At 63.6% G+C, this 43,760-nt stretch carries 43 protein-coding genes and 1 other RNA gene; 20 read left to right on the top strand and 24 right to left on the bottom strand.

The annotated features are described in order from the left end of the window. Nucleotides 1-231: 231 nt before the first annotated feature. The 3 genes from Q8O80_RS19290 to Q8O80_RS19280 all read right to left on the bottom strand — a co-directional run bounded on the left by Q8O80_RS19290 (nucleotide 232) and on the right by Q8O80_RS19280 (nucleotide 2,098). A complete protein-coding gene (locus tag Q8O80_RS19290; protein WP_305582317.1) occupies nucleotides 232-879 on the bottom strand; it encodes an SH3 domain-containing protein in 648 nt (215 codons plus the stop codon). Between the two features lie 236 nt (nucleotides 880-1,115). Next, complete coding sequence (locus Q8O80_RS19285) at nucleotides 1,116-1,448, bottom strand: acyl-CoA thioesterase (RefSeq protein WP_305582321.1); 333 nt, start codon at nucleotides 1,446-1,448, stop codon at nucleotides 1,116-1,118. A gap of 50 nt (nucleotides 1,449-1,498) precedes the next feature. Continuing rightward, nucleotides 1,499-2,098 carry a thymidine kinase gene (locus Q8O80_RS19280; RefSeq protein WP_305582315.1) on the bottom strand — a complete coding sequence of 200 codons (600 nt, stop codon included), beginning with the start codon at nucleotides 2,096-2,098 and terminating at the stop codon, nucleotides 1,499-1,501. A gap of 110 nt (nucleotides 2,099-2,208) precedes the next feature. Here Q8O80_RS19280 and Q8O80_RS19275 point away from each other — a divergent pair, with 110 nt between their 5' ends. From Q8O80_RS19275 to Q8O80_RS19265, 3 genes are all read left to right on the top strand, one after another. Continuing rightward, nucleotides 2,209-2,658, top strand: a complete 450-nt coding sequence (locus Q8O80_RS19275) for a GNAT family N-acetyltransferase (protein WP_305582313.1) — start codon at nucleotides 2,209-2,211, stop codon at nucleotides 2,656-2,658. Nucleotides 2,659-2,909: 251 nt separating this feature from the next. Continuing rightward, on the top strand, nucleotides 2,910-3,323 hold the full coding sequence (locus Q8O80_RS19270; protein WP_305582310.1) for a hypothetical protein: 414 nt from the start codon (nucleotides 2,910-2,912) through the stop codon (nucleotides 3,321-3,323). Then, the gene (locus tag Q8O80_RS19265; protein ID WP_305582308.1) at nucleotides 3,320-3,724 is read left to right on the top strand and encodes a DUF2147 domain-containing protein; all 405 of its coding nucleotides are present in this window, start codon (nucleotides 3,320-3,322) and stop codon (nucleotides 3,722-3,724) included. Before Q8O80_RS19270 ends, Q8O80_RS19265 begins: the two co-directional genes overlap by 4 nt. A gap of 9 nt (nucleotides 3,725-3,733) precedes the next feature. Here Q8O80_RS19265 and Q8O80_RS19260 read toward each other — a convergent pair whose 3' ends face one another. From Q8O80_RS19260 to Q8O80_RS19250, 3 genes are all read right to left on the bottom strand, one after another. Next, nucleotides 3,734-4,639: a DMT family transporter gene (locus tag Q8O80_RS19260; protein WP_305582306.1), complete on the bottom strand. Its 906-nt coding sequence runs from the start codon at nucleotides 4,637-4,639 to the stop codon at nucleotides 3,734-3,736. Between the two features lie 176 nt (nucleotides 4,640-4,815). Next, complete coding sequence (locus Q8O80_RS19255) at nucleotides 4,816-6,048, bottom strand: aminotransferase class V-fold PLP-dependent enzyme (protein WP_305582304.1); 1,233 nt, start codon at nucleotides 6,046-6,048, stop codon at nucleotides 4,816-4,818. Nucleotides 6,049-6,241: 193 nt separating this feature from the next. Next, nucleotides 6,242-6,874 (bottom strand): Spy/CpxP family protein refolding chaperone, encoded by a 633-nt coding sequence (locus tag Q8O80_RS19250; protein ID WP_305582302.1) that lies wholly within the window; start codon nucleotides 6,872-6,874, stop codon nucleotides 6,242-6,244. Between the two features lie 125 nt (nucleotides 6,875-6,999). On the opposite strand from Q8O80_RS19250, the gene Q8O80_RS19245 reads away from it, so the two are divergent. Next, on the top strand, nucleotides 7,000-7,386 hold the full coding sequence (locus Q8O80_RS19245; RefSeq protein ID WP_305582300.1) for a GNAT family N-acetyltransferase: 387 nt from the start codon (nucleotides 7,000-7,002) through the stop codon (nucleotides 7,384-7,386). A gap of 22 nt (nucleotides 7,387-7,408) precedes the next feature. On the opposite strand, the gene Q8O80_RS19240 is transcribed toward Q8O80_RS19245, so the two are convergent. Together Q8O80_RS19240 and Q8O80_RS19235 are read right to left on the bottom strand one after the other, a co-directional pair. Further along, complete coding sequence (locus tag Q8O80_RS19240) at nucleotides 7,409-9,562, bottom strand: heavy metal translocating P-type ATPase (protein ID WP_305582298.1); 2,154 nt, start codon at nucleotides 9,560-9,562, stop codon at nucleotides 7,409-7,411. Nucleotides 9,563-9,715: 153 nt separating this feature from the next. Continuing rightward, nucleotides 9,716-10,195 (bottom strand): DUF992 domain-containing protein, encoded by a 480-nt coding sequence (locus tag Q8O80_RS19235; RefSeq protein ID WP_371136239.1) that lies wholly within the window; start codon nucleotides 10,193-10,195, stop codon nucleotides 9,716-9,718. Nucleotides 10,196-10,305: 110 nt separating this feature from the next. On the opposite strand from Q8O80_RS19235, the gene Q8O80_RS19230 reads away from it, so the two are divergent. Beyond that, complete coding sequence (locus tag Q8O80_RS19230; protein ID WP_305582296.1) at nucleotides 10,306-10,722, top strand: helix-turn-helix domain-containing protein; 417 nt, start codon at nucleotides 10,306-10,308, stop codon at nucleotides 10,720-10,722. Nucleotides 10,723-10,749: 27 nt separating this feature from the next. Here Q8O80_RS19230 and Q8O80_RS19225 read toward each other — a convergent pair whose 3' ends face one another. From Q8O80_RS19225 to Q8O80_RS19195, 7 genes are all read right to left on the bottom strand, one after another. Beyond that, complete coding sequence (locus Q8O80_RS19225) at nucleotides 10,750-11,319, bottom strand: alpha/beta fold hydrolase (RefSeq protein ID WP_305582294.1); 570 nt, start codon at nucleotides 11,317-11,319, stop codon at nucleotides 10,750-10,752. Between the two features lie 209 nt (nucleotides 11,320-11,528). After that, nucleotides 11,529-12,227 (bottom strand): bifunctional 2-polyprenyl-6-hydroxyphenol methylase/3-demethylubiquinol 3-O-methyltransferase UbiG, encoded by a 699-nt coding sequence (locus Q8O80_RS19220; protein WP_305582292.1) that lies wholly within the window; start codon nucleotides 12,225-12,227, stop codon nucleotides 11,529-11,531. Nucleotides 12,228-12,349: 122 nt separating this feature from the next. Then, a complete protein-coding gene (locus Q8O80_RS19215) occupies nucleotides 12,350-13,411 on the bottom strand; it encodes a glycine betaine/L-proline ABC transporter ATP-binding protein (protein ID WP_305582290.1) in 1,062 nt (353 codons plus the stop codon). Continuing rightward, nucleotides 13,411-14,280, bottom strand: coding sequence for a proline/glycine betaine ABC transporter permease (locus Q8O80_RS19210; RefSeq protein WP_305582288.1), 870 nt, complete (start codon nucleotides 14,278-14,280; stop codon nucleotides 13,411-13,413). Before Q8O80_RS19210 ends, Q8O80_RS19215 begins: the two co-directional genes overlap by 1 nt. A 126-nt stretch (nucleotides 14,281-14,406) precedes the next feature. Next, nucleotides 14,407-15,429, bottom strand: coding sequence for a glycine betaine ABC transporter substrate-binding protein (locus Q8O80_RS19205; protein WP_305582286.1), 1,023 nt, complete (start codon nucleotides 15,427-15,429; stop codon nucleotides 14,407-14,409). Nucleotides 15,430-16,002: 573 nt separating this feature from the next. Continuing rightward, nucleotides 16,003-16,431 (bottom strand): CBS domain-containing protein, encoded by a 429-nt coding sequence (locus tag Q8O80_RS19200; protein ID WP_305582284.1) that lies wholly within the window; start codon nucleotides 16,429-16,431, stop codon nucleotides 16,003-16,005. Between the two features lie 135 nt (nucleotides 16,432-16,566). After that, nucleotides 16,567-16,866 (bottom strand): hypothetical protein, encoded by a 300-nt coding sequence (locus Q8O80_RS19195; protein WP_305582282.1) that lies wholly within the window; start codon nucleotides 16,864-16,866, stop codon nucleotides 16,567-16,569. Between the two features lie 221 nt (nucleotides 16,867-17,087). On the opposite strand from Q8O80_RS19195, the gene Q8O80_RS19190 reads away from it, so the two are divergent. Then, nucleotides 17,088-18,290: a pyridoxal phosphate-dependent aminotransferase gene (locus Q8O80_RS19190; protein ID WP_305582280.1), complete on the top strand. Its 1,203-nt coding sequence runs from the start codon at nucleotides 17,088-17,090 to the stop codon at nucleotides 18,288-18,290. A gap of 173 nt (nucleotides 18,291-18,463) precedes the next feature. Here the strand turns inward: Q8O80_RS19190 and Q8O80_RS19185 are convergent, their stop codons facing one another. The 5 genes from Q8O80_RS19185 to greA all read right to left on the bottom strand — a co-directional run bounded on the left by Q8O80_RS19185 (nucleotide 18,464) and on the right by greA (nucleotide 23,534). Then, complete coding sequence (locus Q8O80_RS19185; RefSeq protein WP_305582278.1) at nucleotides 18,464-19,567, bottom strand: hypothetical protein; 1,104 nt, start codon at nucleotides 19,565-19,567, stop codon at nucleotides 18,464-18,466. Between the two features lie 667 nt (nucleotides 19,568-20,234). Then, nucleotides 20,235-20,402 carry a Thivi_2564 family membrane protein gene (locus tag Q8O80_RS19180; RefSeq protein ID WP_305582276.1) on the bottom strand — a complete coding sequence of 56 codons (168 nt, stop codon included), beginning with the start codon at nucleotides 20,400-20,402 and terminating at the stop codon, nucleotides 20,235-20,237. Nucleotides 20,403-21,028: 626 nt separating this feature from the next. Beyond that, nucleotides 21,029-21,922: a LysR family transcriptional regulator gene (locus Q8O80_RS19175; RefSeq protein ID WP_305582274.1), complete on the bottom strand. Its 894-nt coding sequence runs from the start codon at nucleotides 21,920-21,922 to the stop codon at nucleotides 21,029-21,031. A 35-nt stretch (nucleotides 21,923-21,957) separates the two neighbouring features. Further along, nucleotides 21,958-22,908 carry a thioredoxin-disulfide reductase gene (trxB, locus tag Q8O80_RS19170; protein WP_305582272.1) on the bottom strand — a complete coding sequence of 317 codons (951 nt, stop codon included), beginning with the start codon at nucleotides 22,906-22,908 and terminating at the stop codon, nucleotides 21,958-21,960. Between the two features lie 152 nt (nucleotides 22,909-23,060). Further along, nucleotides 23,061-23,534, bottom strand: coding sequence for a transcription elongation factor GreA (gene greA / locus Q8O80_RS19165; RefSeq protein ID WP_305582270.1), 474 nt, complete (start codon nucleotides 23,532-23,534; stop codon nucleotides 23,061-23,063). Nucleotides 23,535-23,735: 201 nt separating this feature from the next. Here greA and Q8O80_RS19160 point away from each other — a divergent pair, with 201 nt between their 5' ends. From Q8O80_RS19160 to Q8O80_RS19150, 3 genes are all read left to right on the top strand, one after another. Continuing rightward, entirely contained in the window at nucleotides 23,736-24,866 is a 1,131-nt protein-coding gene (locus Q8O80_RS19160) for a PQQ-dependent sugar dehydrogenase (protein WP_305582268.1), read from the top strand. Between the two features lie 123 nt (nucleotides 24,867-24,989). Beyond that, the gene (locus Q8O80_RS19155; RefSeq protein ID WP_305582266.1) at nucleotides 24,990-27,173 is read left to right on the top strand and encodes an FdhF/YdeP family oxidoreductase; all 2,184 of its coding nucleotides are present in this window, start codon (nucleotides 24,990-24,992) and stop codon (nucleotides 27,171-27,173) included. Between the two features lie 211 nt (nucleotides 27,174-27,384). Continuing rightward, nucleotides 27,385-28,479, top strand: a complete 1,095-nt coding sequence (locus tag Q8O80_RS19150; protein WP_305582264.1) for a methyl-accepting chemotaxis protein — start codon at nucleotides 27,385-27,387, stop codon at nucleotides 28,477-28,479. Here Q8O80_RS19150 and Q8O80_RS19145 read toward each other — a convergent pair. Genes Q8O80_RS19145 through Q8O80_RS19135 form a run of 3 tightly spaced genes read right to left on the bottom strand, consistent with a single transcriptional unit; the run spans nucleotide 28,476 to nucleotide 32,092 of the window. Beyond that, nucleotides 28,476-29,366, bottom strand: a complete 891-nt coding sequence (locus tag Q8O80_RS19145; RefSeq protein WP_305582262.1) for a PQQ-binding-like beta-propeller repeat protein — start codon at nucleotides 29,364-29,366, stop codon at nucleotides 28,476-28,478. The genes Q8O80_RS19150 and Q8O80_RS19145 overlap by 4 nt on opposite strands. A gap of 38 nt (nucleotides 29,367-29,404) precedes the next feature. Continuing rightward, nucleotides 29,405-30,733, bottom strand: coding sequence for a pitrilysin family protein (locus Q8O80_RS19140; RefSeq protein ID WP_305582260.1), 1,329 nt, complete (start codon nucleotides 30,731-30,733; stop codon nucleotides 29,405-29,407). Between the two features lie 3 nt (nucleotides 30,734-30,736). Then, nucleotides 30,737-32,092, bottom strand: a complete 1,356-nt coding sequence (locus Q8O80_RS19135) for a pitrilysin family protein (RefSeq protein ID WP_305582258.1) — start codon at nucleotides 32,090-32,092, stop codon at nucleotides 30,737-30,739. Nucleotides 32,093-32,276: 184 nt separating this feature from the next. Between Q8O80_RS19135 and ettA the strand changes: the two genes are divergently transcribed. From ettA to Q8O80_RS19120, 3 genes are read left to right on the top strand one after another with little or no spacing between them, the layout of a single operon-like run. Beyond that, on the top strand, nucleotides 32,277-33,932 hold the full coding sequence (gene ettA / locus Q8O80_RS19130) for an energy-dependent translational throttle protein EttA (RefSeq protein WP_305582256.1): 1,656 nt from the start codon (nucleotides 32,277-32,279) through the stop codon (nucleotides 33,930-33,932). 46 nt (nucleotides 33,933-33,978) lie between these two features. Further along, the gene (locus Q8O80_RS19125) at nucleotides 33,979-34,305 is read left to right on the top strand and encodes a hypothetical protein (protein ID WP_305582254.1); all 327 of its coding nucleotides are present in this window, start codon (nucleotides 33,979-33,981) and stop codon (nucleotides 34,303-34,305) included. Beyond that, a complete protein-coding gene (locus tag Q8O80_RS19120; RefSeq protein WP_305582252.1) occupies nucleotides 34,305-35,174 on the top strand; it encodes an alpha/beta fold hydrolase in 870 nt (289 codons plus the stop codon). The genes Q8O80_RS19125 and Q8O80_RS19120 overlap by 1 nt, the downstream gene beginning before the upstream one ends. Before the next feature lie 123 nt (nucleotides 35,175-35,297). On the opposite strand, the gene Q8O80_RS19115 is transcribed toward Q8O80_RS19120, so the two are convergent. Further along, on the bottom strand, nucleotides 35,298-35,747 hold the full coding sequence (locus Q8O80_RS19115; protein ID WP_305582250.1) for a host attachment protein: 450 nt from the start codon (nucleotides 35,745-35,747) through the stop codon (nucleotides 35,298-35,300). Nucleotides 35,748-35,940: 193 nt separating this feature from the next. Here Q8O80_RS19115 and rarD point away from each other — a divergent pair, with 193 nt between their 5' ends. The 8 genes from rarD to Q8O80_RS19075 form a co-directional block, all read left to right on the top strand. Continuing rightward, nucleotides 35,941-36,903: an EamA family transporter RarD gene (gene rarD, locus Q8O80_RS19110; RefSeq protein WP_305582248.1), complete on the top strand. Its 963-nt coding sequence runs from the start codon at nucleotides 35,941-35,943 to the stop codon at nucleotides 36,901-36,903. A gap of 146 nt (nucleotides 36,904-37,049) precedes the next feature. Then, nucleotides 37,050-38,180, top strand: a complete 1,131-nt coding sequence (locus Q8O80_RS19105) for a DUF2336 domain-containing protein (protein WP_305582246.1) — start codon at nucleotides 37,050-37,052, stop codon at nucleotides 38,178-38,180. A gap of 152 nt (nucleotides 38,181-38,332) precedes the next feature. After that, nucleotides 38,333-39,298 (top strand): metalloregulator ArsR/SmtB family transcription factor, encoded by a 966-nt coding sequence (locus Q8O80_RS19100; RefSeq protein WP_305582244.1) that lies wholly within the window; start codon nucleotides 38,333-38,335, stop codon nucleotides 39,296-39,298. Continuing rightward, entirely contained in the window at nucleotides 39,298-40,278 is a 981-nt protein-coding gene (metF, locus tag Q8O80_RS19095) for a methylenetetrahydrofolate reductase [NAD(P)H] (RefSeq protein ID WP_305582242.1), read from the top strand. The genes Q8O80_RS19100 and metF overlap by 1 nt, the downstream gene beginning before the upstream one ends. Before the next feature lie 202 nt (nucleotides 40,279-40,480). Then, nucleotides 40,481-41,320, top strand: coding sequence for a hypothetical protein (locus tag Q8O80_RS19090; protein ID WP_305582240.1), 840 nt, complete (start codon nucleotides 40,481-40,483; stop codon nucleotides 41,318-41,320). Between the two features lie 128 nt (nucleotides 41,321-41,448). After that, nucleotides 41,449-42,189 carry a DnaJ family molecular chaperone gene (locus Q8O80_RS19085; protein WP_305582238.1) on the top strand — a complete coding sequence of 247 codons (741 nt, stop codon included), beginning with the start codon at nucleotides 41,449-41,451 and terminating at the stop codon, nucleotides 42,187-42,189. 44 nt (nucleotides 42,190-42,233) lie between these two features. Next, nucleotides 42,234-42,619: RNase P RNA component class A (gene rnpB / locus Q8O80_RS19080), an RNA gene on the top strand. A 143-nt stretch (nucleotides 42,620-42,762) separates the two neighbouring features. After that, nucleotides 42,763-43,760 (top strand): carboxynorspermidine decarboxylase (locus tag Q8O80_RS19075; protein WP_305582236.1); only part of this gene is annotated, 998 nt, incomplete at its 3' end.

Raw genomic sequence — 43,760 nt, 5'->3', positions numbered from 1 at the left:
ACGGCAAGGTGTCGGCTACGAACCTGACCCTGCTCTAGTCTTTCAGACTATTCCGAAGGCCGCCGTGATGTTGAAAACACGGTGGCCTTTGGTTTGTCTGTTGCCTGAAACGCCGTCCCTCGGGGCGGCGTTTTTTGTTTGGCGCGGGCGTGGTTGGAACGCTGCAGCGCTGCACAGACAAAAAAGCGCCCGCCGAAGCGGGCGCCCTGATGGGGTGGCTGGATAGGGGTCTCAGCGCACGCGGACGGAGACGATGTAATTGTCGAACCCGCCCAGCGAGGAGGCGCTGGTGGTGTAGGTGCGGCAGTTGCGATAATTGGCGTCCGAGCAGACCTGAACCCGCAGGCCATCGGGATTGTCGATCGAGGAGATGCGGTCGGCCCAGCCACGCAGGTCGCGGCTGCTCTGACCGGCTTCGAGACAGAAGCTGTCGCCGCGGAAGCGGGTGCGGTCAAAGAAGCAGACTTCGTCGTTGACGGGCCGGATTATCGGGCGCTGGGGCTGGTTGCCGATGCCGAAATTGATGGTTGGGCCATCGCCGTCGCCACCGATCTGGAAGCCGAAGGAAATGCCGGGCTGCGTCGGATGGACCGCACCGCCGCTGCCGGTGGCCAGGTAATTGGCCGAAACCCAGCCATCGGGGCCGGACTTTTCAATATAGCACCAGGAGCCCTGGCACTGGCGCACGTCAACCCGCTCGCCACGGCGCGCGGTATCGACCACACCATAGCTGGTGCCGGGGCCGGAGCGCACATTGACATTGGTGGTGACGGTGCCGGGCGCCGCATTGGCGGCGGGCAGGAAGACGACGACGGCAGTGGCGGCCACGGCCACGCCGGTGGCAATGTTGAGCAGCAGCTTACGGGTAGATCGGTTCATCTTATGCCTCCGCGTCACGCGCTGCCGCAGCCCACAATCGGGATCCTGCTGGATGAGCGCAGACTTAGTATTTGCTGAAGAAACGGACAGGGGAAGCAGAAAGTTCCCCGCCGGGCGAATTCGTTGAGTCGGTGTCGGTACTTAGCCGTCGGCAAATCGTGCCGGGCTGATTGATGGTCTCAATCAACACAGCTCAGATGAACCCTGGCTGAACGGCAGGAGCGGGCAGCGGCGGCTCAGTCCGCGATGGGGCGCTTGGTGCCATCCTCGTTCAGCGAGACATAGATGAAGCGCCCATCGGTGACCTTGACGCGCGCATCCACCCGATTGCGGCGGGCCCAGGCCTCGATGCCGATGGTGATCGAGGTGGTGCCGATCCGCTCGACGGTGGTGTAGACGCAGAGCACATCGCCGACCTTGACCGGGGCAATGAAGGTCATGGCCTCGACCGCGACGGTAACGACGCGTCCGGTGACGCGCTCCACAGCGGCGATGGCGCCGGCAATATCCATCTGGCTCATCACCCAGCCGCCAAAAATGTCGCCAGCCGGATTGGTATCGGCGGGCATGGCCAGGGTGCGGATGGTGAGGGCGCCATGGGGCTCAGTGGACGTCGGGGTCAATGTGCAGGTCCTTTCGCCGGCCAGCGGCCGATAGCTTCTTCCCAATGCTTGCGGCACAGCGAGATATAGACCGACTTTTCAATCGACACCTGTTCCCCCTGGGCCAGCACGCGGCCATCGGCGCTCTGGCGGACCACCATGGTGGCCTTGGCGCCGCATGCGCAGATGGTACGAATTTCCCGCAACACGTCGGCAATGGCAAGCAGTTCGGCCGAGCCCGGAAACAGCTTGCCCTGAAAGTCGGTGCGCAGGCCAAAGCACATGACCGGAATATTCAGGCGATCGGCGACGCGGGCCAGTTGCCAGACCTGTTCGGGGGTGAGGAACTGGGCCTCATCGACGAAGACGCAATCGACCTTGCCGGCTTCGAGATGCTCGCGCACTGCCTGATAAAGGTCATCATCGCCGGCATAGAGTTCGGCGGGTTCGGCAATGCCGATGCGCGAGGTGATCAGGCCAATGCCATCCTCGACGTAAAGGGCGGAGGTGAACAGCAGCGGGCGCATGCCGCGCTCGCGATAATTGTAGGCGCCCTGCAGCAGCAGGGTGGACTTGCCGGCATTCATGGCGGCGTAGGAGAAATAGAGCTTGGCCATTGGGGGGCGCTGTTCTCGCGAGTTGCGACGGGGTGGCTTAGGCAATAGACCGTGCCCGCGCGCGCAAGAAGCGTGCAAGCCAAACATCAACAGTTCATTGCGAGGCCACTATGTCCGATATCACCATTCGCGCCGCGCGTCAGGCCGATGCGGCGGCGCTCAAGCATCTGCTGGACCGGTCCTGGCGCACCCATTGGGGGCCGCATCTGGATGGCCCCGCCCTGGCGCGCTATGAAGCCGAGCAGCCGGCGGCGGGCTATGTGGATGGGTGCATCGAGGCCTTCAAGGTGGCCGAACGCGGCGGCGTGGTGGTGGGGATGTATCATCTGGATGGCGCCTGGCTGCATGCCATTCATGTCGACAGCTGGGCCATCGGCACGGGCGTGGGGCGGGCCCTGATGGATGCGGCCGAGGCGGAAGGGGCGCGGCAGCTGGAGGTGCGGGCCTTCAATAGCCGGGCGCGCGCTTTCTATCTGGCGCGGGGCTGGCTGGAAGCTGCTGAACACGCGGGCTCGGAAATGGGTACGCTGGTGCGCACCATTGTGATGGAGCGCGCCTAGCGGCGGCAAAAAAAGAGGCCGCCACGAGGGGCGACCTGAGCCGATCTCATCGGCAGGGGTGCAAGAGCCGGGGTTGGCGGCCGAGCTCTGCAAAATGCCGGGCGCGACGTTGGGGACGTGGGGCGCGGCAGTCCGGGCCATGTGGGGCAGGGCCGGGAACAGGTATGAGCTTATGGGGGGTGCATGACAGTGTCGTGACGCGGCTGTTCAGGCGGCGTTCAGGCTGGAAAAACCACTGTGGGAGCAGAATAATGCTGATCGGGAGACTGATGATGATGCGCAAGATGTTCGCCATGGCGGCTGGACTGGTGATGTTGGCCGGGGGAGCCGGGGCGGCGATTGCCTCGCCCAACGGGGTGTGGGAACTCGACAGCCGCGACACGCGCATCGCGCTGCAACTGTGCGGCGACGGTACGCAATTGTGCGGCACGCTGGTCTGGCTGTCCGACGTTGACTACAACAAGCAGTATGAGCGGTTTCTCAATTCGCCGGTGGCCAGCGCGATCAAGCAGACGGGGCCCAATCGCTGGAAGGGCGACATGCAATTGCTCGGTCACAAGATCAACGGCACCATCACCCAGCGCAGCGAGACGCAGATGACGCTGCAGGGCTGTGCGTTCCTGGTGGTGTGCAAGACCTATCAGATGTTCAAGGTCAGCGAATGACCGGTGTGACAGGATTTGCGCGCGCGGCGATGGTCAGTCTGGTTGGGCTGCTGAGTGTGCCGGCTGTTCTGGCGGCGTCGCCGGCCGGCATATGGGAAATCGAGATGAAGGATTCGCGCTACCGGGTGGAACTGTGTGGCGATAGCGGACAGGCGCTGTGCGGCACGCTGATCTGGCTGGGCAATGGGGCCGACAGCCCGGAGAACCTGCCCTATCTCAATACGCTGATGATCGACCATGCGCAGCCGAGCGGGCCCGGCACGTGGAAGGGCGACCTGCACCTTTATGGGCAGTCGGCAGCCGGAACGATCACCCAGGTCAGCGATGACCAGATCAGCCTGCAAGGCTGTGTGCTGGGCATCATCTGCAAGACCTACCAGATGTTTCGCTACGCCGAGTAGCGCCGCGCGCTAATTGGTATTGCGCGGGATGTGGGTGCGGCGGCGGGTCCAGAGCGGGGGCAGGGCTTCGACGGCGAGGATGGCCACAAAGATCAGCACGGCGCCGGCATAGCCGATGGGCGGCAGGCGCTCGCCCAGGATGATGGCGCCACCCAAGGCGGCAAACAGGCTCTCGGCCGACAGGATGATCGCGGCATTGGCGGGCGGCACATATTGCTGGCCGATGGCCTGGAAGGTGAAGGCCACGGCGGTCGAGAGCAGGCCGGTATAGGCCAGCTCCATCCAGCCGGACTGCAGGGCGCTGAAGTCGGGCTGTTCGAAGACGAAAGCACAGCCCAGCGCGAAGGCACCCGCCAGCAGAAAGCTGACAGCAGAGACGAAGATGGGCAGGCCGGTGAGGCGTGCCGCCTGGCCGAGCAGGATGACGTGCAGGGCCCAGAACACCGCGCCGATCACCATCAGCCCGTCGCCGGTATTGAAGCTGTCGAGGCCGCCGCCATTGAGGAAGTAGATGCCGATCAGCGCCAGCGGCACGCAGGCATAGATGATGGGATGGGGCCGGGTGCGGTAGATCAGGAAGCCCAGCACCGGCACGAAGAAGACGTAGAGCCCGGTCGGGAAGCCGGCATTGGTGACGGTGGTGGTAATCAGCCCGAACTGCTGCAGGGCCGAGCCGAGAAAAAAGACCAGGCTGACGGCGCCGATCAGCCACCAATGGTTCGTGGTGAGGGGGGCGGGGCGCCTGCGGCGCTCAAGCAAAGCCAGGGGCAAGACGGCGAGGCCGCCGATCAGGTAGCGCAGGCCGGAAAAAGTCAGCGGGCCCATGGAATCCATGGCCGATTTCTGGGCGATAAAGGCCAGGCCCCAAAGCATGGTGCAGATCAGAAGGAGCAGGGCGGCGAGGGGACGGGACATTTTTGGTCTCAATGGGGGGCGGTTTATGTGGGAGATGCCTCAGTCGACACCCTCCCCCTTGCGGGGAGGGTCAGGGAGGGGGACGGATAGCCGCGGTATCGGGGCTCTCGCACCCCCTCCCAACCTCCCCCGTCAAGGGGGAGGTGTTGCCCGGTGGTTGGGGCAAGGCTGTCTTGCTACTTCAGCTCAGCATCCAAAGCCGCAATGAGCTGCTGAATCTCTTCGGGCGTGGTGTAGTGGGTGAAGGAGAGGCGCAGGACGCCGTGATTGGGGTCGATGCCGAGCGCTTCGAGCAGGCGCCAGGCATAGAAATGCCCGCCACCGGCCATGATGCCGTGCCTGGCCAGCCGGGCCGCGACAGCGCCGCCCGGTTCGTCCAGAGCCAGCGCGATGGTGGGCGCGCGCAGGGTGGGGTCGGCCGGGCCGATCAGGCGGGCGCTGTTCTTGCGCTGCAGATAATCCAGCAAAGGCGCGGCAAGGGCGATTTCCTGGGCGCGCATGGCGGCGTGGGCGCGGCGGAATGGATCGGCGCCTGCAACGCTGTCGCCGGCGATTTCGGCGACGGTTTCGAGATAATCGGCAATGCCGGCAGCCGCCGCGATCTGGGCGTGGTCGGGACCGGCGGGGGTGAGGCGATAGCGCAGCTTGGCGTCGTTGAAGAAATGGCCCTGATTGGGCAGCGCCATGGCGAGGTCTGGGCGCACTGCCATGATCCCCTGATGGGGGCCAAACACCTTGTAGGCGGAGAAGAAATAGATATCGACGCCCAGCGCGGCCAGATCGGGCAGGCCATGGGGGGCGTAGCTGACGCCATCGATGATGGTGAGGGCGCCGACGGCCCTGGCGCGGGCAGCAATCTCGGCCACCGGATTGATTTCGCCGACGACATTGGAGCAGTGCGGGGCGGCGACGAAGCGGACTTTTGCGTCGAGCAGGGCGTCGAGCGCGTCCAGCGACAGGCGGCCGGTCTGGCCGTCGACGGCCCATTGGCGCACCTCGATGCCCAGGCTGGCGAGTTTGCGCCAGGCGCCGGTATTGGCCTCGTGGTCCTGATTGGTGACGATGATGGCGTCGCCAGGCTTGAGATATTCACCGAAGGCCTTGCCCAGCACATAGGTATTGGCCGAGGAGGAGGGGCCGAAATGGATCCAGTCGCTGGACACGTTCAGCGCCTGGGCGATGCGGGCATAGCTCAGATCCATTGCCGCGCCGGCGGCCTGGGAGGCCGGGTAGACGCCATAGGGCTGCAGCTTGGTGGCGCGATAGTAATGGTCAAGCCGGGTGAGCACGGCATTGGCGGTGTAGGCGCCGCCGGCGTTCTCGAAAAAGGCATGACCCTGCAGCGATGGCTCGGCAAAGGCGGGGAACTGGGCGCGGATACGGGCCGGATCAAGGGGCAGGGCGGTCATGGGAAGGGTCCAATCGGATGGTGTCCGATTGGTAGAGCAAGCCCCGACAAAAGCAAACCCCGGCTGTTGAGAGCCGGGGTTCTCGTCCACGGCCCGGGGGAGCCGCGGCGTGGTGCGATGCCCGGATACCGGAGATCGCGTGGTCGGCCGCAGAACCCGCCCGAAGTTGGGTCTGCAGCCGATCTGAACGGAATCAGCGGCCCTGGCGCTGACCGCGATGGCCCTGTTCGTACTGGCCGGAATTGCCCATTTGGCCCATCTGGCCCTTCTGGCCCATGCCGCCCCGCTCGCCGCGCTGGGGCATCAGACTGGTCTTCTGCTCATCGGTGAGGCTGTCAAAGAAAGCGGTCAGCGATGGCTGCACGGCCTCGAGGGCAGCGAGCCTGGCCTTCTCGAAGGCAATGCGGTTGGTGAAGGCTTCGCCCATGTCGGGACGCTCAGCTGCTGTTCCGGCTGCCGGCGCGGCGGGGCGCAGGCCGTCGACGGCGGTCGAGAAGCTATTGGCGGCGGCCAGCGCGTCGGTCTTGAGGGTATCATACAGCGCCTGCTGGTCAGCGGTCATGTCGATGGCGTGGCTGAGGCGGACGAGGGCAATTTCAATGCCTTCGGCACCGCGCTCAAAGCCGATCATGCCACCCATGCCGCGCTGCCCACCATGGCGCTGGCCAGCATCCTGGCGCTGGCCCATATTGCCCTTGCCCTGAAACTGTTCCTGGGCAGCAGGTGCGGTGGGTGCGGCAGTCTGGGCGAATGAAGGCGCGATGGCGGAAAGGCCGAGGGCGGCGGTGGTCAGAGCGATGATGGCTGTGGTCTGGAGGGTCTTCATCACGAGTTTTCCTTTGCATGGGAGCCGAAACTTGTCCGGTCTGAAAGGAACCTACAGCGTGCTGCCTCTTCGCGACCTTGCGGCTGCATGAACAGTTTGTCACCTTGGTAAGGTGGAGGCGCACCATGATTGCGATCGTTACCGACCCAATGCCGAGCGATGATGAGCTACGCGCCCTGTGGCTGGTGGCATGGGGCAATGGCGGCCCGGTGAGTTTCCAGCCCATTCTGGCGCGCGGACTGGCCCATGTCGGGGCGTTGGATCAGCAGAGATTGGTCGGCTTCGTCAATGTGGCGTGGGACGGCGGCAGCCACGCGTTCATTCTCGATACCTGCGTCGACCCGCAATATCGGCGGCGCGGCATCGGGCTGCAGCTGGTGGAGCGTGCAATCGAGACGGCCAGAGCGCGCGGTGCCGAATGGCTGCATGTCGATTTTGAGCCGCAGCTGGAAGGGTTTTATCGGGCCGCCGGGTTTGGACCGACGGCGGCAGGGTTGATCCGGTTGCAGTGAGCGCGGCCCCGCCAGCGAGCGATCAACGCGGGCGCCAGGCGAGCAGGCGCATGGCGTTGAGGGTGACGAGGACGGTGGCGCCGGTATCGGCGAGAATGGCGGGCCAGAGGCCGGTTATGCCGACGATGGTGGTGACCAGGAACACCGCCTTGAGCCCGAGCGAGACCGCGATGTTCTGCCAGATATTGGCCATGGTGGCGTTGGACAGGCCGATCATGGCGGCGATGTCGGTGACGCGGCCATGCAGGATGGCAGCGTCGGCGGTTTCCAGCGCCACATCGGTGCCGCCGCCCATGGCGATGCCGATATCGGCCGCGGCCAGGGCCGGCGCGTCATTGATACCGTCGCCGATCTTGGCGACGAATTGGCCCTGCGCCTGCAGTTCGCGCACAATGGCCTGCTTGTCCTGCGGCAGGAGGCCGGCGCGGACAGCTATGCCCAGATCGGCGCCGATTGCCGCAGCGGTGCGGGCGTTGTCGCCGGTCAGCATGATGACGTCAATGTTGATGGCCTTGAGGGCGTCAATGCCTGATCTGGCGTCGGCCCGGGGCTCGTCGCGCATGGCGAGGATGCCGATAAGGGTGCTGTCGGTCAGCAAAAGCGAGACGGTCTTGCCCTGATCGGTGAGGGCATCGATGCGCGCGCGCGGCTCGGGCGCAAGGGTCAGTTGCTCGGCGGCGGCGCTGGCGGAGAACAGGAAGTACTCGGCGCCGCCGACCGTGCCGGCGACCCCCTTGCCGGCAATGGCACGGGCGGCAGCAGCGGGCGGAACCGGGACCTTGTCGGCGCCCGCACGGGCGAGAATGGCCAGGGCGAGGGGATGGCTGGAGCCGGTTTCCAATGCTGCGGCGAGCGAGAGGATGTCGGCTTCATCCCGGCCGAGGGCCACAATGTCGGTCAGCCTGGGCTTGCCTTCGGTCAGCGTGCCGGTCTTGTCGAGCGCGACGGTGGTGATGGTGCGCAGGCCTTCGAGCACGGCGCCGCCCTTGAGCAGCAGGCCGCGACGGGCGCCAGCCGATAGCGCGGCGGCAATGGCGGCGGGGGTGGAGATCACCAGGGCGCAGGGGCAGCCAATGAGCAGGACGGCGAGGCCCTTGTAGATCCACTGGTCCCAGGGCTGGCCCAGCAGCAAGGGCGGCACCATGGCGACCAGCGCGCCGACGACGAGAACGCCGGGGGTATAGTAGCGCGAAAAGCGGTCAATGAAGCGGGCGGTGGGGGCCTTGGACTCCTGGGCCTCCTCGACCAACTGCACGATGCGCGAAATGGTGTTGTCGCTGGCCGTGGCGGTGACGCGGATCTGCAGCACGGCATCGGTATTGATGGTGCCGGCGAACACGGCATCGCCGGGCTGCTTGCTGGTGGGCACGCTTTCGCCGGTGACCGGGGCCTCGTCGATGGCGCTGTGGCCGGCAATGATCTCGCCATCGGCAGGGATGCGGTCGCCGGGGCGGACCATGATGATGGCGTTGAGGGCCAGGCTGGCGGCAGGGACTTCGGTGGTGCTGTCACCTTCAATCAGAAAGGCGGTCTTGGGCACCAGATCGGCCAGGCCCTTGATCGAGGCGCGGGCGCGACTGGCGGCGACGCCTTCGAGCAATTCGCCGACCAGGAACAGCAGCACCACCATGGCAGCTTCTTCGGTGGCGCCGATGAAGACCGCACCGATGGCAGCAATGCTCATCAGCGTTTCGATGGAAAAGGGCGAGCCGGCCCTGGCGCCGGCAATGGCGCGGCGGCCGATGGGAATCAGACCCACCAGCAAGGCGAGCAGAAAGGCTTCGTGCCCGATGGACGGAATGAACAGGCCGACCAGATAGGCAGCCAGCAGCGCGGTGCCGCAGGACAGGGCCAACAGGGCCTTGGGGGTTTTCCACCAGGGCCCGTCGCCGAGCTCGAAATGGTCATGCGCGGCGCCGCCGGCATGGTCAGGGTCGCCCGCCGGCGGGCGCGGCGCGGCGCCATCTTCGACCAGTTCATAGCCGAGCGGCTTGATGGCCTGCTGGATGGCGGCGAAGGAAACATCGTCATGCACGACATTGAGGGTGCCGGCAGTGTAGCTGGCGCCAACCTCGGAAACGCCGGGAATGCGGCTGACGGCGGTCTCGATCTTGAGGGCGCAAGCGCCGCAATCCATGCCGCCGACCCGGTATTTCGTCTTGATTGTGTCAGCCATGCCGCATCCTTCCGCTCTTCATATAGGCATGCTAACTTCTCTAGCCACTAGAGGAGCAAGCGGAATATGGACAGGCGCCGCAACAGAACGCGACAACGCGCCGCCCCGGAGGACAGCGCGTTGCCAATGACACTGGCGGTAGCCGCCGGGCTGTTATTGCGTGGGGGTGCGCAGCTGGAAGCCGGTGATGCCGACAGCGACATTGATGCCGGTCTGGCCCTGCACGCTGAGCGGCTGCAGCATGAAGCCCTCGCTGGAGCCACCGACCAGGGCATTGGCGCCGACACCCAGGCCCATCGACGCTTCAGCGCTGACGCCGACATATTCGCCAGCCAGGGAGCCGGGCGCGTAGGCATCGGTGCTGGGGGCAAGCACCAGCCACTGGATCACCGATTCCTCGGTGAAGCCGATATCAAGGCCGACCTTGTTGACCGTACCGTAATAGACTTCGGTGGGTTCGCTGGCCTCGGCATCGTAATAGCTGCAGATGGCGTCCTTGGACGAGCCGAGGATCAGGCCAATGCCGCCCTCGACCGTGCATTCCAGTCGGCCGATTTCGACATTTTCCTGGGCGTAGGCCGCTGTCGACAGCAGGGCAGTGGCAGCGAGTATGGTTGCGGACATCAGTTTCATTTGAGTACTCCTAAGCAGGCTCAACTCGTGGGCCTGCTGCAGGTTCCGCCAGGCGGTCGGTCCTGGCCGATAGCGACAAATAGGCCGCAGTTGCGGCAGTGAGGAATATCATGGGTTTTCCCATCGGAGAGCTGTCACGCCAGACGGACGTCAAGGTCCCGACCATTCGCTATTACGAGCAGATCGGTCTGCTGCCGGAGGCGCCGCGCAGCGAGGGCAATCGGCGGCTGTATGGTAAAGCCGAGGTCGAGCGGCTGCGGTTCATTCGCCATTCGCGCGAGCTGGGCTTTGAGATCGAGGATATCCGCGAGCTGCTGGGCATGGCGGCGCAGCCGCAGTCATCGTGCCATCAGGTCGACAGCATTGCGCAGAACCACCTCAAGGAGATCGAGCGGCGCATTGCCAGCCTGACCGCGCTCAAGAGCGAGCTCAGCCGGATGGTGGAAGAGTGCGGGCATGGAAGAGTGTGCGATTGCCGGATCATCGAGGCGCTGGCCGATCACAGCCAGTGCCAGAGCGAGCATTAGGGTGCTGCGGCCGGCCGATGGTCGGCTTCAGGCAAAGCTGCCGGCGATGTCCCTGGCGACTTCACCCAGATTGTCGTTGAGCTGATGGTCGCGCCCGGCCAGGCGACGGACCACGGCGTGCGGCATCGCCTTGGCGTAGAGGTCGAGATGGCTGGCGGGCGTGGTGGTATCGTCGCTGCCGCGATAGAGAAAGACCCTGGTATCGCCGAGCGGCGCGGCCCAGTCTGGCGCCACCTCGACATCGGCACTGGACCAGCCGCCGGGGCCGATAAAGGGCGGCGCTATCAGGCATAGTGCAGCGATGACCTGCAACAGTCCTGGATGGCGGGCCAGCGTGTGCACGAGGATGGTGCCGCCGACCGAGTGTCCCACCACAACGAGGGACGGACCCAGGAGGGCGATCCCGTGCATGATGGCGTCGCCCCAGGCGGCGAATTCCGGGTCGTCTTCGTGGGGCATATTCGGATAGTGCAGGCAATAGCCGCGCCCGAGTGCCTGCTCGAGGCTGGCGACGAGCTTGTTGTCCCATTGTGCATGGGTTCCGGCGCCGCCACCCTGAATGAACAGGACCGGCCGATCTGTTTGAGCAGCGTTCAACGCGCACCTCTCCCCAATGGCATCGTCATCTCCCGATCGATATCCGCACCCGTCAGACATGGATCGATGATGCGTGCAGACCGCAGGCGGTGCCACATCGGGCGCCGTCGCAGGATAAGGCTAAAGCTAAAGCGGGCAGAGGCGCGGGGCAAGATGGCCGCGCCATGGCGCTGTTCGGCATGGCCCGAGCAGTGTCCGGCGGCGAGATGCTAGGCGTAGCTGACCCAGCCGCGGATGGTCAGTCCGGCATAGAACAGGGTCACATCGGAAAATCCGGTCTCGCGCAGCATGGCTTCGTCGTCCTCGGGCGACAGGATACAGAGCTTGCTGGCGATGGCCTGCTTTGCCTGCTCCACATTGGCCGGGGCGGTATCGGCAAAGCCGACATGGCGGGCAATCCATTGCGAGCGTTCCGGCTCGGTCTGGGGAAAGCTGATATGGGCGAGGACCAGCGGCGCGCCGGGCAGCAGGCGGGCATGGAGCTGCAGCAGGGTTTCGAAGCGTTGCTCGCGCGGCACAAAGTGCAGGGTGAGCAGACAGACAGCGCCGTCGAACGGCCCCTTTGGTGCGGTGTCGATATAGCCTTCGTGCAGCGCGATGCGGGCCGCGTGCTGGGCCGTGAGGTGTTCGGCACTGCGCAACATGTCGGCGGAAGGATCAATGCCGTCAAAGGACCAGCCGGCATGATCGTCGGCCAATGCCTTGAGTTCGAGACCGCCGCCAGCGCCGAGCACCAGAATCCGCCCGTGTTCGGGCACGCGCTCGGCCAGCAGCATCGAGGTCATGCGATGCAGTCCGGCCAGGCCGGGGACCTGTCTGGCCGCGCCCTCGGCATAGGTCCTGGCATGGTTCGCGTTAAAAGCGGTACTGCTGGCGGGCCCGGGGGGCGAAGCGAGTTGCTTGGTCATGCCCCTTAAAGTGCTTGGCGCAGCCTTGGGCTGTCAAGGCTGATTTCGGTTGCGCGCTGGTGACAACAAAAAAGGCAGCGCCCGAAAGCGCTGCCTGCCGTGTGGTATCGTTGTGATGTCGATCAGGCCGCCAGCTCACCGGCCGGAGAGGGCGTGTGGCGGGCCAGGGCGCGGATCACCTGCTTGGCGGTGATACTGCCGATCTGCACGCCGTTCTCGTCCTGCACGCCAACCCATTCATGCTCGGCAAACAGGGGCAATACGTCTTCGCAGCGCGCGTCCTGCGGCACCAGAATGTCACAGCGCTCGCCGGCGCCCCTGGTCATGATCGAGCGCACATGGATGGCGCGGGCCTTGTTCACTTCGCGCACGAAGTCCTCGATATGCTCATTGGCGGGACGCAGCACGATATCTTCGGGCTTGCCTTCCTGCTGCAGGGCACCATCCTTGAGCACGGCGATGCGGTCGCCGATCTTGAGGGCCTCGTCGAAGTCGTGGGTGATGAACAGGATGGTCTTGCCCAGCGATTTCTGCAGCTCGATGAGCTGATCCTGCATGCCCGAGCGGATCAGTGGATCAAGCGCCGAGAAGGCTTCGTCCATCAGGATGATGTCGGTATCCATGGCGAGCGCCCGGGCCAGGCCCACACGCTGCTGCTGGCCACCCGAAAGCTGGCGCGGCTGGCTATTCTCATAGCCCGACAGGCCCACCGTTTCGATCCACTTGGCGGCGGTGGCCAGGCGTTCCTGCTTGCCGACGCCACGGACTTCGAGGCCATAGGCGACATTGTCGATGACCGAACGGTGCGGCAGCAGGCCGAACTTCTGGAACACCATGGCGATCTGGGTGCGGCGGAAGGTGCGCAACTCGTCCAGGCTCATCTTCACCACGTCGGCACCATTGACGACGATCTCGCCGGCGGTGGGGTCGATGAGGCGATTGACGTGGCGGATCAGCGTGGACTTGCCGGAACCCGACAGGCCCATGACCACGAAGATCTGTCCCTTGGCGATGTCGAGCGAGACATTGTCGAGGCCAACGACATGATTGGTCTCGGCCTGCACTTCGGCCTTGGACTTGCCGGAGCGCAGCAGCGCCAGGGCACTCTGTGGATCGTCGCCGAAGATCTTGGTGACGCCACGCATGGCAATGGCCAGCTCGGGATTGATGGTTGTGTCAGACATTAGCGCGCCTCCGCCAGGCCGATACGGGCCTGCAATTGTTTGCCGAAGGCCTGAGTGACCCGGTCAAAGATGATGGCCAGGGCAACAATGCCCAGACCGGCGAACAGACCGCGGCTGACTTCAAGACGACCAATACCCTGCAGCACCTGATAGCCAAGGCCACCGGCGCCGATCATCGAGGCAATCACCACCATGGAGAGCGCCATCATCGTGGTCTGGTTCACACCAGCCAGAATGGTGGGCAGGGCCAGCGGGATCTGCACGCCGAGCAGGCGCTGGCGTGGATTGGTGCCGAAGGCGCGGCTGGCTTCCATGACGGCCGGATCGACCGAGCGCAGGCCCAGATCGGTCAGGCGCACCAAAGGCGGGGAGGCATAGATGATAGTGGCGATCAGCGCCGGGATCTTGCCCGGACCAAAGATCATCACCGTGGGGATGAGATAGACGAAACTGGGCAGGGTCTGCATCAGATCGAGCAGCGGGGTGATGGATTTGCGCACATTGAGCGAGCGGCTCATCCAGACGCCGACCGGAATGGCCAGCACGATGGCGGTCAGCGTGGCCGCGATCATCAGGGCCATGGTGGCCATGGCGTCTTCCCACAGATCCATGACGCCCAGGAACAACAGGGCCACCAAGACGACAGCGGGCAGCTTCCAGTTGCGGGTGGAGAGCCAGGCAACACCAACCAGAATGGCGATGATCAGCCACCAGGGGGTGGCAATCAGCAGGTTCTCGATGCTCTTGAGCAGCATCAGCAGGGGATGGGCCGCAGCCTCGAAGCCGCCGCCCCAGTGGCGCACGATCCAGTTGAGGGCGTCATCGACGGCGCGGCGCAGCGGGCGGGTATCAATAATTTCTGGAAACACGGTTTTTCTCTCTCGTGTGGAGGGATGGCGCGCGATGCCGGAAGGCGATGACTGCGCATTCGGGCATCACGCGGAAAACGGCCGGGTCGTAACCCGGCCGTATCGGCTTGTTGGCAGACGCGGCGCCTAGCTCAGGTTGGCGCGCACCTTGTCTGCGACTTCAGCGGGAACCCAACCGGTCCAGACATCTTCCTTGGTCTTGAGGAAGTTGACGGCAGTGGCTTCGGCATCCGCCTGGTTTTCATCGCCATAGACCAGCAGTTCGCTGATCTCGGCATTGGTCAAGCCGACCTTGGAGAAGTACTCGGCAACGGCCGGTGCTTCGTCCTGCAGCCAGGCGGCAGCACCAACGATGGCAGGCGAAGACGGATAGGCGGTTATGCCGGCCGGCTCGTCGCAATCGGGATTTGTGTTGCAGGCGTAAACCTCAGGCTTGATTTCACCCATGTCCAGGGCGACGGCATCGAACTTGCCGAGAATGGCCGTGGGACCCCAATAGTAGAACAGGATGGGCTCTTCACGGGTAAAGGCGCGTGCAATCGAGGCATCGAGCGCACCGCCCGAACCGGGGGAGAACAGGTTCCAGTTCTCTTCCATGTCATAGGCTTCAAACAGCGCGCCGGTGGCCAGTTCGCAACCCCAGCCCGGTGGGCAGGTATAAAGGCGGCCCTTGCTGGAATCCTCGGGGTCGGCAAAGACCTGCGGATTGGCAATGGCTGTCTCAGCCGAGGTGATTTCGGGGTTGGCCTCCTGCGTGTAGCGCGGAATGAACCAGCCCTCCACGGTGCCATCGCTGATGGCGTCGCCAAGAGCGACGGTGGTGCCGTCGCTGAGGGCGGCGTCCCACTGTTCCTGAACGGTACTGGTCCAGAGTTCAGGCGCGACAGCGGGCGAACCGCGCGTCACCATGGAACTGGTGGTGGGAACGGTGTCGCCGGTGACGATCTCGACATTGCAGTCGAAGCCGGCGTCGAGCACCTTGGCGTGAATGTGGGCCAAAACGGCCGCAGAGGGCCAGGTGAATTCGGCAATATCAATGGTGCGGTCTGTGCCGCAGGTGACAGCGTCTTGGGCAAAGGCAGGCGAAGAGGCTGCAGCCATAAAGGCAATAGCAATCGCGGCGGCGGCGCCACCGGTTTTCAGCATCATGTGGATATGCTCCATGTCATTTAGTGAGGGCGAAACATATAACCATAGTTGATTGCTGTCAAATCGGCAGTTACTTTGACGTATGCTGTAATAATCAAGAAAAACAACTCATGTACTAGCTGCGCTGCATTGATATCCATCTATTGATGGTCATTTTTCTATCGATTTCAGAAGTGGTTGATCTGGTGGGTGATTGTTTGCAAGAAAAGAAATTCTTAGACATGGCATTATGCGCGAAAAACGGCGGGATTCCGGCGGAATTGTGCGGGTCGGGCGAGGCGGGTGATGGGTGCCGCTAGACTTGCGGCGCGGCGGACGGCAGCCGAGCCCGCGCCCAAAAGGCGTCGCAGCGCCTCCGGGTCAGTCTGGTGCTGACCGCAGATGGTGACTGCGAGGGCGTGGATGTCGGTCTGGTGGGGATGAACGACGCTGTGGGACGATCATGGATGATCTGGGCCGGCACGATCTGCCAAGGCGATGGGAAAGGTGACCGGTCGCCGGGCGTAGGGTCGATGGGCAGGCAAGACCAACGGGTCCCGTGCAGAGGGAGCCCGTTTTGTTTGTCGGCGAATGCTAGCTGGAAATGTACTCGCGCAGTTCGGCGGCTTCGCGCTCGGCATCCTCGATCTTGAACTTGACGACGTCGCCAATCGAGATGATGCCGATCAAGGCGCCATTTTCGGTCACCGGCATGTGGCGGATGCGGCGGCGGGTCATGCGCTCCATCACCTCGGCAATGGGCGTGTCGCGCTCACAGGTGACGACGCCACGGGTCATGCATTCGGCGATCGGCAGCGCCAATGTCGTGCTCGCATCTGTGCCGAGGCGGCGAACAATGTCGCGCTCGGAGAGAATGCCGGCAACGGCGTTGTCGGCCCCGGTGATCACCACGGCGCCAATATTGTGGGCGTTGAGCTGGGTCACGGCATCGGCCAGCGAACTGGTATCGGGCAGGGTGTAAACCTGCGCGCCCTTGGTTTGAAGGATGGTGTCAACACGCATTGTTCAGTCCTCCTCTTTGAGCCAGTCTGGACCGCCGCAGCGCCGGGAGCAAGGGGCGCCTGAGCGGATCACCGGCCTATAAAAAAAGGGGCCAGCACGCGCTGGCCCCATTGAGTGGTCAGGGAGAAAAGGAGGTCAGCCCTCGTTGTGGCCGGGCGACCAGTAGCGCCGCACGGGCTTGCGCTTGGGGGCCTGGGCCGGGAGGGCGCCGCGCAAGGCAAATCGCGCGGCTTCAAACAGCATGGCCAGCACCAACAGGGTCAGCGGGATCATGAACACCATGATCTGGGTGTCGGGACTGGTTGCCAGCGTTGCAGCACTGGCCGGTGACACGCCAACCAGCACGGCGGCGGTGGCGCCGACGGTGATCAGGGCCGCCGAGACGGTCCCATAGAGGCCGAAAGTTCTACGCTTGGAGGACGTCACTTCTTGCATGGGATCAACGTCGCTCCTTGATTGACAGTGCAGCCACTAAGCCATGCGAATGCGGTTCGAGTTGGGACTGATGTTGGCGGGTGCGGTACCATTTGGGGGCAAAACTGTGGCAGCGCGGGCATGGGTACCAGCAGGCGGGCGACGAAATCGTGCGCGCCCGCTTGCCGCCGGACCGGGCACCCCCTATCAGTTACGCCCGGGTTTTGCTGGAGTTGCTGCACATGGGGTTCTTGTCTGACGCATTGGCGCGCGTGGCGCCGTCCGCGACGGTGGCGATCAGCCAGAAGGCGCGCGTCATGGCGCAGGAGGGCCGCGACATCATCGCGCTGTCGGCCGGAGAGCCCGATTTCGATACCCCGCTGCATGTGCGCGAAGCCGCCAAGGCGGCGATGGACGCGGGCAAGACGCGCTACACCAATGTCGATGGCATCCCCGAACTGAAGGAAGCGGTGGCGGCCAAGTTCCGGCGCGACAACGGGCTCGATGTCACCGCGGCGGACTGCTTCGTGTCCTCGGGCGGCAAGCAGATCATTTTCAACGCCATGCTGGCGACGCTGAACCCGGGCGATGAAGTGGTGGTGCCGGTGCCCTATTGGGTGAGCTATCCCGAAATCGTGCGGCTGTGTGGCGCCGAGCCGGTGTTTGCGGTGGCCGATGCCTCCACCGGCTTCAAGCTGTCGCCGGCGGTGCTGGAGGCGGCGATCACGCCCAGGACCAAGTGGCTGATCCTCAACACCCCGTCCAACCCGACCGGCGCGGCCTATAGCGCCGCCGAGCTCAAGGAGCTGGCCGCGGTGCTGCTGCGCCACCCGCATGTGCACATTCTGACCGACGATATCTATGAAGTGCTGGTCTATGATGGCGGCAGCTTTGCCACTATCGCCCAGGTCGAGCCCAGGCTGCAGCCGCGCACGCTGACGATGAATGGCGTGTCCAAGTCGCATGCCATGACCGGCTGGCGCATCGGCTATTGCACCGGGCCCCGCGATTTGCTGGCAGCGATGACCAAGCTGCAGGGGCAATCGACGTCGAACCCGACATCGATCTCGCAATGGGCGGCGGTGGAAGCACTGAACGGGCCGCAGGATTTTCTCGCCGAGTGGCGGCAGGTGTTTCAGGCGCGGCGCGACATGGTGGTCAAGGGGCTGAACGCCAATACCGGGCTGGACTGTCTGACGCCGGCCGGGGCGTTTTACGTGTTTCCATCCTGCCAGCGGCTCCTGGGCAAGACCAGCGCCGGTGGCGTCGTGCTGAGCACGGATGAGGATTTCGTCATGGCGCTGCTCGAGGAAACCGGGGTGGCGCTGGTGCATGGCACCGCGTTTGGCCTGCCGGGGCATTTCCGCCTCAGCTATGCGGCCAGCAATGCAGAACTGGAGGAGGCGATCAAACGCATCCAGGGGTTCTGCGCGGGGATAGCGTAGGGTCGGCTTTTTGGGCGCAAGATCGTCTTACGAGCACCGGGTGGCACCTCCCCCTTCACGGGGGAGGTTGGGAGGGGGTGCGAGAGCCCCTATATCGGGGGCATCCGTCCCCCTCCCTGTCCCTCCCCGCAAGGGGGGAGGGTGACGACTGAAAAATGGGGGCTTCGCCCGCCCTATTTCCCCATCCAGCTCATGAAACCGGTGCTGTCGCCGCCGGCTTCGGCGAACATCTGGGTCAGCTTGCTGGTGCTTTCATAGCTGGCGACGGCGGTCTGGTAGAACTGGTCGCTCCAGCCGGCAGCCTGGCGTTCCTCGGCACTCATCGAGGAGTAGATCGAGATGATGTTCTGGGAAAAGGCGGTGGGGTCGCTGGATTTGGCGGCGCTGTGAAAGCCGGCGAGCAGGGCGGCGCCCGATTTGCTGCGCAGGGCCGCCTTGGCCTCGGCGCTTTCGGCGGCCGAGAACTTGTCGTCGGTATTGAGCGCGATGGCCGACAGGGTGCGGCTGGCAAGGCCCGATATGTCGATATAGGTGCCGACGGTGGTCTTGCTGTTGAAGGTGGGCGCCTTGCCGTTGGCAATGGCATCGGCATAGAGCGTATCGAGCGACTTGCGCGCACTGCTGGCGACGTCGGCAATATCCTGTTGCTGCTGGGCGGCACCCGCATCGACCAGCGCCAGATAGAGCTGGACCGGATCCTCGTCGCCGGTATCGGGCAGGGTTTTGGGATCACTCTGGAGCTGTTTGATACCCTCGGTGATCGCGGCGCGACCGGCGATCCAGTCGGCACCGGCCTTTTCCTCATCGCCCAGACTATCGAGATAGGCTGCGGCGGCCTTGTACAGCGCCGTGAAATTGCCGGTGACCTGGGCGACGCCGGCGGGACCCGAGAGCGCGTTCTCGAAGCGGCGCTGCATTTCAAGACCGGCGGCAGCCTGCTCATCGCTGGTGAAGCTGTCATCGCTGGCCATGGCGAACAGTTCACGCTGGTCCAGGCTCGATAGATCGACGGCCAGCTTGCCGGTTTCCAGCGGTGTGCTGCGCCCGGCCTCGGTCAGCAATGCCGCCAGTTTGGCATGGGCTTCGGCCAGCACGGTGGCAAAGTCCTTGGCGGCCAGGGCGGCCTGCGCTTCGCTGGACAGGGTGACCGAGGTGGCCGCGCTGTCATCTGTTGTCGGGGTGCTGCTGGCGGCGGCAGCGGTGGTGGCCGGTTTGGCGGCCTGGCTATAGGCGGTGGTGTAGCTGGTACTGGGGTAAGCGGCGCTGACGGCAACCATGCTGGCCTCCTGCAAATGATGTGCAGAGCGCCTTGCAAGCCATGTGCCGGAGAAAACGCAATTAAATCAGTGCGGCGACGTGCCGGGTGCGGGCCGGGGCGGAAAATTTTGCCGGGCTGACGGGCAGCAATGACCACAATGCAAGAAAAAGGCCCCGGCAAGAAAAAGGCCCCGCCCGAGGGGAGGGCAGGGCCCAGAGATCATCAGCCGAAGCGTCTGACCTTGGAGGAACGGCGCCACGAACGCCGTTGAGTTGGTCGGGGGACTATCCAATGACTCAAGGGGTGACACAATCACGCAATGGGAAGGGCTGCCATGCAGATTCGCCGCCGCAGGCGAGCGGGCAAAAAAAGAGGCTCCAACCGAAGTTGGAGCCCAATGATAGGGCCGAAGCCAAATCTGAAGTAGGGCCCAGCGCAAGGGAGGAGGATATGCGCTGAACCAGTGAACCCAAGCCGCGGGAGGAGGATGCAGCTTAAGTTCGTGTCGCCTAAACGCGGGTCCGAGGGAGGAGGATACGGAGCGGCGTCGCCAGCGACAGGTACACATATAGTTTTTGACCGGTTGGTCAGCAATAGAAAGGTCAGCATGTCTGCCATGCATTGGGCGCAGCGACATGTTGTCAATCTGCCTGCAGTCCACGCAGACCGGCGCAGGGCGCCAAGGCCTAGAAGACGGCGAGGTATTTCAGCAGCGAGATGATGCCGATGACGATGACAACGATCTGCAGGATCTGGCGGATGCGGGCCTCGATGGGCAGGCGCTGGACCAGCCACAAGATGAGAACGATGACCAGGAAGGTGATCAGAATGCTGATTAGAACAGAAGTGCCCACGGTATTCTCCAGTGCGCTTGGTGCGCTTTGGGTAACGCGGCTGTGAACGCTTGGTTGCATTGCCGGCCCGCCAGCGCAAAAAAAAAGCCCTGTCCGAAGACAGGGCCATTGATAGGGCCGAAGCCAAATCGATAGTAGGGCAGAGAGCAAGGGGGAGGAAATGCGCTCTGCCAGTGAACCGTGATCGAAGGAGGAGGAGACGATCCCGGTTCGGTGTCGCGATACTTGTTCCGAGGGAGGAGGATACGGAACGCGCCTCAGCGACACCCTCCTTATGAACTCTACCGATCCGGTCGGCAATACGATGATGAACATGTCAGCCATGCAGTTGATGCACGTGCGGCAAAAAAAGTGGCCCCGCTCGAGGGGAGAGCGGAGCCACAGGGATGCAGGGATAAATCCCCACAAGGAGGGAACACAGGGGGCGCAAGGGAGGAGAAGCGCCCGCACTGCTGAGGGGCATATAGGGGGCCGGGCGCTGCCTAACAATCATGCACTGCGTATAATAGCTATGCACACACTGCATGAGGCGGAAAAAGATCTGCTGAATCAATGACAAACCGCACGCCCCCGGTGCGGCGCTCGGGAGCAGTTGGCAGGCAGCATGGCGCTGGTTTGGGCAGAGGCTAGAAGCTCCACTCGCGGGCCTTGGCGACGAGGAAGTCGCGGAACACGCCGACGCGCTTGGAATTCTTCAGGGCCGGGGGATAGACGAAGAAGGCCTCATAGGCCGGCAGTTCGGTTTCGGGCAGGACCTGAATCAGGCCGTCTTCCTGCTCGGTAACGTAATCGGGCAGCATGGCGATGCCGGCGCCAGCGCGGCAAGCCTGCATCATGCCATAGATGGCATTGACCTTGAGGGAGGCGCGACGCGGCGCGGAATCGGTCCGCCCCATGCGCTCGAGGTAATTGATATCACCGAGATAGGACGGGACCGGCTCGCCAAAGCTGATGATACGGTGATCATCGAGCTCCTCGGCGCTGCTGGGCATGCCGAACTCTTCAATGTAGCTCTTGGATGCGTAGAAGTGATTGTGCACGGTGAACAGCTTGCGCTGGATCATCTCGGACTGGTTCGGGCGGTGCAGGCGGATGGCCACATCGGCCTCGCGCATGGCCAGATCCAGTTCGGAGTCGTTGAGACGAATTTCGAGCTGGATCAAGGGATAGAGCTTGATGAACTCATCAAGCCGCGAGCTCAGCCAGGCCGAGCCGATACCGACCGTGGTGGTGACCACCAGCGGACCGGTGGGCGTGTCCTGGCTCTCGGACATCTGGGTTTCGACCTGCTGCAATTCCCAGTGCATGCGGTGGGCCGTGCGGAACAATTGCTCGCCCACTTCGGTCAGCACCAGACCACGCGCATGGCGAATGAACAGCTTGAGCGCGAGGTCATCTTCCAGCGCGGAAATCTGCCGGCTGACGGCCGACTGGCTCATGCCAAGCTTTTCAGCGGCGTGCGTGAAACTGCCCGACTCGGCGGCGGTGTGGAAGATCCGGAGTTTGTCCCAGTCGAGCATATGGTTTGGCGCTTTCTAGTTGGTCGTCGGCCGCGCTACTCGGCGGCTTCGGCGAGTTCGTGTTCGGCCAGAAAACGTTCCGCCTCCAGGGCGGCCATGCAGCCCATGCCGGCAGCGGTGACGGCCTGACGATAGACATCGTCGGTCACATCGCCAGCGGCAAAGACGCCTGGGATATTGGTCTCGGTGGTGCCGGGCTTCACCTGCAGATAACCGCCCGGCTTCATGTCGAGCTTGCCGGCGAAGATGGCGGTGGCCGGGGCGTGGCCAATGGCAATGAAGATGCCATCGATGGGCTGCTCATAGGTCGTGCCAGTGCTGCGATCGCGCAGGGTGACCGTATTGACCGAAGGCGGCATGGCGGCGCCGCCAACTTCGACAATTTCAGTATTCCAGCGCACTTCGATCTTGGGGTTCTTGAACAGGCGGTCCTGCAGGATGCGCTCGGCACGGAACTCGTCGCGGCGATGCGCCACAATCACCTTGGAGGCGAAATTGGTCAGAAACAGGGCCTCTTCGACCGCCGTATTGCCACCGCCGACGACCAGCACTTCCTTGTCGCGATAGAAAAAGCCATCGCAAGTGGCGCAGGCGGACACGCCATAGCCCTGGAATTTCTGTTCGCTGGGCAGGCCCAGCCATTTGGCCTGGGCGCCGGTGGTGATGATGACGCTATCGGCGGTGTAGATTTCGCCGCTATCGCCGGTCAGCACGAAAGGACGCTGGTCAAAATCGACATGGGTGATGATGTCGCTGATGATGCGCGTGCCGACATGCTCGGCCTGGGCCTTCATCTGGTCCATCAACCAGGGCCCCTGGATGACGTCGGCAAAGCCGGGGTAATTTTCCACATCGGTGGTGATGGTCAACTGACCGCCGGGCTGCAAACCCTGGATCATGACCGGTTCAAGCATGGCCCGCGCCGCATAGATCGCGGCGGTGTAGCCGGCTGGGCCAGACCCGATGATGACGACTTTGGCGTGCATCGCAATGCTCTCCGACAAATGGGAGTACTCCCCCGGCGCTAGTTAAAGGCCGAAACCGTACTCTTTCAAGACAAACCGTTCCGCCAGCACGCTGCGCCTGTGGAAGGTATTGGAATGTCACGCCTGCGGGAGCAAATCTCCCATGTCAGGCGTCAGACGTATTTGAGATTGAGGATTTCATAGCTGCGCGCCCCACCGGGAGCGGCGACCTCGAACGAATCGCCCACCGATTTGCCGATCATGCCCCGGGCGATGGGTGAGGAAATCGAGATGCGGCCGGCCGATGCATCGGCTTCGGGATCGCCGACGATCTGGTAGGTCTTTTCTTCCTCGGTATCCTCGTCGACATAGGTCACCGTGGCGCCGAACTTGACGGTAGAGCCGCTCAGCTTGGACACATCAATGACGTCGGCAAGCGCGAGAATGGTCTCAAGCTCCTTGATCCGCCCTTCATTGAGGCTCTGCTGCTCCTTGGCCGCGTGGTATTCAGCGTTTTCGGACAGATCGCCATGCGCGCGCGCTTCCGAGATCGCCTCGACAATGCGACGGCGCTCAGTGGCAGTGCGGTGCTCATATTCTGCGGCAAGGGCCTTTTGGCCTCCAACCGTCATCGGGATCTTTTCCATTTCGTGGCCTCCATCGGCACGGCAGTAAACAGCTATCATCCCAGCCAAAATCCGTTCGGCCTACGCTTCACGATAATTTTTAGGGGAAATAAGTCTCAAATTGCCCGGCTGCCGCGTTGCGGTCAAGCCAGTGTACGAATGAACATGGTCATGTCCACACGCGCTTTCAAGCATTCTCTTCTCTCGCAGAAAGGCCCCATCATGCAAGTCCTGCTTCCCGTTCTCGCGTTAAGTTTGCTCATCGTGCCGGCTGCCGGGGCGCAAGAGGCGCCTTCCAGTGCCGGTTTACTGCGTGCCGAGGTGCTGTCCGAGGGGCTGGACCACCCATGGGCGCTGGTGTTCATGCCCGATGGGCGGCTGCTGGTGACCGAGCGCAGCGGCCAGCTGCGGGTGATCAATGACGGGGCGGTTGGGGCGCCGATCACGGGGACACCCGATGTGTATGATCAGGGGCAGGGCGGTCTGCTCGACGTGGCACTGGCACCCGATTTCGCCGAAAGTGGCCGGATCTATCTGAGCTTTGCCGAAAATGCGGCTGATGCCGGCCTGCAGCGTGGCCAGGGGACAGCGGTCATGACCGCCCGGCTGGTGCTGGAGGGGGATTCCGGCCGGCTGGAGGAGCAGCAGGTGATTTTCCGCATGAACAGGTTCACCACCACAAACCGGCACTTTGGCTCGCGCGTGGTAGTGGGCAATGACGGCAATCTGTTCGTGACGCTGGGGGATCGCGGCGAGCAGGACCGGGCCCAGGATTTCGGCGACCTGGCCGGCGCGGTGGTGCGCATTGCGCCCGATGGCGCGGTGCCGGCGGACAATCCCCAGACCGAGGGCTGGGCGCCGGAGCTGTGGAGCAAGGGGCATCGCAACCCGCAGGGCGCGACGCTGCGTGATGACGGGCAGCTGTTCACGGTTGAGCATGGCGCGCGCGGCGGCGATGAGGTCAATAATCCGCAACCGGGCGCCAATTATGGCTGGCCGGTGATCACCTATGGCGAGGATTATTCCGGCCTACCGATCGGGGTGGGGACCAAGAAGGCGGGGCTGGAGCAGCCGCTGTTTTACTGGGACCCCTCGATTTCACCCTCGGGGCTGGATTTTTACGCGGGCGATCTGCTGCCCGATTGGCAGGGCGATCTGCTGACCGGCGGCCTGAGCGGGCAGGTGCTGGTGCGGCTCGATGTGGAGGGCGATGAAATCGTCGGCGAGGAACGCCTGTTTGCCGGGCAGCTGGGCCGGGTGCGCGATGTGAAGGCGGGCCCGGATGGGGCGATCTATCTGATCACCGATGAGGACAATGGACGGCTGATCAGGGTGGCGCCAGCGGAAGACTGAGAGCGATTCCATCCCGGTGCCAAGGCGGCAAGCCAGAACTTCTGACGAATGGCGGCGGGACTTGCTTGCTTCTGCGCCGCGATCCATCGACAATGTATACACGAAACCAGGTGGAGCCGCGTCATGGCCGATACTCGTCAGATTGTGGGCGGCGGACCCAAGAAGGTTCTCTATACCCTGGCCACCATTGGCCGCATGGGGGTGGGCAAGGCCGCCAAGGCGCTGACGGCCAAGAATGCCTGCAAGGCCTGTGCCTATGGCATGGGCGGCCAGCGCGGCGGCATGACCAATGAGCTCGATGAGTTTCCCTCGGTCTGCAACAAGAGCGTGCAGGCGCAGTCGACCGACATTCAGCCCGGTATTCCCGAGGCGATCTTCGAGCACAGCATCAAGGATCTGGCCGAGCTGACCGGCCGGGAGATGGAGCATCTGGGGCGGCTGAATACGCCGCTGTTCAAGGCGCGCGGCGCCGACCGTTTCACCCCGGTCGACTGGGAGTTTGCCCTGGCCCATGCCGCCAGCCAGCTAGAGGCCACCGCGCCGGAGCGCAGTTTCTTTTATTCCTCGGGCCGCTCGTCCAATGAGGCGGGGTTTTTGTTCCAGCTGCTGGCGCGGGCCTATGGCACCAATAATGTCAATAATTGCTCGTATTACTGCCACCAAGCGACCAGCGAGGGGCTGGCCAGCACGATTGGCAAGGCGACCTCAAGCGTCGAGCTGGAGGATCTGACTGGGGCCGACCTGATCTTTGTGATCGGGGCCAACCCATCGTCGAACCATCCGCGCTTCATTCACATGCTCAAGAACTGTCGCGAGCGGGGCGGGCAGGTGATCGTGATCAATCCGGCCCGGGAGCCCGGGCTGGTCAAGTTTTCCGTGCCGAAATCGCCCCGTTCCATGCTCAAGGGTGGCAGCGAGATAGCCTCGGATTATTGTCAGCCGCGGATCGGCTCGGATATTGCGCTGTTGAAGGGCATCGCCAAGGCCGTGCTGGAACTGGGGCTCGAGGACCGCGATTTCATCGCCGCGCACAGCAGCGGGTTCGAGGCGTTTGCCGCCGATCTGGCGGGGCTGGGCTGGGAGGAGATCAGCGCGACCTGCGGCATCAGCGCCGGGGAGATCGCCCATATCGCCCGGCAATATGGCAAGGCCGAAAACGCCGTATTCGCCTGGGGCATGGGGATGACCCATCACATCCATGGTGTGGAAAATGTCGAGGCCATTGCCAATCTGGCGGTGCTGCGCGGCATGGTGGGCAAGCGCTTTGCCGGTCTGCTGCCGCTGCGCGGGCATTCCAATGTGCAGGGCATCGGCACGATCGGGGTCAAGCCGGTGCTGGCGGGGGATGTGCTGGCGAAGATGGAGGCCGAATTCGGCGTCAGCTTCCCCACGGCGCGGGGCATGGATACCATGGTGTGTCTCAAGACCGCCGAGGCGGGAGCGATTGACAGCGCGGTGATCATGGGCGGCAATCTGTGGGGCGCGACGCCGGACACGGCGTTTGCCAGCCGGGCGATGGCTGCCATCGGCTTCAAGCTGTTTCTGACCACGACATTGAATATGGGCCATGTGCACGGGCTCGGCGATGGCGAGGTGATGGTGCTGCCGGTGACGGCGCGCGACGAGGAATGGGAGCCGACCACCCAGGAATCGATGTTCAACTACGTGCGGCTGAGCGATGGCGGCATTCGTCGTCTGGACAATGTGCGGCCCGAAAGCTGGATCCTGGGCGAAATCGGTGCCCGTGTGCTGCCCGGCTCGCCGATCGACTTCAAGGGCTTCAGCGCCCATGCCCGGGTGCGCGACGCCATTGCGGCGATCGTGCCGGGAATGGAAGAGCTGGCCGATATCGACGTGGCTAAACGCGAATTCCATATCAAGCACCGGGTGATGCACACGCCCGAATTTGGTACGCCGGACGGCAAGGCGCATTTCGTGGTGACGCCCGTTCCTGCTGCGGCGACCGGCCAGCTCAGCCTAGCCACCATTCGCAGCGAGGGCCAGTTCAACACCATTATCTATGAGGAAAAGGACAGCTATCGCGGCGGCGCCGAACGCGATGCGGTGTTCCTCAATGGCGAGGATATGGCCGGGTTCGGCGTGCGCGAAGGGCAGGTAGTGACCATCGCCTCCGATGTCGGGCGGATGCAGGCAGTGGCCCGGGCCTTCGACCTGCCGCGGGGCAGCGCCATGGCCTATTACCCCGAGGCCAATGTGCTGGTGGGCACGGCGGTCGATCCGCGCAGCAAGACGCCGGCCTTCAAATCGGTGCCGGTCTGGCTCGAGCTCGCGGCGGCCGAGGCCTGACGAACTGCGCGCCATAGGAAAAGCACTGGACGCCGCCCAGCATCACGGCGACGGGATCTGCCAGATTACTGACAGCGATCAACATGTTTACGGTCTGGTTACTCTGTTTGCTCATACATGTACTTGAAAACTGCCGCCATGACGTTGGTTTTATTGCTTAAATTTTAGGCAGTGGCGTTCGGGCGGAGCTGAGTACAATTGGGGCACGCTCATGACTAGTAACGGCAAGACGGGTGTTGCGGCCTCGCCGCGTGCCATGCGCATCGTGATGGATGGCATCGGCAGCGAGTTGCAGAGCTATGCCACCAACAATCTGCAGATCGTCAAGCAGACCAAATTGCTGGCCATCAATGCTATTATCGAGGCGGCGCGGGCCGGGGATGCCGGCAAGGGCTTTGCCGTGGTGGCCGACGAGGTGCAGCACCTGGCCGATCGGGCCGCCGATATTGCGCTGCGGTTCCAGGACGTGCTGATGGGGCGGATTTCGCTCAGCCGCAGCATGAGCGAGACGCTGGTGGAGGAAATGGAGGGCGTGCGGCTGATCGATCTGTCGCAGACGCTGGTGCAACTGATCGTGCGCAACCTCTATGAGCGCACCGCCGACGTGCGCTGGTGGGCGACCGACACGGCGCTCTGGGAGGCGCTGGGCGATCCCGAGCCGGGCAGGCTGGGTTTTGCCGCCGACCGGCTGGCGACGATCAACCGCTTTTACAGCGTCTATTGCGACCTGGTGCTGACCGATGCACGTGGGCGGGTGGTGGCCAGCGCCAATGGCGCGCATGCCCGCCAGCTGCTGGGGCACGACTTTTCGCGCGAGGCCTGGTTCCGGGGGGCGCTGGCGACCAAGAGCGGCGACGACTATGCGGTGGGCGAAGTGATGGAAAGCGCGGCGCATGACGGGCGCGAAGTGCTGGTCTATAGCACGGCGGTGCGCGGCCAGGGCCGGGCCGACGGCGCCGTGCTGGGCACGCTGGGGGTCTATTTCGACTGGCAGGAGCAGGGGCGTTCGATCGTCGAGACCGAGGCCGCCCTGCCGCCCAAGGATGCCGAACGCACCGAGGTGATGCTGCTCGACGCCAAGGGCCGGATGATTGCCACGACCAATCCGGCGCATCGCTTTGCCAGTTTCGACCTGCGCGATGAGGGCCGCGCCCGTGGCAGTTACTATGATGGCAAAGGCAATATCGTCGCCTTTGCCAAGACGCTGGGCTACCAGGAATATGACGGGCTGGGCTGGTGGGGCGTGGTGGTGCAGCGCACCGAGCAGGACGATACGATCAAGCAGGCGCTGGGGCTCACCGGCTAGCCAAGCGGGTAGGCGACATAGGCAAAGCGCGCGCTGTCGGGGGCCCAGGAATTGACGTTGATGGTGCCCTGACCGCCAAAGAAGGCGATGATATCGCGCTTGTCACTACCATCGGGGCGCATGAAGCGCAGGATCACATCCTTGTCGGCCGGGTGGCCCTGCGTGCCGGGCGGGTAGCTGAGATAGACCAGCGAGGCGCCATCGGGCGAGGGGTGCGGGAACCAGTTGACGCGCTCGTCGTCGGTCAATTGTTGCACGCCGCTGCCATCGGCACGCATGCGGAAGCACTGGGCGTGGCCGGGGGAGGTGCGCTCGGCATTGAAATAGATCCATTGGCCATCGGGAGAGTATTCTGGGCCGTCATGGGGCGCGTCGAGATCGGTCAGGCGGGTGTCGGGACCACCGGCGCTGGGAATGGTGAAGATGTTGATGCGGCGCGTGCCGTGTGGGGCCTCGACGGCGACATAGGCCAGGGTCAGGCCATCAGGGCTGATGCCGTGCAAATAATAATGATGTGGCGTGGCGTGCGTATTGGAGACGCGGCGCGCTGTGCCGCCGGTGATCGGCACGGCGTAGAGATGGCCATCATCGGCACTGACATAGACGGTCTGGCCATCGGGCGAGAGCACGTGGTCATTGTTGAGATCGCGCAGCGTGCCGGTGTCGATCCGCGCCGGCGTGCCGCCAGCGGCCGGGATGCGCCAGAGTTCGCCGCCGGCATTGAATATCAGGGTCTGGCCATCGGGTGTCCAGTTGGGCGCCTCGATCACCTCATCGGCGGTAAAGATCACCGTGCGCCCGCTGCCATCGGGCTTGATGATGGTCAGTTCGGCGCGCTGGCCCGGCTGCAGGGCGCGGCCACGGCGGGTGAATGGCGGATGGCTCAAGACGATCTCCCGGGAAGGCGGCGTGGCAGGAACGAGAGCTAAGGCTTGGGCGCCGGTCCCATTTGCAGGATGGTCGGCTCCACGCTGAGCAATCGCTGGGCCATCGCCTTGATGTCGTCGACGGTGACAGCGTTGATCAAATCGGGGCGGCGGGCAAGGTAGTCGATACCCAGATCACGCAATTGCAGGCCGACCAGCGTATTGGCGATGGCCGAAGAGGAACTGAGCTCGTTGATCGGGTAGGAGCCGATGAGGTATTTCTTGGCGGCGGCAAGCTCGTCTTCGTCAGGGCCGTCTTCGGCCATTGTGGCGACGACATCCTTGATCACGGCAAGGGTTTCGGCGGCGCGATCGGCCCGTGTGGCGGTGGCGATCACCAGGGCCTGGCTGTGCGCCATATTGTTCAGCGACGCGCTGATGCCATAGGTCAGGCCGCGTTCTTCGCGCACTTCGGTGGTGAGGCGGGAGCCGAAATTGTCGCCGCCCAGGATCTGGGTCATCAGATAGGCTGTCAGATAGTCGGGATCGTCGCGCTCCAGGCTGGGATAGGCCATGAAGATCGAGGTCTGGGGCAGCTCGTAGGGGACGTGCAGGTCCTGGCCAAGCTGTGGGTCAATATCGGCAATGGTGGTCAGATCGGGCGCGTCGGGCAGGGTGCCAAACAGGGTGTCGAGCATGGCGGCGGCGTCTGTGGCGTCGATGGCGCCGACAATGCCGACATGCAGTTTCTGGCGTGCAAACTGCCTTTGGTGCAGCTGGCGCAGATCATCGGCGGTCAGGCTGGCCAGGGTTTGCAGCGTGCCTTCGCTGCGCCGGGCATAGGGGTGCTCGCCATAGAGCGCCGTGGCCCATTGGCGCTGCGCGGTGGTGTTGGGGTTCTGCGCCGCAGCGGTGATGCCGCTCACCAATTGGGCGCGCATGCGATCAATCGGGTTCTGGTCAAAGCGCGGGGCCTCGATGGCCAGTTTGAGCAGGGCGACGGCCTCGTCGCGCTGCTCGGCCAGCATGCGCATCGAGCCGTACAGCGCGTCGGCATCGGCAATAAAGCCCATTTCGGCGCCGGCATCATCAAGGGCAATCTGGAAGCTCTCGCTGTCGAGCGTGCCCGCGCCTTCGTCGAACAGGGCGGTCAGCAGGCTGGTCAGCCCTTCCTTGCCCGCCGGGTCCTGGGTGGTGCCGCCTTCAAAGGCAAAGCGGATGGTGATGATGGGGACAGCGTAATCCTCCACCAGCCAGGCGTCGATGCCCTGGGGTGAGGTGATGTCCTGAAATACCACTTCGGCCTGCGCCGGCAGGGCGGTGAGCAGCAGGGCAAAGCTGGTGGCGACAACCGCAAGGGCGCGGCGGAGCAGGGGTAAGGTGGTCATGGCTTATTGCGCTCCGGTGGCGGGCGGCAGCAGATAGCTGGTGACGGCTGTTGCGGGATCGAGGTATTTTTTGGCCACCGCCTGAAGCTGTTCGGGGGTGACGGCGCGGATGCGCTCGGGCCATTGCTCGATGTCGTCGACGCTCCGACCGGTGGCGAGCGCACTGCCATAGATCTGCGCCATGTTCTGCTGGGCATCGCGCGCAAAGATCAGGCCGCGGCGAAAGCGCGCCTTGGCGCGGTCGAGCTCGTCGGCGCTGATGCCGTCGGTAATCAGCCGGGTCAGTTCGGCGTCCATCGCGGCTTCGACTTCGGCCAGGGTGTGCTCGCCCTGTGGCACGCCGTAGATGGAAAAGCCGCTGGGGTCATAGGCGCCGCCATCATAGCCAGCGCCGGCCTGGGCGGCGGTGCCGGATTTGACCACCACCTCCTGATAGAACCGGCTGCGGCTGCTGCCGCCAAGAATCTCGGCGAGCAGGTCAAGCGCTTCGGCTTCGCCGGGCTCGGCGGTGCGGTAGGTCGGCACGACCCAGGCGCGCAGGAAGCTGGGCAGACCGACGCGCGGATCGTGCAGGGTGACGCTGGCGCTGGTGTTGCGCTCGGGTTCGGACGGACGGAGGCGCGGCGGCAGGTCGGGGCCACGCTCGACCTGGCCATAGCTTTGCTCGGCCAGGGTTTTGACGGTGGCCGGCTCCACATCGCCGGCGACGACCAGCACCGCATTGTTGGGCGCGTAATACTGTTCGTAGAAGCTGGCCGCGTCGGCGCGGTTGAGCTGCTCCATTTCGTGCATCCAGCCAATGGTGGGAATGCCATAGGGGTGGTTCTGGTAAAGCGTGGCGGTGAACTCTTCGGTGAGCAGCGACTGGGCGCTGCTCTCGACGCGCTGGCGCCGTTCTTCGAGCACCACATCGCGCTCGGCGCCGATAACCGCATCGGTCAGCACCAGGCCCCGCATGCGGTCGGCCTCAAAATCCATCATGCTGGCCAGCGCGTCGGGCGGCACGGTTTCAAAATAGGCGGTGACGTCGGCGGTGGTGAAGGCATTCAGATTGCCGCCCAGGGCGGTGACGGTGGCGTCGAGTTCGCCGGCCGGAAAGCGTTCGGTGCCCTTGAACATCAGATGTTCGAAGAAATGGGCAATGCCCGATTTGCCCGCCGGTTCATCGGCGCTGCCGACCTTGTACCAGACCATGTGGGTGACCACCGGGGCGCGATGATCGGGGATCACCACGACCTCAAGCCCGTTATCGAGCACGAAGTGTTCGACGGCATTTTGTTGTGGCGGGGTGTCGAGCGCCAGTGCCGGCTGCAGCAGCAGTGCGGCGCCGCTGAACGCCAGGGCAAATTTGATGGTCATCGGCAGGTTCCCGGGATTGGATGGCGCAAGAGGTAGACCAGATGCCACCGAAACGGGAAGCACTTCTCTGTCAACGCGGCGAGGTAAGGGGAAGGATGCGGCGAGAGTACGGCAGCCGGTTGCCCAAAGGGGCGCCATCACCTACATACGGGCCCAAACCAGTTCTTGCCGAGGATCATGCTGCATGGCACGCCAATTCATCTATCACATGGACGGAATGTCCAAAGCCTATGCCGGCGGCAAGAAGGTTTTGGACAATATCCATCTCTCCTTCTACCCCGATGCCAAGATCGGTGTGCTCGGCCCCAATGGCTCGGGTAAATCGACCTTGCTCAAGATCATGGCCGGCATCGACAAGGAATTCCAGGGCGAAGCCTGGGTCGCGCAAGGCGCCAAGGTTGGCTATCTGAGCCAGGAGCCCGAGCTGGACCCGGCGCTGAACGTGCTGGGCAATGTGATGACCGGCGTCAAGGAGAAGAAGGACGTCGTCGATCGCTACAACGACCTGATGATGAACTATTCGGACGAGACCGCGGACGAGGCCAGCAAGCTGCAGGACCAGATCGACGCCGAGAATCTGTGGGATCTGGAAAGCCAGGTCGAAGTGGCCATGGAAGCGCTGGGCTGCCCGCCCGGTGATGCCGATGTCACCAAGCTGTCGGGTGGCGAGCGTCGCCGCGTGGCGCTGTGCGCGCTGCTGCTGAGCAAGCCCGACCTGCTGCTGCTTGACGAACCCACCAACCATCTGGATGCCGAGACCACCGCCTGGCTGGAACGCCATCTGCGCGAGTTCGCCGGCGCCGTGCTGATCATCACCCATGATCGCTATTTCCTCGACAATGTGACGGGCTGGATTCTCGAGCTCGATCGCGGTCGCGGCGTGCCCTATGAAGGCAATTACTCGGCATACCTGACGGCCAAGGCCAAGCGCTATGCACAGGAAAAGAGTGAAGACGCGGCACGCGCCAAGGTGCTGGAGCGCGAGCGCGAATGGATGGGGCAATCGCCACAGGCGCGCCAGTCCAAGTCCAAGGCGCGCCTGAAATCCTATGAAGAGCTGGTCAAGATCAACGAGGCCCGCACCCAGTCTGGCACGGCGCAGATCATTATTCCGGCCGGCGAGCGGCTGGGCCAGAATGTCATCGACATCGAGGGGGTCAGCAAGTCCTATGGCGATCGCCTGCTGATCGACAATCTCAGCTTCAAGGTGCCGCCGGGCGGCATTGTCGGGATCATCGGGCCCAATGGCGCGGGCAAGACCACGCTGTTCCGCATGATGACCGGGCAGGAAACCCCTGACAGCGGCACGATCACCGTCGCCGACACGGTCAAGCTGGGCTATGTCGACCAGAGCCGCGACACCCTCAACCCCAACAAGACGGTGTGGGAAGAGATCTCGGAAGGCGACGAAGTGCTGCTGCTGGGCAAGCGCGAAGTCAATTCGCGCGCCTATACCTCCTCGTTCAACTTCAAGGGCGGCGACCAGCAGCAGAAGGTGGGCAATCTCTCGGGCGGGCAGCGCAACCGCGTGCACCTGGCCAAGATGTTGAAGAGCGGCGCCAATGTACTGCTGCTTGACGAACCGACCAACGATCTGGACACCGAAACCCTCGCCGCGCTGGAAGAGGCGCTCGAGGAATTCGCCGGCTGCGCCGTGATCATCAGCCATGACCGGATGTTCCTCGACCGGCTGGCCACCCATATGCTGGCGTTTGAAGGCAACAGCCATGTGGAATGGTTCGAAGGCAATTTCGCCGACTATGAAGCCGACAAGATCCGGCGCCTGGGCGCGGACGCGGTCAATCCAAAGCGCGCGACATACAAGCCGCTGACGCGGTAGGATAGCGGGCGGGCAATCAGCCCGCCCTTTTTGCTGTGGGGGCAGTATGAAATCTCTGGTGATGGGTTCGGCCCTGATTTGGGGGCTGTGGGCCGGCGTGGCGCAGGCTGAGCCGGCGCAGTGTTCGGTGAACGGCTTCGACACGTTCGAGTGTGATGTGGCGCGTGATGGCGGTGGGCTGACCTTTGCGCTGCCGGACGGACGGGTGTTTGCCTTTGCGCTGGTCGGCGCGAGCGAAGGCATGGGCTATCTTGGCGCCCCCGATGCACTTTATCCGCAGGAATTGGGCGCGATGACGCCGGCGGCAGGTGCGCCGGGCTGCTGGGTTGGCGGCAAGGACGGCTTTGCCTTCTGCGTGCAGGTTGCCCAGTAATGGACATGGATGTGCCAGAGGCCTTTGAGCCGTTTTCGCTTGAGGTCGGCGGTGCCACACTGGCCGGGTTCGAGATCGGCGAGGGTCTGCCGGTGGTGTTTTTGCACGCCGGGGTCTGCGACAAGCGGATGTGGCTGAGCCAGATGCAGGCGGTGGCCGATGCGGGCTGGCACGCCATCGCCTATGACCGACGCGGTTATGGCGAGACGCAGAGCGCCGACGTCGCATTCCACCATGGCCGGGATCTCGAGGCGCTGCTGGAGGCCTTCGGCATTCACGCTGCGGTGCTGGTGGGCTGTTCGATGGGCGGCGGGCTGGCCATCGATTTCGCGCTGCGCCACCCCGGTCGGGTGATCGGGCTGGTGCTGATCGGCACCTCGGTGAGCGGGGCGCCATGGGATGCCACCGAAGCGGAATCGATGATCGAGGCGGCTGAAGAGGATGCCTTCGAGCGCGGTGACAACGACATGCTCAACAGGGTGCAGGCGCATGAATGGCTCGATGGGCCACGGGCGCAAAGCGGCCGGGTAAGCGGGGCGGCACGGGCGCTGTTTCTGGACATGAACGCGCTGGCGCTGAACAAGCCGGCCCTGACGCAGGAACAACCCATGGCCGACGCCTGGCACCGCGTTGCCGAACTGGCGGCCCCCAGCCTGCTGCTGGTGGGGGATCAGGATTTCACCGCGATCATCGACCGGCACGAACAGCTGAGCGAAGAAATGCCGAACGCCTTTGCGGCGGTTCTGGAAAATGTGGCGCATATTCCCAGCATCGAACGCCCCATTCTGGTCAACGCGATGCTGTTGCAGTTTCTCGATGCCATCGCGGGCGGTGGCGATGACGAAAATGATGACGAATCAGAGGGTTAAAGACCAAGAATCGCGGTCGTTTGCAGCAAATTCAAATGCTGATTCAACAAATTGAGGCGCCGATTCAACTAGCGGCAGAGTTGAATCGGCTTTTTTGGATAAGATATTGATTTAAAAGCGGGATCAGACGGCGATAACGCCGTCGAGGTGCTTGGCCAGCTGTGCGGTGGGCGTGTTGGTCAGGTCCTTGTCCAGTTCGGCCAGAATGGTCTTTTTGACATTGGGCGAGATGGCCTTGCGAATGTCACCCAGGGCAATGGGGGCGGCCACAATGATCAGCCGGTCAAACGCGCCATCCTGGTGTTGACGATCGATATGCTCGGCCAGCGACTTGACGAATTCGGTCTCGCGGTGCTCCACCGGATCGGTCCGCGGTTCCATGGCACTGCGACCTGAGCCCGTGGACGCGAAGCTGCGACCGGGCCGGTCAGACACCAGGTCCTGCGCCTGCAGTGGGGTGATGGCCCATTCAAGTCCCTTAACCTGCTGCAGTCCCTTGCCCGGACCGGTGTTTTCCAGGACGCGTGCTTGTGCGCCATTCGCGATCAAAATCCAGGTGATCGTCTTCTTCATGGTGGACTCCTGCTGCTGGTTCGTCAGATTGGCACAGTGCCCGACGACGCTGCGGATAGCGCCCTCGTCCTGTGAAGGTCGGCTGCATTCAATTGCTTTGCAAGATGGCAGAATTACAAAGTCTGATTGGCCAGCACAGAGATGCGCTGTTATCAGGGGGCGCAAGCATCGTGCCTGATGCGGAGTTCCGTCCATGTCATTACCCGAATCCGCCCCACAGGCCATTGGTCCGGCGCCGATTGCCGCGCCGGCGACCCTATCGATCCATGATGGCCGCAACGGGGCGCTGGCTGCGTTGGCGACTTATACGCTGTGGGGTTTTCTGCCGCTGCTGTTCTGGCAGGTCGAGGCCGCAGGCGCGCTGATGATCGTGGCCGAGCGCACGGTCTGGTCGCTGCTGCTGCTGGGTGTCATCCTGCTGTTCAGAAGTGGCTACGGCCCGGTGCTGGCGCTGTTCCGCGATCGGCGCCGGGCGCTGGGGACGCTGCTCTCGGCAGTGCTGCTGGCGGGCAATTGGCTGCTCTATGTGTGGGCGGTGGAAACGGGCCAGGTGCTGGAAGTCAGCTTTGGCTATTTCATCAATCCGATGGTCAGCGTGGCGATGGGCATGGTGCTGCTGGGGGAGCGGCAGAACCGGCTGCAGACCGTGGCGATCGTGATGGCGTTGGTGGCCATTCTCATTCAGGCGATTGGGCTGGGCAATGTGCCGTTCATCGCGCTGGGTCTGGCGCTGTCATTTGGCTTTTACGGCTATTTCCGCAAGACCGCGCAATTGGGCCCGGCCAGCGGGCTGTTCGTCGAAACGGCCATGCTGACTCCATTGGCGCTGGGGTTCATGATCTACACCTTCGCGACGACGGGGCCGGGCATTCATGCCGATCCCTATTATCTGACGCTGCTGATCCTGACCGGACCGGCGACGGCCATTCCGCTGCTGCTGTTCGCGTTTGCCGTGCGGCGGCTGCGGCTGACGACAATGGGGATGTTCCAGTATCTGGCGCCCTCAATCCAGTTCCTGTTGGCCATCTATGTGTTTGGCGAGCAGTTGAACGGCTTGCGGCTGGTCAGCTTCGCCCTGATCTGGCTGTCGCTGATGGTGTTCAGCTATGACAGTTTTACGCGGCGCAAGCGTCCCGTCGTGGCGCCGGTGGCCTGAAGGGGGGCGCCGTAAGCGGGGCGGGATGGGCACTGACGGGCGTCGTTACAATTTGAATCAATTGCGCATGCGCATTTTCAGGGCCCGCAGCATCATGGCAGTGCATCGTGAGTGTCCAAGTTACGGCAGAAGCCGGGAGAATGAGCATGAGCGAGCTTGACGAGGGACAGCGGGCGTTTTCCAGCTTTCGTGCCTTAAATGGCGAGGCCAGCCATTCAGAACGCGAGCAGTTATTCCGCAATATGGCCGAGCTGTTCACCTATGTGTCAGATCGTTGCGATGACGAGCAGGTGGCCCAATATGACGAGGTCTTGTGCCAGCTTGCCGAATTCGTCGAGGTAGAGACGCGGGCCCATGTAGCCTCGCTGCTGGCCCAGCTCGACCGGGCGCCCGGGACAGTGGTGGTCAAGCTGGCCAATGACGATATCGAGGTCGCCAGGCCGCTGCTGCAGTTCTCCAATGTGCTGTCCGATGACGATCTGATCGACATCATTACCCACCAGAGTGACCTGCATCGCGAGGCGATTGCCAGCCGCTTTACCGTGGCGGGGCGGGTTGGCGAGGCCATTGTCGACCATGGCGAGACCGGTTCGGTGGTGCGCCTGGTGCGCAATGCCAAGGCCGAACTGCCCAGGGCAACGCTGGAAAAGCTGGTCGAACGCGGGACCAAGGACGCCGATATTGCCGCCGACCTGCGAGGTCGCATCGACATCGACTGGCGTTCGCTGCGCGGCGAAATCGACGATGTGGCCAGCAAGGTGCTCGAAACACTGGGCCAGCCGAATCGCGGGGTTGATCCGGTCACCGCCGGCAAGATCAATGCCGTCGTCTATAACCGCATGCGCAACCGTGCCGGCTTCTCCGCCAATGAGTGGAAGGTGGCCTATAATCAGGTCAAGGCGCTGAGCGATCGCAAGCAACTCGATGAACGGGCGCTGGCGCGGTTTGCCCGCTTTGGCTACGGCCACCACGCGGCCGCAGCGCTGACGGTTCGCCTGCAGGTCAAGCCGGAAGTGTTCGTCAAATGGCTGGCGGGGCAGGACTATGTTGCCGCGACCGTGGCGCTGAAGGCGGCAGGGCTGAGCCCCGATCTGTTCGAGGCCATTTTTGCCACCATGCCGTGGCGCGACATGCCGACGCCTGAGGATATCAAGATGGTGGCGAGCCGGTTTGCCGCTCTCGAGCAGGAAGAAGCCACCGGGATCTTCGAGCTGTGGCGGGCCCATTCGTTCCGCAAGCGGGCCGTAACTGAAGATCGCCTAGCCGCCCACGGCTGACGCTGGCGACAGTTTTGACGGCAATACGCCACCCTCGGATTCATCCGGGGGTGGCGTTTTTTGTCGCTGGTCCGAGGCGCGGGCAAGTTCTTGCTGGACCTGAAGATCAAAGTAGATATAAAGATGTCTTTATATGATGTGCGGAGATTGAATTGGCTGAATTGACCGAATTGGTGAGTGTGCTCAAGGCAGCGGGTGAGGGGACCCGCGTGCGCCTGTTGGCACTGCTGGCTGATGGCGATCACTCGGTCAAGGATCTCACCGAGATTCTGGGACAGAGCCAGCCGCGCGTTTCGCGTCATCTCAAGCTCCTGGCCGATGCTGGCCTGGTGCGGCGCAATGCCGAGGGGGCCTGGGCCTATTACGGCCTGATGCAGCAGGGCGATGGCGCCGAGCTGGCACAGTGGTTGATTGCCCGGCTTGATGACAATGATACCGATCGGCGTTGCGACATCGCCCGACAGAGCGCCGTGCGGGCCCAGCAACAGGCACAGGCGAGCGAATATTTCGCCACGGTGGCCAGCAGCTGGGACTTGCTGAAGACGCTGCAGGTGCCCGAAGAGGCGGTGGAAGCCGCGGTGCTGGCAGCGCTGGGCGGCCGCAAGGTCGATACGCTGATCGATCTGGGCACCGGCACCGGGCGCATGCTCGAACTGCTGGCCGGATCGTACACGCGCGGCATCGGGCTGGATTCTAGCCGGGAAATGCTGGCGGTGGCCCGGGCGCGACTGGTCAGTTCCGGGATTGGCCATGCCCAGGTACGGCTGGGCGATATTGGCGATCTGGATGTGTCGATGGGGCCGGCCGAGGTGATCGTCATTCACCAGGTGCTGCATTATTTCGACGATCCGGGCCGTATGCTGGCACAGGCGCGCCGGCTGCTGGCGCCTGGTGGCGACATGCTGATCGTCGACTTTGCCCCGCATGAACTTGAGTTTTTGCGCAGCGAGCATGCCCATCGCCGGCTCGGCCTGTCGCGGGCGCAGATGAGCAACTGGGCCGAAGCCGCCGGGCTGACGGTGCAGGCCGTCGCAGAATTTCCCAGTGAGAATAGTGAACGTGGTTTGACGGTCTGCCTGTGGCGCCTCAGCGACAAGATCAAAACGGAGCAGAATTGATGATCGACGATATTGCCCGCACCAGCCGGCTGACGGCAGACCAGCGTCCCGAGCTGCAGATTTCGTTCGAATTTTTTCCGCCCAAGACCGACGCGATGGAGGAAAAGTTCTGGGACAGCGTGCACAAGCTGGCCCCGCTCAAGCCGCGTTTTGTGTCGGTGACCTATGGCGCTGGCGGCACGACGCGCGAGCGGACGCTGCGCATGGTCAGTTCGATCAAGGCGCAGACGGGCGTGGATGCGGCGGCGCATCTGACCTGTGTCGGGGCGACGCGTGATGAAGTCGATGCAGTGGTGCGCGGCTATCAGGATGCCGGGATCAACCGCATCGTGGCGCTGCGTGGCGACCCGCCAGAGGGGGTTGGCCAGCCGTTCACGCCCCATCCCGAGGGCTATCAGAACGCTGCCGATCTGGTGGCGGGCATCACGCGGATTGGCGATTTCGACATCTCGGTGGCCGCCTATCCGGAAAAGCATCCGCAAAGCGAGAGTTGGGCCGTCGAGATTGACAATCTCAAGCGCAAGCTCGATGCCGGGGCGGACCGCGCCATTACGCAGATGTTCTTCTCCAATAGTGACTATCTGCGCTATGTGGAGCGGGCGCGGGCGGCGGGTATTACCGCGCCGATCGTGCCGGGCATCCAGCCGATCCACAGTTTCAAGCAGATCGCCAGTTTTGCCGGTCGGTGCGGCACCTCGATCCCGGCCTGGCTGGCCGAGCGTTTCGCGGGGCTGGATGACGAGCCCGAAACCCATGCGCTGGTGGCGTCGGCGGTGGCGGCAGAGCAGGTCACCGAACTGCTCGACGCGGGGGTGACCGAATTTCACATCTATACCCACAACCGCTCGCCACTGGCGCTGGCCCTGGCGCGTATCCTGGGTCGGCGGACCGACCATGAGTACGGGCGCCTGCTGCCATTGCGGAGCGGCGCAGCCGGTTCTGACCATGGCACCGCGCAGCTTCAGCGACAGGCTGGATGAGCAGGTCGCGCGATTAACCTTGTGTTCACCATAATCTGGTGGCATCAGCGCTCGACCCTTAAGACTGGACGCCCAAACGGCGTCATTCAGCTTCGGTTCAGCTGACGGGTGGCAGTGCTGGCATACGGGCCAGCTTCATAAAATGGCCATGAAAATCGCGCTTCTTCGCTGCCGGGGCGAAGCCAATACGGGACGTCACAGCATGAAGATCGATCGTCGCATTACCAATGGTCTGGCCTGGGCCGGGGCTGTCCTGGTCGTCGGGGTGCCGCTGGCCGATATCGTGTCGGGCCAGATGATGGGCGACCGGGCCGATGCGCGGCCGGCGCAGGTCGCCATGATGGAGCCGATTGCTGCAGTCGCCCCCGTGCCGGTGGCACTGAGCCAACGCCCTGCCGCGCCACAGCCCAAGCCCGCCGCCACCGCTGTGGCAGCGCAGCCGGCCGCGCCGAGCAAGCCGGCGTCCAGTGTGGCGCCGGTGACGGCTGCGCCCGCTGTTGCCGCCGCGCCGGCCGCCACAACGCCGCCAAGAGCTACTGCCGCCGCGCCACAGGGCGATGTGGTGGACAACTATCTCAAGGCCGGCAAGCCATTGCCCAGCTACATCACCAATGGCGGCGCCGATGCGGTTGCCGTGGCGCAACCGCCTGTGGCGCCGGTGCAGACCACCGTGATCGATCCGGTGACTGTCGCCGCGTTGACGCCCGCCGAGACCGCGCCCGCCAGCATCGCGCCCATGCCGATGCCGCTCTCGATGCGGCCGCAGCCCGTGCTGATTGTCGAGGACACGGCGCGCACGCGGACCATTGACGTGGTGCCCGACGTCAACCCCCGCTCCAGTGCCGCGGTGACCTATAACGATCTGCAGGATTGGGAAAGCGGGCCACTGTCGGAATTTCTCGCCAGGCGGCAGGGTTCGGGGCAGGTTGCCGCCGACTATGATGCGGACGGGTTCTATCTCGATGAGGGTCCCAATGGGGCGCCGCGCCGGGGCCGGCTGATTGGTCCGGCCGACCCATGGTTCATTCCATTTGGCGATTGAGGTAGACCGGCCATGCGCGCAGGGCGGTGGACCGGGCGCGCCGGAGTGGCTATCGTTGCTGCACGTATTGCGCGAAATTTCGCCCTGGCGCATCGTTCCCGAAAGGCACTGCTCCAGTGTTCATGTGCATGCGCAAGCCTGAAGAAAAATCCGAAATGTGGCAGCGACTCTCCGAGTTTGTCGGATCGTTCAGCCAGCGCACGGGCTTGGCTGGCTCGCTGGTCAACGCGCTTGATCCGGACAATTGGCTGCCTGGCGGACGGGACGCGGCGTTTACGCTGGCGCTGATTGCGCTGGCTGCCAAAATGGCCGTGGCTGACGGCGTTGTGACGGCCTCCGAGGAACGTGCTTTCCGCGCCACCGTCGAAATTGCGGCGGGCAATGAAGAAGCGGTGACACGGGTGTTCAATCTGGCCAAGCAGGATGTGGCCGGGTTTGACGCCTATGCGCGCAAGGTCAGCCGGTTTTTTGCCGACAGCCCGGAAACGCTTGAGCATGTGCTCGATAGCCTGTTCTTTATCGCCACGGCCGATAGCATGGTGCACCCAGCCGAGCTGGACTATCTCCGCTCGGTCAGCGAAATCTTCGGTTTTGACGAGGTGCGCTTCGAGCAGATGGCCAGCCAGCATGTGCAGCTGGAGGCCGGCGTAGACCCCTATGCGGTGCTGGGCCTGGCGCCCAATGCCCCCGATCAGGAGGTCAAGCGCGTCTATCGTCTGCTGGTGGCCGAGCATCATCCGGACCGCCTGATTGCCCGTGGCGTGCCCGAAGAGCTGATTGATGTGGCAACGGCGCGCATGAAGGCGATCAACCTGGCCTATCAGGCGGTGATCCGGCCGGTCCGGCAACCCCTGCTGGGTTCGGTGTAGCGCAGCGCTTGACGGCGTACCCGATAGCTCACTACATCAGTCGGCCAGTTGACCGGGTGACCGCTGGCAGTGGGGTAACCTGCTGCTGGAGGAAAGTCCGGGCTCCATCGAAACACGGTGCCGGTTAATGGCCGGCGAGGGCGACCTCAGGGAAAGTGCCACAGAAAGGAAACCGCCCCGGCATGCCGGGGTAAGGGTGAAAGGGTGCGGTAAGAGCGCACCGGGTGTCCAGCAATGGAGACCGCACGGTAAACCCCACCGGGAGCAAGACCAAATAGGGATGACGCGGGACTTCGGTCCCAGCCGGTTTTGAGGCCAGATCATCCGGGTTGGTTGCACGAGGCGTCTGGCAACAGGCGTCGCAGATGAATGGTCACCACGTCGCGGCAACGCGGCCCTACAGAACCCGGCTTACAGGTCAACTGGCGTTTACCTTGCCGATTATTCATGTGCTGGCTGCATGGGCGGTAGCGGCACGGGCCCTTGCATCAGGGGGGGAGGGCCGATACACCGTGCGCTCCGCATTCCGCCGACCCTACGGCGGGCACCCGCCTATGGAGTTCAGTACGCGTGATGCCCCTGGCTACCCCATTCTATCTGATCGACGAGACCGCGCTGGCGGCCAATTTGGCGCGAATTGACGAGTTGCGGGCGGCGTCGGGCGCCAAATGCGTGCTGGCGCTGAAGGCCTTTGCCACCTGGTCGACCTTTGCCCAGATCGCGCCGCACATGGATGGCAGCACCTCGTCCTCGTTGTATGAAGTACAGTTGGGCCGGGAGAAGTTTGGCGGGGAAACCCATGCCTATTCGGTGGCCTATGCCGATGGTGAAATCGATGCGGTGATCGCCAATGCCGACAAGATCATCTTCAATTCGGTCAACCAACTGGAGCGCTTTGGCGACAAGGCGAGCCATCTGCCGATCGGCCTGCGGATCAATCCGGGCGTCAGCCATTCCCATTTCGACCTGGCCGATCCGGCGCGACCATTCAGCCGGCTGGGCGAGATCGATCTGGCGCGCATTGAAAGCGTGATGGACAGGGTGTCGGGCCTGATGCTGCACTGCAATTGCGAGAACGACTCGGTGGAGTCATTTTCGGCGCTGCTCGACGAGATCGAGGCGCGGGTGGGTGGACTGCTGGCAAGAGTGGATTGGGTCAGCCTGGGCGGCGGCATTCTTTTCACCCAGCCGGACTACCCGCTTGCGGTGCTGGCGGCGCGGTTGAAGGCCTTTGCCGAGAAATTCGGTGTGCAGGTCTATCTCGAACCAGGCAATACCGTGGTCAGCAATACCACCACGCTGGAGGTCAGCGTGCTCGACATCATCGATAACGAGAAGTCGATCGCCATTGTCGACAGCGCTGTTGAGGCCCATATGCTTGACCTGCTGGTCTATCGCGAGAGCGCAGCGATTGCGCCGGATGCGGGCCCGCATCGCTATGTGGTGGCGGGCAAATCATGCCTTGCCGGTGACGTGTTCGGCGAGTTTTCCTTCCCCGAACCGCTGGCGATTGGCGATCGGAATTCGCTGCTTGATGCGGGTGGCTACACCATGGTCAAGAAAAACTGGTT

The organism is Devosia sp., from assembly GCF_030689745.1.
In the GTDB taxonomy this organism is placed as follows: Bacteria; Pseudomonadota; Alphaproteobacteria; order Rhizobiales; family Devosiaceae; genus Devosia; species Devosia alba.
This window is presented reverse-complemented; position numbering and strand designations above follow the sequence as displayed.

Excerpts from the sequence above, each read along its gene's own strand:
- Q8O80_RS19290 (WP_305582317.1), bottom strand. The coding sequence starts at position 879 with ATGAACCGATCTACCCGTAAGCTGCTGCTCAACATTGCCACCGGCGTG.
- Q8O80_RS19285 (WP_305582321.1), bottom strand. The coding sequence starts at position 1,448 with ATGCCCGCCGATACCAATCCGGCTGGCGACATTTTTGGCGGCTGGGTG.
- Q8O80_RS19280 (WP_305582315.1), bottom strand. The coding sequence starts at position 2,098 with ATGGCCAAGCTCTATTTCTCCTACGCCGCCATGAATGCCGGCAAGTCC.
- Q8O80_RS19275 (WP_305582313.1), top strand. The coding sequence starts at position 2,209 with ATGTCCGATATCACCATTCGCGCCGCGCGTCAGGCCGATGCGGCGGCG.
- Q8O80_RS19270 (WP_305582310.1), top strand. The coding sequence starts at position 2,910 with ATGCTGATCGGGAGACTGATGATGATGCGCAAGATGTTCGCCATGGCG.
- Q8O80_RS19265 (WP_305582308.1), top strand. The coding sequence starts at position 3,320 with ATGACCGGTGTGACAGGATTTGCGCGCGCGGCGATGGTCAGTCTGGTT.
- Q8O80_RS19260 (WP_305582306.1), bottom strand. The coding sequence starts at position 4,639 with ATGTCCCGTCCCCTCGCCGCCCTGCTCCTTCTGATCTGCACCATGCTT.
- Q8O80_RS19255 (WP_305582304.1), bottom strand. The coding sequence starts at position 6,048 with ATGACCGCCCTGCCCCTTGATCCGGCCCGTATCCGCGCCCAGTTCCCC.
- Q8O80_RS19250 (WP_305582302.1), bottom strand. The coding sequence starts at position 6,874 with ATGAAGACCCTCCAGACCACAGCCATCATCGCTCTGACCACCGCCGCC.
- Q8O80_RS19245 (WP_305582300.1), top strand. The coding sequence starts at position 7,000 with ATGATTGCGATCGTTACCGACCCAATGCCGAGCGATGATGAGCTACGC.
- Q8O80_RS19240 (WP_305582298.1), bottom strand. The coding sequence starts at position 9,562 with ATGGCTGACACAATCAAGACGAAATACCGGGTCGGCGGCATGGATTGC.
- Q8O80_RS19235 (WP_371136239.1), bottom strand. The coding sequence starts at position 10,195 with ATGAAACTGATGTCCGCAACCATACTCGCTGCCACTGCCCTGCTGTCG.
- Q8O80_RS19230 (WP_305582296.1), top strand. The coding sequence starts at position 10,306 with ATGGGTTTTCCCATCGGAGAGCTGTCACGCCAGACGGACGTCAAGGTC.
- Q8O80_RS19220 (WP_305582292.1), bottom strand. The coding sequence starts at position 12,227 with ATGACCAAGCAACTCGCTTCGCCCCCCGGGCCCGCCAGCAGTACCGCT.
- Q8O80_RS19215 (WP_305582290.1), bottom strand. The coding sequence starts at position 13,411 with ATGTCTGACACAACCATCAATCCCGAGCTGGCCATTGCCATGCGTGGC.
- Q8O80_RS19205 (WP_305582286.1), bottom strand. The coding sequence starts at position 15,429 with ATGATGCTGAAAACCGGTGGCGCCGCCGCCGCGATTGCTATTGCCTTT.
- Q8O80_RS19200 (WP_305582284.1), bottom strand. The coding sequence starts at position 16,431 with ATGCGTGTTGACACCATCCTTCAAACCAAGGGCGCGCAGGTTTACACC.
- Q8O80_RS19195 (WP_305582282.1), bottom strand. The coding sequence starts at position 16,866 with ATGCAAGAAGTGACGTCCTCCAAGCGTAGAACTTTCGGCCTCTATGGG.
- Q8O80_RS19190 (WP_305582280.1), top strand. The coding sequence starts at position 17,088 with ATGGGGTTCTTGTCTGACGCATTGGCGCGCGTGGCGCCGTCCGCGACG.
- Q8O80_RS19185 (WP_305582278.1), bottom strand. The coding sequence starts at position 19,567 with ATGGTTGCCGTCAGCGCCGCTTACCCCAGTACCAGCTACACCACCGCC.
- Q8O80_RS19175 (WP_305582274.1), bottom strand. The coding sequence starts at position 21,922 with ATGCTCGACTGGGACAAACTCCGGATCTTCCACACCGCCGCCGAGTCG.
- trxB (WP_305582272.1), bottom strand. The coding sequence starts at position 22,908 with ATGCACGCCAAAGTCGTCATCATCGGGTCTGGCCCAGCCGGCTACACC.
- greA (WP_305582270.1), bottom strand. The coding sequence starts at position 23,534 with ATGGAAAAGATCCCGATGACGGTTGGAGGCCAAAAGGCCCTTGCCGCA.
- Q8O80_RS19160 (WP_305582268.1), top strand. The coding sequence starts at position 23,736 with ATGCAAGTCCTGCTTCCCGTTCTCGCGTTAAGTTTGCTCATCGTGCCG.
- Q8O80_RS19155 (WP_305582266.1), top strand. The coding sequence starts at position 24,990 with ATGGCCGATACTCGTCAGATTGTGGGCGGCGGACCCAAGAAGGTTCTC.
- Q8O80_RS19150 (WP_305582264.1), top strand. The coding sequence starts at position 27,385 with ATGACTAGTAACGGCAAGACGGGTGTTGCGGCCTCGCCGCGTGCCATG.
- Q8O80_RS19140 (WP_305582260.1), bottom strand. The coding sequence starts at position 30,733 with ATGACCACCTTACCCCTGCTCCGCCGCGCCCTTGCGGTTGTCGCCACC.
- Q8O80_RS19135 (WP_305582258.1), bottom strand. The coding sequence starts at position 32,092 with ATGACCATCAAATTTGCCCTGGCGTTCAGCGGCGCCGCACTGCTGCTG.
- ettA (WP_305582256.1), top strand. The coding sequence starts at position 32,277 with ATGGCACGCCAATTCATCTATCACATGGACGGAATGTCCAAAGCCTAT.
- Q8O80_RS19125 (WP_305582254.1), top strand. The coding sequence starts at position 33,979 with ATGAAATCTCTGGTGATGGGTTCGGCCCTGATTTGGGGGCTGTGGGCC.
- Q8O80_RS19120 (WP_305582252.1), top strand. The coding sequence starts at position 34,305 with ATGGACATGGATGTGCCAGAGGCCTTTGAGCCGTTTTCGCTTGAGGTC.
- Q8O80_RS19115 (WP_305582250.1), bottom strand. The coding sequence starts at position 35,747 with ATGAAGAAGACGATCACCTGGATTTTGATCGCGAATGGCGCACAAGCA.
- rarD (WP_305582248.1), top strand. The coding sequence starts at position 35,941 with ATGTCATTACCCGAATCCGCCCCACAGGCCATTGGTCCGGCGCCGATT.
- Q8O80_RS19105 (WP_305582246.1), top strand. The coding sequence starts at position 37,050 with ATGAGCGAGCTTGACGAGGGACAGCGGGCGTTTTCCAGCTTTCGTGCC.
- metF (WP_305582242.1), top strand. The coding sequence starts at position 39,298 with ATGATCGACGATATTGCCCGCACCAGCCGGCTGACGGCAGACCAGCGT.
- Q8O80_RS19090 (WP_305582240.1), top strand. The coding sequence starts at position 40,481 with ATGAAGATCGATCGTCGCATTACCAATGGTCTGGCCTGGGCCGGGGCT.
- Q8O80_RS19085 (WP_305582238.1), top strand. The coding sequence starts at position 41,449 with ATGCGCAAGCCTGAAGAAAAATCCGAAATGTGGCAGCGACTCTCCGAG.